This is a genomic window from Streptomyces rubellomurinus (assembly GCF_000961885.1).
GTDB classification, from domain to species: Bacteria; Actinomycetota; Actinomycetes; order Streptomycetales; family Streptomycetaceae; genus Kitasatospora; species Kitasatospora rubellomurina.
Window position 1 is genome coordinate 1 of the sequence record NZ_JZKH01000077.1, and the last position, 41864, is coordinate 41864.

Consider the following 41864-nt stretch of genomic DNA (forward strand, 5'->3'; position numbering starts at 1 on the left):
ACCCTCACCACGTCAATGGTTTGGTCGGGATGCGAGAAGAGTAGCAGGTCAGCGGCCTGTTGATCACATCGGCTCAGGCCGCGACCGGCTGCAGGTCCGCCCGGTCGGCCTCGGCCAGGTCGCCGACTTCTCCGCCGGCGGCGGCCTTTCGGCCCAGCACCAGCGCGTAGAGGAGGAATGCCACCTCCGCCAGCGCGCCGATCGAGATGCGGGCCCAGGTGGGAAGTCCGGACGGTGTCACGAAGGCTTCGAGGATTCCGGAGACGGCCAGGACGGTCGCCAGGCCGATCGCCATGCCGATGATCGCGCGGCCCTGTTCCGCCAGCGCCACTCCTCGGGTGCGCGGGCCCGGGTCGATGATGGTCCAGCCGAGGCGCAGACCGAGGCCGCCGGACACGAACACGGCGGTCAGTTCCAGCAGGCCGTGCGGAATGAGCAGGCCGAGGAAGATGTCGAGCCGGCCGGCGGAGGCCATCAGCCCGATACCGAGGCCGAGGCTGAACACGTTGCCCCACAGCACCACGATCACCGGGACGAGCGCGATGCCGTACAGCAGGCACTGCACGGCGACCCAGGCGTTGTTCGTCCAGACCTGGGCGGCGAAGGAGCTGGCCGGCCGGTCCGAGTAGTAGGCCTCGTACTTTCCGCCGGGGCGGGTCATCTCCCGCAGCGCGTCGGGGGCGATGAGGCTGTTGCGGACCTCGGGGTGGGTCCCCACCCACCAGGCGATCAGCACGGTGCCGATCAGCGAGATCACCGCGATCGGCACCCACCAGCGGCGGGACCGGTACAGCGCGGCCGGGAAGCTCACCGTGTAGTAGCGGGCGACGTCCTGCCAGGCGTTGGTGCGGGCGCCGGTCACCGCGCTGCGGGCGCGGGAGACCAGACCGGTCAGCCGGCCGATCAGGGCCGGGTCGGGTGCGGTGGCCTGGACCTTGGCGAGGTGACCGGTGGCGCGCTGGTAGAGGGTGACGAGTTCGTCCGCCTCCTCCCCGCTGAGCCGGTACCGGCCGGCGAGGGCGTCCAGCCTGGCCCACTCCCCCTGGTGGGTGGCGACGAAGACGTCCAGGTCCATTCGGCGACTCCATGGTCGGCGGTGCGCGCGGGCGCGCACGCGCGAGGCAGGTGGGCAGGCGGGTACGTACGGGCACGTGCGGCCCAGCATGCCAGGCACGGCCGGTGCCGCAGTCGCCGGGATCTCACTTCCCGTGCGGACGTCGGGCCCCGTATGTTTGCGGCTGCGGATCAGAATGCGGCGGGGCGGAGGGAACGCGGAGAGCGGGTCGTGGGGGCCGATCCGGCCGTCGTCCCACCCCGTGACCGCGTTGCCGCCCCCGGCGATCTCCATGAGTGGGCCGTACAGCTCCATGAACGTGAACGGACGGGTGTCTTGAGCGACCTGGTGACGGGTGAGGCCGTCGTCCTCGACCTGCAGACGGCGAAGCTTCCGAGCAGGGCGCTGGCGATCGTGCTCGACCTGCTCGTGGAGTTCGCCGCCCTGCTGCTGGTCACGCTCGTGCTGAGCGTCGCCCTGGTCGGCCTCGACCGGGCCGCGCTCGCGGCCGTCGGACTCGGCCTGATGGTGTTCTTCCTGGTCGGCGTGCCGGTGATGGTCGAGACCCTCAGCAACGGACGGTCGCTCGGCAAGGCCGCGCTCGGGCTCCGGGTGGTGCGCGTCGACGGCGGTCCGGTCCGGTTCCGGCACTCGCTGGTGCGCGGGCTGGTCGGCTTCTTCGAGCTGATCGCCTTCACCGGTTGCCCGGCCATGATCACCTCCGCGGTCCGCGCGGACGGCAACCGGCTGGGCGACGTCTTCGCCGGGACGGTGGTCATCCGCGACCGCACCCCGGACGGGGGCGGCGCGACCTCGCCGCTGCCGCCGGTGCACCCCCACCTGCTGCACTCCATGGGCCGCGACCTGGTCGCCATGGACCTCTCCCCGGTGCCCGAGCCGCTCTGGCTGTCCATCCGCCAACTGCTCGGCCGGATCGGCGAGCTGGACCAGGCGGTGATGCAGCGGATGTCCATCGAGCTGGCCGAGGAGCTGGCCGAGCGGACCGGCCTCCCGATACCTCCCGGGGTGCACCCGGCGGCGTACCTGGGCGCGGTCCTCACCGAGCGCCAGCGCCGGGAGTGGACCCGGGTCCAGGAGCAGCACCAGCTCGCCGCCCAGGCCGCGATGCAGCAGATGCAGCACATGCACCAGACGCAGCCGCAGCCGCGGACGGCGGCGCCGGTGCCCGGCGCTCCCCACCACCCCGCCCAGCCGCAGGCCACGGCGGACGACCGCCCGGTGCGCGTCCTCGGCCTCCCCCCGGCCCCAGCCGCCCCTGCCCCGGTCCCGGTCCCGGTCCCGGCCGAAGCCTGGGCCCCGACCCCCGTCGCCCCGCCCGCGCCGAGCGTCCCGCCCACCCCCGCACCGGCCGCCGCAGCCGCAGCCGCCGCCCCGACGTCCCTGGAGAAGACCGCCACCCCGGCCCCCGACGCCGGTTTCGCGCCGCCGTCCTGACGGACGCTCCCCGCCCGGTCTACTCCCCGAAGTCCGCCGGCCAGGCGTTCGGCGGCGACTCCAGCTCCTCCAGCTCGATCCCCGCCGCCGCCAGCACCACGTCCCCCGCCAGGTGCACGACCTGCTGCTCGCCCGTCTCCAGGTCCGCGACCTGGTAGCGCTCGACCAGCAGCGGCCCCGAGTCCGTCTCGTGCCGGTCGACGCCCTCCAGCAGCCACCCCTGGTCGAGCGTGCGCGGCGCCAGCACCGGCTCACTGAACCCGACCAGCCGCACCCGCGCGCTCGCCCCCTCCGTCAGCCGCAGCAGCCGGGCGGTGGCGACCAGGAAGGCGGGCGAGCGCCCGGTGAAGGCGTGCGCCCGGTCGTGCCCCTCCACCGCCTGCTCGCCGGCCGGGTCGGCCGCGTCGGCACGGACCCAGGCGACCCCGTCCACGGCGCCGCCGCGCACCTGCCAGCCGCCCGCCCGCAGTTCCATCCGCAGCGGCCGGGCCCGCGAGTCCAGCGTGAGGTCGAGGCCGCCGAGCACCCGGCCGTCCGGGGCGTAGGTCTTGGACACGTACCGCCAGCCGGCCACGCCGGGCGCGCAGCTGAAGCGCTCCTCACCGAGCGGGGCGTGGTCATGGGTGTCGTGCAGCGAGTACCGGCCGTTGGGCATGCCCGAAGCCTACGTGCGCGTCCCGGTGCAACGTTCCGCCGCGGTGCACGCATCAGGGGGGTGGACGGCGTCGGGAGGGCGCCGCGGCGAGAGCCACGACGAGAGGGGGTGCGGATGGCGAAGCAGACGCGCGACGCGGAGTTCACGGAGTACGTGACCTCCCGGAGCGGCTGGCTGCGGAAGGTCGCGTATCTGCTGTGCGGGGACTGGCACCGGGCCGACGACCTGGTCCAGGAGACGGTCACCAAGCTGTACGTGCACTGGGCGAAGGCGAGCCGGGCCACCAACCTCGACGGCTACACCCGGCGAATGCTGGTCAACACCTTCCTCGCCGAGCAGCGCACGCCCTGGTGGCGCCGGACGGTCCGCACCGGCGTCGAGCCGGAGGTCGCGACGGCGAACCTCGACCTGGAGGGCTCCCTCGACCTGCGCCGGGCACTGGCCGAGCTCCCGCCCCGCCAACGGGCGGCCGTGGTGCTCCGCTACTACTGCGACCTGTCGATCGACCAGGCCGCCGAGGCCCTGGGCTGCTCCTCCGGCAACGTGAAGAGCCAGAGCTCCCGCGGCCTGGAAGCACTGCGCAACAACCTCGTCGCGCGACCCGCTGTGGCAGGGAGGACGTCATGACCGACATCGACCACAACGATCTGACCACCCGACTGACGGCCCTGACCGAGGAGTTCGCGCCGCCGGCCGACTTCGACGTCGCCGCGGCCGTCGCCACCGGACAGGCCCGGCTGCGCCGCCGCCGGCGGGCCTCGATCGGCGCGGTGGCCGTCGCGACGGCGCTCACCGTCGGCTTCACGGCCCTGCTGCAGCCGGACGGCGGTGCCTCCCCGGCCCTGCCGCCGACCGCCGCCACCGCCCCGGCCTCCCCGACGACGGCTCCGGCCGTGCCCCGACCGGATGCCGACGACCTGCTGCGGTCCGAGCTGCGGTTCGGCTGGCTGCCCGACTGGGCGAACCGCGAACTCGGCATCAGCTTCGCGTCGGGCCCGGACGCCTCCTCGATCACCGCCGCCGACACCGGGACGAGCGGCCGGAACGTCCAGGTCTTCCTGCGCGCTCCCGGCCCCGAGCCGGCTCTGGCCGGCTCCCTGCCGGGCGAGCCGAACGGCCCGGCGGAGGCGAAGGTCCCGGCGCCCCCGGTCGACGGCCGGACGGCGTACTGGGTGGAGCACCCGACCAACACCCGCTACGACACCAGCCGCCGCGTCCTGCGCTGGCTGACCGCGAGCGGCCGGTGGGCGCAGCTCGACGCCTCGCACTACGCCGAGGCCGCGATCCCGGACGCCGACCTGCTGCGGATCGCGTCCACCGTCGTCTACGAGACCCGGGGCATCCCGCTGCCGATCCGGCTGGGCCCGCTCCCGGCGGGGGTGCGGCTGGACAAGGCCCGGCTGGACCGGCCCGCCGGCCCGCTCGGCTGGACCGCCACGGTCGGCGTCTCGGTCGAGGACCGGAAGGTCGAGATCCAGGTGGCCCCGGACGGCGCGCCCCCGCAGTACCGGCTGCCCGTCATCGAGTGCCGGCACGAGCGGGGCCGCCAGCTCTGCGCGTCGGCCCTTCCCGACAGCGTCCCCACGGTCGACCGGCACGGGGGTCTGGTCGGCCTGCTGGACCTGGTGCACCTCACGGACGCCGACGAGGGCGCCTGGACGAACGAGGGCCTGCGCTGACGGGACGGGCTTCGGGCCCGGACGCGCCGGTGGCCGGCACCCCGCCCAGGGGTGCCGGCCACCGGCGTCAGAACGTCACCGCATCAGTAGCGGTAGTGCTCCGCCTTGTACGGGCCCTCGACCGGGACGCCGATGTAGTCGGCCTGGTCCTGGCTCAGGACGGTCAGCTTCACGCCGAGCGCGTCCAGGTGCAGGCGGGCGACCTTCTCGTCCAGGTGCTTCGGCAGCACGTAGACGCCGATCGGGTACTGCTCGGTCTTCGTGAACAGCTCGATCTGGGCGATCGTCTGGTTCGCGAAGGAGTTGGACATCACGAAGGACGGGTGGCCGGTCGCGTTGCCCAGGTTCAGCAGGCGGCCCTCGGAGAGGACGATGATGGTGCGGCCGTCGGCCTTGCGCCACTCGTGGACCTGCGGCTTGATCTCGGTCTTCACGACACCGGGGAGCTTGGCCAGGCCGGCCATGTCGATCTCGTTGTCGAAGTGGCCGATGTTGCCGACGATGGCCTGGTGCTTCATCCGCTCCATGTGGGAGGCCAGGATGATGTCCTTGTTGCCGGTGGTGGTGATGAAGATGTCGGCGATCTCGACGACGTCGTCGAGGGTGGCGACCTGGTAGCCGTCCATCGCGGCCTGCAGCGCGCAGATCGGGTCGATCTCGGTGACGATGACGCGGGCGCCCTGGCCGCGCAGCGACTCGGCGCTGCCCTTGCCGACGTCGCCGTAGCCGCAGATGACCGCGACCTTGCCGCCGATCAGGACGTCGGTGGCGCGGTTGATGCCGTCGACGAGCGAGTGGCGGCAGCCGTACTTGTTGTCGAACTTCGACTTGGTGACCGAGTCGTTGACGTTGATGGCCGGGAACAGCAGCGTGCCGTCACGGTGCATCTCGTACAGGCGGTGGACACCGGTGGTGGTCTCCTCGGTCACGCCCTTGATGGTGGCGGCGACCTCGGTCCACTTGTTCGGGGTGTCCTTGAGGGTGCGGTTCAGCAGCTCCAGGATGATCCGGAACTCGTCGTTGTCCGCGGTGGACGGGTCCGGCGCGGCACCGTCCTTCTCGAACTCGACGCCCTTGTGGATCAGCAGGGTGGCGTCGCCGCCGTCGTCCAGGATCATGTTCGGGGTCTTGCCGTCAGGCCAGGTCAGCGCCTGCTCGGTGCACCACCAGTACTCCTCCAGGGTCTCGCCCTTCCAGGCGAAGACCGGCACGCCCTGCGGGTTCTCCGGGGTGCCCTCCGGGCCGACCGCGATGGCGGCGGCCGCGTGGTCCTGGGTGGAGAAGATGTTGCAGGAGCACCAGCGGACCTCGGCGCCGAGCGCCGTCAGGGTCTCGATCAGGACCGCGGTCTGGATGGTCATGTGCAGCGAGCCGGTGATGCGCGCGCCGGCCAGCGGCTGCGACGCGGCGTACTCCTTGCGGATCGCCATCAGGCCGGGCATCTCGTGCTCGGCCAGCTGGATCTCCTTGCGGCCGAACGGCGCCAGGGAAAGGTCGGCGACCTTGAAGTCACCGGTGATGTCGGTCGACATGCGTCTGCTCCTCGCTGATGGGGGTGGGGCACGGCCAAGGTCCGGTGTGCCACGCAGCGCGGCTATGCCGTGCGGGTGCACGGGCGTGCCGGGAGGGCCGGGCCCGGAATCGGGTCGGCTCCCCACTGTGCGGCACAAACCGTCGGAGGACCTCTCTCCCTCGACCGGCGCACACCCTACGGGCACGCGGCAGCGATCGACCGCCATCAGCAGCGACGTTCTGGCTCTGGTGACGAATCTACACCGGCAGCCCCGGCGGAGGGCCGCCGATGAGCGATTTCCGTCCCGGAACGATCATCGTGCAGGCGTGCCCGAATCGCGCTCGGGCCGTGCTCAGGAGGGGACCGGCGCGGGCCCGGGGCCGCCCGGGGTGGCGGCCGGGTCCTCGCCCGCGGCGGCCTTCTCGGCGCTGTAGACGTCGGGCTCCAGGTAGATCGCCCGGGCGATCGGCACGGCCGCCCGGACCCGCTCCTCGGCCGCGTCGATGGCGGCCGCCACCCGGGCGGCGCTGTCCTCGGCGTTGACCGCGATCTTGGCGGCGACCAGCAGCTCCTCCGGGCCCAGGTGCAGGGTGCGCATGTGGATCACCCCGGTGACGGTCTCCCCGTCGACCAGGGCCGTCCGGATCCGCCGCACCGACTCGCGGTCGGCGGACTCGCCGAGCAGCAGCGACTTGGTCTCCAGCGCGAGCACCACGGCGATCAGCACCAGCAGGACGCCGATGCACAGCGTGCCGACGCCGTCCCAGACGCCGTTCCCGGTGATCACCGTGAGCCCGACGCCGAACAGCGCCAGCACCAGGCCGATCAGCGCGCCGGTGTCCTCCAGCAGCACCACCGGCAGCTCGGGCGCCTTGGCGGTGCGGACGAACTGCGCCCAGCTGCGGGTGCCCTTGAGCTTCGCCGATTCCCGCACCGCGGTGCGGAAGGACCAGCCCTCCATCACGATGGCGAAGACCAGCACGCCGACCGCCCAGCCCCAGGAGTCCAGCGCCTCGGGGTGCTGGACCTTGTGCCAGCCCTCGTAGACCGCGAACAGGCCACCGACGCTGAACAGCACGATCGCCACCAGGAAGCCGTACACGTAGCGCTCGCGGCCGTACCCGAACGGGTGCTCCTCGTCCGCCGCCCGGCGCGCCCGCTTGCCGCCGACCAGCAGCAGCACCTGGTTGCCGGAGTCGGCCACCGAGTGCACGCCCTCGGCCAGCATCGAGGAGGACCCGGTGAAGCCGAAGGCGGTGAACTTCGCCGCCGCGATCGCCAGATTCGCGGACAGCGCCGCCACCAGTGCCTTCGTCCCGCCCTCAGTGCTCATGCGGACACCCTAGACCGCGCCCGCGCCCGGCTCAGGAGTGCGCGGCGGCGAGCCCGAGGTAGACGGCGGCGAAGTCGGTCAGCGCGACCAGGTCGGCCAGCGCGTGCAGCTGGTCCGGCCGGGTGCTCCCGTACTCGGTCAGCCGGACGTCGTGGGCGGCGGCCAGCCGGTGCGCCCGGCTGACGCCGAAGCTGCGCGGGCGCTCGTCGTCCTCCGGCAGCTCGACCGGGCCGTCCGCATCCTCCGCCGCGGCCGCCCCGGTGCTCGGCAGGTGCCGCAGCAGCAGGACCTGCAGGTGCAGCGGGTCGGGCTCCTCGACCCGGTCCCGGAAGAAGTCGTCCGGGTCCGCGCCCGCGCCCAACTGGCCGGTGAACATGCCCCGGTGGGCGGTGAGCACCTGCGGCAGCGGCCCGGCCAGCGCCGGACGGCCGGCCCGCTCGGCCAGCTGCGCGGCGAACCGGGCGACGGCGGCCCCGGCGATCGGGCCCTCGGCCCAGAGCAGCGGGACGGTCCCGGCCAGCCGCGCGGCCAGGCCCTTCGCCGGGTTGGTGTACGCGGCGGCGTCCGGACGGCAGCGCACGGCGGCGGCGTCCAGCAGGTCGGCGAGGCCGGGCAGCGCGTCGTACGGCAACTGGGTGAGCCCGACCTTCTGGGCGAGCGCCAGCAGCGGCGTGAGGTGGGACCACAGCGCGGCCGGGTCCTCGGCCGGGAGGTCCGGCTCGGCGGCCGGTGCGGCCGGCGGGGCCTCGTCCGGCAGTGCCGACGCCACGTACGGCAGCGGCAGCGCGCGCACCTGGAGCGCGGCCTCGGCCAGCGGGCTGCCGGCCGGGGCGGTGACGACGACGGCGCAGCCGCGCGCGTACGCCTGCTCGGCGAGGGCGATCAGGCCCTGCTCGCCACCGGCCGCGGAGCTGACCACCAGCAGGTCGAGCGGGCCCGCCCAACCGGGCAGCTGCCAGCCGAGGCCGGCGGTGAAGGCGGGCGGGGCGCCGGCCCGGTCGGTGCGCGGGGCCGCGGCCTCGGAGGGCGGCAGCGGCAGGACGAGGCTGCCGGTGCCGGCCAGGACGGCCAGCATCTCGCCGGCGGCCAGGGCGCTGCCGTGCCCGGCGACCAGCACGGCGCGCGGGCGGCCGTCCGGGCGCAGCCGGTCCAGTCCGGCCGCGTCGGCCTCGCGCAGCGCGGTGCGGACCCGGGCGCCGGCGCCGGCCAGGGCCAGCAGGGCGCGGTCGTGGTCGGCGCGCTGGAGGGCGGCCGGGTCGTCGAGCAGGGTGTCGTCGAGCATGCGGCGGTCCTCCGGCTGCTGTCCTGGGAGCGCTGGGCTGGCGGGTCGGGGCGTCGGCCCCGCGGTCTCGCGCCTAAGGATCAGGCGCGGCGGCGGGCCTCGTCCACCAGCAGGACCGGAATGCCGTCCCGGATCGGGTACGCGAGGCCGCAGTCGGCGCCGGTGCAGAGCAGCTCGGGCTGCTCCTCGGTGCCGCCCTCGGTGAGCGCGGCGCGGCACTGCGGGCAGACCAGGATCTCCAGCAGGAAGGATTCGAGCTTCATGGGGCTCTCCACGGTTCGGGGGGTGGCACGGAGGTGCCCCGGCCGATAGGCAACCCTACCGGCCGGGGCACGGGGAGCCCGATGTCAGCCGCGGACGACGGCGAGCACGCCGTCGCGCAGCTCGGCCATCTTCGCCGGGTCCTTGGCCTCGACGTTGAGGCGCAGCAGCGGCTCGGTGTTGGAGGCGCGCAGGTTGAACCACCAGTCCGGGCCGGCCACGGTGAGGCCGTCCAGCTCGTCGACGGAGGTGCCCTCCAGGCCGGCGTAGGCGGCGCGGACGGCGGCGGTGCTCGCGGCCTGGTCGGCGACGGTGCTGTTGATCTCGCCGGAGGCGGCGTAGCGGTCGTACTCGGCGGTCAGCGCGGAGAGCGTGCCCTCCTGGCCGCCGAGCGCGGCCAGCACGTGCAGGGCGGCCAGCATGCCGGTGTCGGCGCGCCAGAAGTCGCGGAAGTAGTAGTGCGCGGAGTGCTCGCCGCCGAAGACGGCGTCGGTGACGGCCATCTCCTGCTTGATGAAGGAGTGGCCGACCCGGGTGCGCACCGGGGTGGCGCCGAGCTCGCGGACCACCTCGGGGACGGTCCAGGAGGTGATCAGGTTGTGGATGATCGTCGGCTCGGCCTCGCCGGCGGCCTGGGCGCGGGCGATCTCGCGGGCGGCGACCAGGGCGGTGATCGCGGACGGGGAGACCGGCTCGCCGCGCTCGTCGACGACGAAGCAGCGGTCGGCGTCGCCGTCGAAGGCGAGGCCGAGGTCGGCGCCGACCTCGCGGACCTTGGCCTGCAGGTCGACGAGGTTCTTCGGGTCGAGCGGGTTGGCCTCGTGGTTGGGGAAGGTGCCGTCCAGCTCGAAGTACATCGGGACGAGCTCGATCGGCAGGCCGTCGAAGACGGTCGGCACGGTGTGGCCGCCCATGCCGTTGCCGGCGTCGACGGCGACCTTGAGCGGGCGGATCGCGGTGAGGTCGACCAGGCCCAGCAGGTGGTCGGCGTAGCCGCGCAGGGTCTCCTGCTCGGAGAGCGTGCCGGCCTTGACGTCCTTGGCCGGGACGGTGACGGTGTCGTCCTCGCCCGTCCAGGACTCGACCAGCTCGCGGATCTCGGCCAGGCCGGTGTCCTGGCCGACCGGGGCGGCGCCGGCCCGGCAGAGCTTGATGCCGTTGTACTGGGCCGGGTTGTGGCTGGCGGTGAACATCGCGCCGGGCAGGTCGAGCTTGCCGCTGGCGTAGTAGAGCTGGTCGGTGGAGCAGAGCCCGATCTGCACGACGTCGGCGCCGTAGGCCGCCGCGCCCTCGGCGAAGGCCCGGGTCAGCGCCGGGGAGGAGGGGCGCATGTCGTGGCCGACCACGATCGCGGTCGCGCCGGTGACCTGCACGAACGCGGCACCGAAGGCCCGGGACAGGCTCTCGTCCCACTGGTCCGGGACGACGCCTCGCACGTCGTACGCCTTCACGAGCTGCTTGAGGTCGCGCACTGCGGCTCCACCTGGTCTCTGTACTGGTCGGTCACGTCGGGCCACCACCCGTCCGGTGGACGGGCCGAGGTGGCGGTAGACCGGCAGCGTACCCGGGCCGGGCGAACCCTCCGTGCCGGGAGAGCCCCGGGAGAGAGGTCAGTTGTCGGGCGAGCGCAGCACCCGGAGGTGGCCGCGGCGGCCGGCCTCGGTGGACTCGCCCTCGGGGGCGCGGCCCTGACGGGGGGTCTGCGGGCGGGCGGCCTCGCGGACGGCGTTGGCGAGGGCTTCGAGGTCGTCGCTGCTGCGGCGCAGCGGGCCGGCCTCGGCGGCGAGCCGGACGACCTCCCAGCCGCGCGGGGCGGTGAGGCGCTCGGCGTGCTCGGCGCACAGGTCGTAGCAGTGCGGCTCGGCGTAGGTGGCGAGCGGGCCCAGCACGGCGGTGGAGTCCGCGTAGACGTACGTCAGCGTCGCGACGGCCGGTCGGCCGCATGCGGTCCGCGAACAACGACGTACAGAGCTCACGAGGGTGGACGGTACCGCACTCCCCGCCGGGGCGCGAAGACCGCCTGTCCGGAGGGTGTGCCGTGTCGCCCTCCGCGCGCCGGCGGATGCGCCGCCGCACCCGGCGATTCCCGTTCGGAACGGTCCACTTCCGTCCGTCCAAGGACTACGCTCGGCAGTGATATGGACAGCTCCGCACCGCAGTCATCCACAGGGCCCTCGCGCCGCCCGCGGCACCGCGACCGGCACGGCAGGGGGCTGCGCGGCCCCCTCGCGCCGCCCCAGGTGCCGATCTCGCTCACCCGCTCCGAACTGTTCGACGACTACGTGCGCGAGTCGGTGGAGCGGCTGGAGCGGCGTTGGCCGCAGCTGATCGAGGTCGAGTTCGCCGTGCAGGAGGTGCCGCTGCACGAGCCGGACGGCGCCGAGGCCGAGGACGGCGTGCCGCTGGGGCGGGTGTCGCCGGGCGGGCAGGGGCGCAAGAGCCAGATCGTGGTGTACCGGCGGCCGGTGGAGATCCGGGCGAAGACCCGGGAGGACCGCGCGGCGCTGGTGCACGAGATCCTGATCGAGCAGGTCGCCGAGCTGCTGGGGCTGTCGCCGGACGCGATCGACCCGCGCTACGACGAGGACTGACCACCATGCCGAAGGGCGGCACCGCGCCGGTGCCGCCCTTCGGTGTGCCCGCGGTCAGCGCAGGACGACGCCCGGGTCCTGGGCGGCCTGCGGGACCTTGACGGTGCTGTGGTCGTCGCGCAGTGCCTGGACGGTGAACATCGGCACGTCCTTGGTGGGGATGGCGAGCATCCGGGCGGCGACGACCGGGCCGCCGGAGGTGGTCTCCACGGTGAGCGCGAAGCTGCCGTTCAGTCCGGCGGGCTCGGGCGCCGGGAGGGCGACGGTGCCGCCGGCCGGGATCTGGACCTCCTTGGTCGCCGGGGTGCCGCCGCCGCTGCCGGCCGAGGCGGTGACCTTGACGGTGGCGGCGTCGCCGCTGGAGGTCAGGAACAGGGTGGCGGCGCCGGCCCGGTTGTCGGCGACGGTGGCGCGGGCGCCGACCGGCGCGCTGCCGGTCAGCCAGGCCGCGTCGCTCTTGCCGTTGGAGCCGGTGCGGTCGACCCGCAGGCCGGCCACGACCGGGGTGGCGTGCTTGTCGTCGCTGGGCGACAGCCGCAGCCCGGCGACCTCCTCGCGGGTGATCTTGCCGAGGTCGACGGCGGCCACCTGGCCGGCCTTGACGTGGATGGTCTCGTTGCCCGCCGGGGTGAACCAGCCGTTCTTGCCGGAGAGCTGGATCTTCAGGTCGGCGTCGTCCTCCGGCGGGGCCCAGACCACAAGGCGGGCGGCGGAGGTGTCGGCGGGCAGGCCGGGCAGCACCTGGGTGGACGCGGGCTCGGTCGAGGCGGGGATCCAGTCGGCGCCCTTGTTGCCGTCCGCGGCGTGCAGCGCGGCGCCGATCCGGCCGGAGCGGACCACCACGTGCACGGTGAGGTCGGTGACCGCGCCCTTGCTGATGGTCGGCAGCAGGACGGACTGCGAGCTGCCGGGGGCGACGGCGATGCCGTTGGAGGCGTCGTTCTCGATCGGGCCCTTGTCGCCGTACAGCTTGATGTCGACGACGGCGCCGGTGGCCTCGGTGTTGACCAGGCTGAGGTAGTCGACCCGGTCGCCGGCCGTGCTGGCCCCGGCGAACCAGAAGCTGGTGCCGGCCGGGGTGCAGGTGAGGCCGGACAGGCCCTGGCCGCGCTGCTCGGTGACCACGGTGGTCTGGGTGACGGTGAAGCCGGGGGCGAGGGCGCCGGTGGCGACGGCCCCGGTGCCGGGCGCGGCGTCGCCGTTGGTGGCCGGGCCGGTGACCGGGGTGCCGGGCTTGGCCAGGGTCAGCTTGGCGTCGGCGGGCGCCTTGTCCGGGGCGGCGGCCGGGGCGGCCGAGCCGGTCGGGGCCGGGGTCGCGGTCGGCGCCGGGTTGGCCGGGGCCGAGGCGCCGGCGGTCGGGGCGGCCGGCGGGGTGGCGGGCGCGGCGGCGTCGGAGAGCCAGCCGGCGCCGCCGGTGGCGGAGCCGGTGCCGGGCGGGGTGTAGGCGGTGAGGCTGGTGGAGCCGGTCAGGCCCTGGAGCGGCTGCGGGCAGACCGCCGCCGTCCGCTCGACCTGCGCGGTGGCGGGGGCGGCGCCGGCCGCCTTGGCCGGGGCGGCCGGCGGGCGCACCTCGGCGATCCCGAACACGGCCGCGAGCACCACGGCCGCGGCCAGCAGGGACGGCGTGGTCCTCGTCCCGCCGGTGCGGCCGGCGAACCGGCCGTCCCGGGCGGGCGCGGGCGAGGTGGGCGAGGCGGCGGCGGGCTCGTACGCCTCCTCGGCCGGCTGGCGCGCCCGGTCGGCGGCGGGCCCGGACTTCTTCCGGAATGCGGGCTTCTTCATCGCGGGTCAGCTCCCCGATCCGTGCTGGTGCGGCCGGTAGTTCGCAGGAGAGTGGCCGGTGCCGCTCGGATCGTTCGGGTCGTAGTAGGGATCGGCCTGCTGCTGCCCCGGCAGCCACGGCTGCTGGCCGTGCTGCTGGTACTGGTCGTAGCCGTACTGCTGGTCCTGCTGCTGGTAGGGGTCGTAGCCCTGCTGCGGGTACGCCTGCTGCTGGCCGTGCTGCTGGTAGGGGTCGTAGCCCTGCCCGTCGTACGGCGCGACCGCCGGCTGCTGGGCGGCGTACTGGTCGTAGCTGTACGGGTCGGCCTGCTGGTACGTCTGGTACGGATCCGCGTACGGCTCGGCGACCTGGGCGGCGGCCGCCGCCTCGACGGCCTCGGAGACCGGCTCGCCGACGGGCTGCGCGGTGGCCGGCGCCGGCCGGCCCTCGTACACCCCGGGCTCCTCGGTGCCGCCTTCGCCGCCCTCCCCGCCCTCGCCGCGCTCGGCCATCCGGCGGGCCCGGCGGCTGCCGGGGGCGGGGGTCTGCTTCTCGGCGGCGGCGGCCAGCGCCGCGGCGGCGAGGACGTCCTCGGGCAGGTCGTCGTCCTTGTGGCTGCGGCGGCCGGGCAGGGCCAGCACCAGGACGGTGAGGCCGAGCAGCATCTGCGCCCAGATCCAGCCGGTGTGGGCGAGGCTGCCCTCCCGGGTGACGGAGAGCTTGCCGCCGGCCGCCGGGAGCTTGAAGCCCTGCGCCCAGCCGTCGACGGTGGTCGGTTCCAGGGCGGTGCCGTCCACGGTGGCCTTCCACTCGGGGGCGGCGGACTCGGCCAGGCGCAGCACCCGACCGTCCGGGCCGGCCGGGACGGTGCCGGTGAGGTCGCGGGCCCCGGACGGGACGACCACCGGGAGGGCGCCCGGCGCGGTGATCACCGCGCGGACGGCGGCGGCGCCGTTGACCTGCCAGAGCGCGGAGTCGCCGTCCTGGTTGGCCTTGACCAGGCCGGGGGTGGTGTCGAGGACGTCCTTGTAGGTGTCGATCACCGGCTGCTGGACCAGCACGTAGGCGATGCCGTAGCCGGCGAGGGCCTTCGCCTGGTCGGCGCCGGAGCCGGCCAGCAGGCTGCCGACCATCGTGTTCAGGCCGTCCTGGGTGCCGGTGGCCGGGTCGACGGTGGACTCGGCCTGGCCGAGGGTCAGGCCGGCGCCGCGCAGCACGGTGTAGCGGACGGCGCCGCCGCCCCGGTCGCCGGTGACGACCAGGGTGCGGGCCCGGTCGCTGGTGCCCGCCTCCTCGGCGATGAAGGCCGGCACCTGGCTGCTCGGGCCGCGGTGCAGCGGGCCGCCGGCGCCGGTGACCGCCCACCACAGGCCGGTGCCCAGCGGGGCCAGCACGGCGGCGGCCACCACCAGGGCGGCGACCGGCTGGCGCCAGCCGAAGGCGATCCCGGCGACGCGGGCGTTGGCGCCGTCCGCGCCGATCGCGGCGGCGGCGAGCAGGGCGATCCCGGCGATCAGGGTGGCCGGGCCGGCCCAGGCGGGCACCGCCGGGCCGCCGGAGGCCGGGGTCACGGAGGTGCCCGCCACCGCGACCGCGAAGACCAGGCCGGCGCCGGCCGCGCCCCAGGCGGCGAGCACCGCGCGGCGGCGGTCGGCGCGCAGCAGGGCGGCGAGCGCGGCGAGGACCACGCCGGCCGACAGCCACACCGGCGGCACCCCGGCGCCGCCCGGGTTGACCAGGAGCAGGCCGCCCGCGCTCGCGCCGGCGCCGTGCAGGCCGGGGAGCCCGGCCTCCAGCAGCAGCGACGTGGGGTGCGACAGCACCTTGAGCGACCACGGCGCGAGGACGGCGACCGGCGCCGCGAGGATCACCAGGACGCGTAGGCCGAGCAGCCGCAGCGCCGTCCCGCCGGAGCCGAGGGCGCCGCCGCGCAGCACCGCGACCAGCAGCATGGCCAGGCACAGCGGCACGGCGAGCGCCCAGGTCAGCGGCACGAAGGCGGTGGCCAGGGTGAGCAGCAGGACGGTCATCCAGACCGGCCGCCAGCCGGGGCGGGCGCCCTTGGCGGCGCTCTCCTGGCGGATGCCGAGGCCGGCCGCGATCGCCGCGGCGCGGGCCAGCGGCGGCAGCAGCACGGCGAGGACGGCGGTGCCGATCCGGCCCTGGGCGAGCGCGCCGGTGGCGGCGGGCAGCAGTGCGTAGGTGGCGCTGGCCCAGGCGCGGACCACCTTGGAGTCCAGCAGCGGCCGGGACACCAGGTAGGCGCTGACCGCGGCGAGCGGCACGGTGAGCAGGACGAGCAGGGTGAGCGCGAGGTCGGCGTGGCCGAACAGGCCCCAGGAGAGCACCGCGAGCACGCCGAGGTACGGCGGGGCGGCGGCGGTGGAGCCGGTGCCGACCGGGTGCCAGGCGTCGGCGTACATCGACCACAGGCCGCCCGCGCCGTCCGCGGCGGGCAGCAGGGCGCCGCCGAAGAGTTCGCCGCCGCCGAGCAGGCCGCGGCAGGCGACCAGGGCGAACACCAGGAGCGCGGCGAACAGCACCGGCGCCGGGCGCCGGGCGAGCTTCTTGATCAGCGCGAACTGCTCGACGACCAGGTCCTCGGAGTCCTCGTCGCCGCCGGCCTCGACGGAGCCGTGCCGGCTGCCGGTGTCGTCGCCGCCGCCGATCCCGAGCGAGCCGACGACGCCTTCGACGGCCAGCCGGGTGGTGGCGCCGGGCGCGGGGAAGAGCGTGCGGTCGTCCAGGGCGTCCGCCGCCCTGGTTCGGGCACGGCGTTTGCGCGCGGCCAACAGCCTTGGGAAGCGGATGAGTTCGTGGCCGAGGCCGGCGAGCTCGTCGACCGCCTGGCGCGGGTCCTTGCCGAGCAGGTTGGTGACGGCCCGCAGCAGGGTGCCGAGCACCAGCCGCAGCAGGACGTACGGGAACAGCACGCCGCGGCAGTTGGCGAGCAGGGTGTAGACGGCGCCGGCCTTGTCCACCCGGTGCGGGTGGGCGGGGCCGCAGTCGACGGCGCGGCGCTCGCGGCTGGCCGCCTCGGCGTGCCGGAGCACGGCGTCGGGGGCGACCACGACGCGGTGGCCGGCGGCGTTGACCCGCCAGCAGAAGTCGGTGTCGTCCCGCATCAGCGGGAGCGCCTTGTCGAAGCCGCCGAGTTCTTCGAAGACATCCCGGCGCACCAGCATGCCGGCGGTGGAGACGGCGAGCACCGGGCGGACCTGGTCGTGCTGGCCCTGGTCCTGCTCGCGGCGGTCGAGGCCGGTCCAGCGCCGGCCGGAGCGGGCGATGGTGACGCCGACCTCCAGCAGCTGGCGCCGGTCGTACCAGCTGCGCAGCTTGGGGCCGACCACGGCGGCGCTGGGGGTGGAGTCGGCGACCTGGAGCAGACGGCGCAGCGCGTCGGTCTGCGGCTCGCAGTCGTCGTGCAGCAGCCAGAGCCATTCGACCGGCTCGGTCTCGCGCGGGCCGCCGCGGCCGAGGACGTCCTCCTGGGCGAGCGGGTCGCCGAAGTCGTCCCAGCCGCCGGTGACCGGGTCGTAGCCGGAGGGGCCGAGCCGGTACGGGAGGTCCTCCGGGCGCAGCGGCGGGCTGTTGAACACGGCCTCGGCGACGGCGGTGCCGAACCCGGCCCGGCGGCCGAGGACGGTCGGGCCGCTCTCCGGCAGCCAGTCGGCGAGGGTGTCCGCGAGCAACTGCGGGGAGTTGTCGGTGGATCCGGTGTCGACCGCGAGGATCCGCTGGACCTGGCGGTCCTGGCCGAGCAGACCGGCCAGGGCCTGCGGGAGCCAGCGGGCGCCGTCGTGCGAGACGATCACGGCGGTGACCAGGTGGCGCGGGTAGGCGGGCGGCCGGGAAGCGGTGAAGCCGCTCTGGTGGCTGTAGACGGTCATCGAGTGCGCGGGCCCCAGTTCTCGGTGGACACAGCCGGTGAACGGCAACCGGATGGCGCACCACACTAACGGCTCCGGGTGGCCGCCTCGTGCGCGGTGCCGGTGCGGGGGCGACCGGCAGGAGGCCCGGACGCACGAAAGCGCCCCACCGTCACGGTGAGGCGCTCGTACAGCGGTCCGGTCGTCGCTCGCCGCCGGGGTCACCGGCGGCGGTCGGGCTCGGCCCGGTCAGACCGCGCTCTTCTTGAGCCGTCGGCGCTCGCGCTCGGAGAGGCCGCCCCAGATGCCGAACCGCTCGTCATTGGCGAGCGCGTACTCCAGGCACTCGGAGCGGACCTCGCAGGCGAGGCAGACCTTCTTCGCCTCGCGGGTGGAGCCGCCCTTCTCGGGGAAGAAGGACTCGGGGTCGGTCTGGGCGCACAACGCGCGCTCCTGCCAACCGAGTTCCTCTTCCTCCTCCGTGATGCCGTCACCGATCAACAGCTCAAAGAGCTCGCTCATGTGGCGCGCCTCCTCTGCCCCTACCTTGGCGTCCCCGTAGGTGCCGTGGCCTGGTGCGGCTCGACGACACGAGTGAAATTACAGTTGCGTCACTCTGGCTCAGTCAAGCCGAGCTCTGGTATTGGGGCCAGGATTCACTCCCCGGCACCAAGCCGTTACGAATAGTGTACATATTCGGACACAACGGACCTTCAGCCCGAAAGCCTCGGACGGGATCGAACCGTCAACATCCCGCCACCGCGTGACGCACAGTCACGATCGCAGGCCGGTCATCGGCCTGCCTTCCCGGCGATCTTCCCATCGAAACATAGAGGGTGATGAATCACCCCATCCGGAGACATCCGGACCGAATCCGCTCGAATGCCGCAGTCCCCCCGTTTGACACCGGCCCGCGGATGCGGTCTCCTTTCCCCCATGTCAGAGTTCACCAGCCCCCGGAGCGGTTCCACCCTCCGCCGTGCCGTGAACACCTGTTGTCGCCTCTGTTCCTGCTGTATCTAGGCGCCCGCGTCCCACCGCGCGCCGCCCCCAGGAAGCACAGAGGCCGCCCGCGATTCCCGTCCCCAGGACATCCCGGCAGCGGCTGCTCCCCGCCGAACCAGCCGCGACCTCCGAGGACGACCCCGTGCGCATGATCCGCATCCGCAAGCGGAACCGCGACCGCAACAAGCTCGCCCGCCTGGGCCTGGCCCCCGCCCGTACCGCCCCTCGTTGGGGGGACGGGCTGAGCGACGTCTCCATCGCCGGGGACCCGCTCGCCTTCCCGCACCTGGCCCGCACCGACCTGCCGGAGCACCCGACCACCGTCGCCGATTACGCCCGGCTGGTCCGCGAGATCGCCGCCGACCGCGCCCGCTGGGAGCCGCTGGTCCGCTACGACGCCCTCACCCGCTGGTACGCCCGGCTGGAGACCGGCCCCGGCTACGAGGTCTGGCTGCTCAGCTGGCTGCCCGGCCAGAGCAGCGGATTCCACGACCACGGCGACTCCTCCGGCGTGATGACCGTCGTGGAGGGGGAACTGGTCGAACGCTCGCTCACGCACGCGGGCGAGGGCGCCCGGGCGCTGCGGCCGGGCGGGCAGCGGGTGTTCTCCCCCGGGTACCTGCACGAGGTGGTCAACGGCGCGCTCGAACCCGCCGTCTCCATCCACCTCTACACCCCGGGCCTCACCGCGATGAACCAGTACGGCACCGCCCACGCCGTCCCCGAACAGCACGCCCAGGCCCCGTTGAACGCGGACTGACGAACAGTCCGGCCGTGGCAGGATGACCCCATGCGCATCGTGGCACTGGCAGGCGGAATCGGCGGGGCGCGCTTCCTGCGCGGGCTCCGCGCGGCGATCGGGCCGCAGGACGAGATCACCGTCATCGGCAACACCGGCGACGACATCCACCTCTACGGCCTCAAGGTCTGCCCCGACCTCGACACCGTGATGTACACCCTCGGCGGCGGCATCCACGAGGAGCAGGGGTGGGGCCGGACCGACGAGACCTGGTCCATCAAGGCCGAGATGAAGGAGTACGGCGTCGGCCCCGAGTGGTTCGGGCTCGGCGACCGCGACTTCGCCACCCACCTCGTCCGCAGCCAGATGCTCGCCGCCGGGTACAGCCTCAGCCAGGTCACCGAGGCGCTGTGCGTGCGCTGGCAGCCCGGCGTGCGGCTGCTGCCGATGAGCGACGACCGGGTCGAGACCCACGTGCGGATCACCGACGAGCAGGGCACCCGGGCGATCCACTTCCAGGAGTACTGGGTCAGGCTGCACGCCGCCGTCGACGCCGAGGCGATCATCCCGGTCGGCGCGGACACCGCCAAGCCCGCGCCCGGCGTGCTGGACGCCATCGCCGAAGCCGACGTCATCCTGTTCCCGCCGTCCAACCCGGTCGTCTCGATCGGCACCATCCTCGCCGTCCCCGGCATCCGGGAGGCCGTCGCCGCCGCGCCCGCGCCCGTCGTCGGCCTCTCCCCCATCATCGGCGGGGCGCCGGTGCGGGGCATGGCCGACAAGGTGCTCGCCGCGGTCGGCGTCGAGGCGACGGCGGAGGCGGTCGCGCTCGACTACGGCGCGGACCTGATCGACGGCTGGCTGGTCGACACCGCGGACGAGGCGGCGGTCGCCGCCGTCGAGGCCGGCGGCATCGCCTGCCGGGCCGTCCCGCTGCTGATGACCGACGTCGACGCCACCGCCGAGATGGCCCGGGCCGCGCTCGCACTGGCCGAGCAGGTCCGCCGATGACCGTGCGGATCCTGGGCGTCGAGGGCATCCCCGAGATCGACGCGGGCGCCGACCTGGCCGGCCTGCTCGCCAAGGCGGGCAGCTACCAGGACGGCGACATCCTGCTCGTCACCTCGAAGATCGTCAGCAAGGCGGAGGGCCGGCTGCAGCACGCCGCCGACCGCGAGGCCGCGATCGACGCGGAGACCGTCCGGGTCGTCGCCCGGCGCGGGCGGGCCCGCATCGTCGAGAACCGCAACGGCTTCGTGATGGCCGCCGCCGGAGTCGACGCCTCCAACACCGCGCCCGGCACCGTCCTGCTGCTGCCCGAGGACCCGGACGCCTCGGCGCGCGCGCTGCGGGCCCGGCTCCAGCAGCTCACCGGCCGCCGGCTCGCCGTCATCGTCACCGACACCTTCGGACGGCCCTGGCGCAGCGGCCTCACCGACGTCGCCATCGGCGCCGCCGGGCTGTCCGTCCTGGAGGACCACCGGGGGCGCACCGACAGCCACGGCAACGAGCTCGCCCTCACCGTCACCGCCACCGCCGACGAACTCGCCGGTGCCGCCGACCTGGTGAAGGGCAAGGCCACCGGGGTGCCGGTCGCGATCGTGCGCGGGCTCGGGCACCTCGTCACCGCCGAGGACGGCGCCGGCACCCGGCCGCTGGTGCGGCCCGCCGACCAGGACATGTTCCGGATCGGCACCTCCGAGGCGCTGCGGCAGGCCGTCACCCTGCGGCGCACCGTCCGCTCCTTCACCGACGAGCCCGTCGACCCGGGCGCCGTCCGGCGCGCCGTCGCCGCCGCCGTCACCGCGCCCGCCCCGCACCACACCACGCCGTGGCGGTTCGTGCTGCTGGAGTCCGCCGAGACCCGGGTGCGCCTGCTCGACGCGATGCTCGCCGCCTGGCAGCGCGACCTGCGCGAGCTCGACGGCTGGGACGACGCCCGGATCGCCCGCCGCACCGCCCGCGGCGACGTGCTGCGGGACGCCCCGTACCTGGTCGTGCCCTGCCTCGTGATGGACGGCTCGCACGACTACCCGGACGCGCGGCGGGCCGCCGCCGAACGGGAGATGTTCACGGTGGCGGTCGGCGCGGCCGTGCAGAACCTGCTCGTCGCGCTGACGGGTGAGGGCTACGGCTCCGCGTGGGTGTCGTCGACGATGTTCTGCCGCGACACCGTGCGGCAGGCGCTGGACCTGCCGGACGGCTGGGACCCGATGGGCGCGGTGGCGGTCGGCCGCCCGGCCGAGGCCCCGCGGGCCCGGGCGGAGCGCGGCGCGGAGCCGTTCATTGCCGTGCGGTAGGGCTCAGAGGCCGCGGTAGACCTCACGGCGGTGGCCGACGTGGACGACGAGGATCACCAGCACCTCGCCACGCACCTGGTAGACCACCCGGAAGTCGCCGACCCGGAGTCGGTACAGAGCGTCGTTGCCGGCCAGCTTCTTGACGTCGGGTCCGTCCGCGAACGGGTCGTCCCCCAGCGCGGTGAGGGCGGTGAGGACACGCATCGCCTCGAGCTGGCCGATCCCGCGCAGCTGACGCCGGGCATGCGAGGTGAAGCGGAAGGCGTACTTCACGCAGCGCTCCCGGCGGAGTCCGCAGGCGGACCGAAGAGGTCCGCCAGTACCTCGGCCATGGTGACGGTCGGCTCGTCCAGGTGCTTCCGCGCCTCACGGGCCAGGAGCTCGTCCTCCGCGTCCTCTATGGCATCGAGGATCTCGATCGGCACGACCGCTCCGACGCGCTCGCCCTTGCGCGTGATCACGGTGATCTCGCCGGCCTCGGCCTGGGTGACCACCTCGGCAAGGCGCGCGCGCAGTTCCCGGATGCTCAGTGCGTCAGTCATGGCTCAAGCGTACACACGCGGGTGTACACCGCCGGTGCGTTCGGCTCAGCGGCTGCGGTGGTCGTTGGGGGTGAGGCGGGGGCCGTAGCGGGGGGCGTGGGCGCCGGTGGTCGTCAGGAGGCGGCAGACGCGGTAGCGGTGCGGGCGGTAGGGCTCCAGCAGGGCGAGCATCTGGGCGTCGTCGCTGCGGGGGCGGCCGGCCAGTGCCCAGCCGACCAGGTTCGGGAGGTGGAAGTCGCCGACCGAGACCGCGTCCGGGTCGCCGTTGCTGCGCTGCAGGGTCTCCGCCGCCGTCCAGACCCCCACCCCCGGGACGGCCGTGAGCCGGGCGAACGCCTCCTCGTGGCCCATCGCCGAGGCCTCCTCCAGGCGCGGGGCCAGGCGCACCGCCCGCATCACCGTCGCCGAGCGCTTCGGGTCCACCCCCGCCCGGTGCCACTCCCAGCTCGGGATCATCGCCCACTCGCGCGCCGAAGGCGCCACCCGCATGCCCTCGGCCGGGCCGGGCGCCGGGGTGCCGAAGTCCCGCAGCAGGGTGCGGAAGGCGCGGTAGGCCTCGTCGGTGGTGACCTTCTGCTCCAGGATCGCCGGCACCAGGGACTCCAGGACCAGGCCGGTGCGGGACAGCCGGACGGCCGCCGTACGGCGCTGGGCGTCGCGCAGCGGGCCCGGGGGCAGGACCAGGCCCTCCGGGCGGTCCTCGGCGCCGAGCAGGGCGGGCAGGCGGTCGAGCAGCCAGTCGGCGCCCGGGCCCCAGGCCGTCGCCTCCACCTCGCCCGCGGCCGGGTGCGGGAGCACCCGGAGGGTGCCGACGCCGGCCGGGGTGCGGGAGGCGCGCCAGACCGCCCCGTCGCCGGTGGTGCGGTAGGACGGGTCGGCGGGGCCGCGGCGCAGGGGCAGCAGGGTCCGGGCGACGTCCAGGGGGTAGCCCGGGCTCCAGCGCCGTACCGACTCGCCTGCCACCTGCACCTCCTCCGCCGGAGGAAGGATACGCGGGGGAGGGGGTGGGGAGGCGGGGCGGCGGCGGGCGCAGTTCCCCCCGGGGGCCGGGGCCGTCAGGTGGGGGGCGGTTGCGGGGTCTGGAGCTTCGTCGCGGCGGTGCGGAGGGCGGGGAGCTGGGCGTAGAGGGCGGTGCCGGGGCATTAGGTGGTGAAGGCGTCGCGGTGGCCGGAGATCGCGTCGAAGTCGACGACCGTGCCCTTGGGGTAGCGGCTGGCGTCGGAGGCGGAGGTGAGTTTGGTGTGGCCGTCCGCGGGTTGGGCGGTGAGGCCGAGTTTCCAGGCGGCGATGGCGGCGAGGCCGTCGAGGAGGGGCTGCGGCGGGGAGTCGGTGAGGTAGGTGCCGATGGCGGCGGCGCCGGCGGAGTCGGTGTTGAAGCCGAGGGTGTGGGCGCCGTGGACGGGCTGGTCGACGCCGCCGGCGCGGCCCTCGTAGACGGTGCCGCAGCGGTCGACCAGGAAGTTGTAGCCGATGTCCCGCCAGCCGTTGCTCTGTACGTGGTACTGGTAGATCGCCCGGATCACCCGGGGGGCGTCGGCGCAGGCGTAGTCGGTGGCGGTCGCGGTGTGGTGGACGAAGACCTCGCGGACCGGGCCGGTGTACTCGAAGGTCTGGTCGCGCAGGGACTCGTCGGCGCCCCAGCCGGCCCGGGTGACGATGGCGGGGCGCGGCGCCTGCCCGCCGTCGGCCGGCCCGGCGGGCAGGCTGCGGGCGGCGGGTGCGGCGGCGGCGCCGCGGCCGGGGTCGACGAGTTCGAGCCGCAGGCCGGGCGGCGGCCCGGCCGGGCCGGGGCGGACCTCGACGGCGACGCCGTCGCTGCGGCCGGTCCACAGCGGCGCGGTGGCACCGCGCGGGGTGCCGTGCGGGGCGCGGTCGGGGCCGTCCTCGGTGTCGGCCTCCAGGGCGTGCCAGTCGCTCCAGTCGCCGGTGTCCGCGTTCCGGGTGCGGACCCGGACGCTGCCGCCGGCGAGCGCGTCCGCCGGGCCGTCCCAGCCGACGCCGAGGAGTTCGAACGGACGGGTGCCGCGCGGGGCGAGCCCGGGGCCGCCGGCCAGCGGCAGCGAGGTGACCGTGCCGCCGCCCGCCGACGTCCGGCGCTCCCCCGGGGAGGCGGCGGAGGCGGGCTGGAGGAGCAGCGCGGCGGTGCAGCCGGCGAGCAGCGCGGCCGGGAGTGAAAGGGGCATAAACCGGATGGTGGCCGCAAAACGGCCGACTCGCCACGCCGCCCCGCGGCGGTCCGGCCACCCCTCCCGGCCCGCCACCCGAAGGCCGTAGGCTGGGGCGCACCATGACTGCGCCTTTTGCTGCCGATGCCCGCACCCCCGTCGAGCTGCTGCACGCATATCTGCGAGGTGGCACCCCTTCGGTCGATCCCGCGGCCCCGCTGGTCACCTTCTACGACGACGCCACCGGCGAACGGGTGGAGCTGTCCGCCCGGACCTTCGACAACTGGGTGGCCAAGACGGCCAACCTGTTGCAGGACGAGCTGAACGCCGGCCCGGGCGACCGCGCCGCACTGCTGCTGCCCGCCCACTGGCAGAGCGCCGTCTGGCTGCTGGCCTGCTGGTCGGTCGGGGTGGCCGCGGTGCCGGGCGGCGACCCGGCCGCCGCCGAGCTGGTGGTGAGCGGCCCGGACGGCCTGGCCGCCGCCCAGGCCTGCGAGGGCGAGCGGGTGGCGCTCGCGCTGCGCCCGCTGGGCGGCCGCTTCCCGCAGCGCCCGGACGGCTTCCTGGACTACGCCGCCGAGGTGCCCGGCCAGGGCGACCGCTTCGCGCCGTACTCGCCCGTCACCCCGGACGCGCCCGCGCTGGAGACCAGCGTGGACGGGCTGCCGCTGAAGCTGACCGGCGAGCAGACCGTCGCGCTGGCCCGCGAGGGGGCCGTCCGGCTGGGTCTGAAGCCCGGCGACCGCGTGCTGTCCACCCACTCCTACGACGACTGGGCGGGCCTGGAGGCCGGCCTGCTGGCGCCGCTGGCGGCCGGCGCCTCGGTGGTGCTGTGCCGCAACTCGCAGGGGCTGGACGCCGCGCAGTGGGAGAAGCGGACCGAATCCGAACGGGTGACACTGCGCCTCGGGTAACCCCCGGCCCGGGCCTGACTGGGTAGGCATCGCTGCCATGGCCGAGGACGACACCGAGCACCCCCCGACCGCCGTCCCCCCGACGAGCGGTCCCCCGGACGGCGAGCGACGCCCGCGACGGCGCCGGCGGTGGCTGTGGATCACCGCCGGCGTCGTCGCGTTCCTGCTGGTGGCCACCGGGGTGCTGGCCTGGGTCGCCTACCGCAAGCTGGACGGCAACATCCGCACCGACACGGCCACCGACCGGCTGCTGGCCAAGCTGGAGGCCGAGCGGCCGAGCCGTACGGCGGGCGCTCCGGGCGCCGAGAACATCCTGCTGATCGGCAGCGACTCCCGCGACGGCTCGAACGGCTCCTACGGCGGCGAGGCGGGCACCGAGCGCTCGGACACCACGATCCTGCTGCACCTGTCGGCGGACCACCGGCACGCGACGGCGGTGTCCGTCCCGCGCGACGTGATGGTGGCCGTCCCGGCCTGCGACAAGCCGGACGGCACCCGCAGCCGGCCGGCGACCATGCAGTTCAACTGGGCCTTCGAGCTGGGCGGCCCGGCCTGCGCGATCCGGACGGTCGAGCAGCTGAGCGGGATCCGGATCGACCACTACCTGATCCTGGACTTCAGCGGCTTCAGGACGATGGTGGACGCGATCGGCGGGGTCGAGGTGTGCGTGCCGCAGCCGATCCACGACAAGGACGCCAAGCTGGACCTGCCCGCCGGGCGGCAGGTGCTGCACGGTGAGCAGGCGCTCGGGTACGTCCGGGCCCGGGAGAGCCTGGGGGACGGCAGCGACACCCAGCGGATGGGCCGTCAGCAGCAGTTCCTGGCCTCGCTGCTGCGCAAGGTGCAGTCGCAGGGGGTGCTGCTCAACCCGGCGAAGCTGTGGCCGGTGCTGGACGCGGCCACCTCCTCGGTGCGGGCGGACGGCGGGCTGTCCTCGCTCGGCGCGCTGTACGACCTCACCCAGGACCTGCGCGGGGTGCCCTCGCCGAACGTGGTGTTCCTGACGGCGCCGCGCCGCCCGTACCGCTACGACTCGGACCGGGACGAGTTCGTGCAGCCGCAGACCGGGCAGCTGTTCACGGCGCTGCGGGAGGACCGGCCGATCACCGTCCGCGCCCCCGCCCCGCCGGGCACGCCGACCGCGGGCCCGAGCCCGACGCCGGGCCCCGAGGCCGGGTCGGGCGAGGCGGCGACACCCTCGGCGGGCGCCTCGCCCACCTTCGAGGGGCGCACGGCCGACGTGGACGCCTGCGCCCAGCACTGATCGCCTTTACCCGCGCATTGCCCGTACGTGACGGATTTCATACCGGAACCATTCCCCCGTTCGGCTCGTCTAGTGTGTCCGGATCGGCCTGCCGCCTTGACAGGCCGGCCACCGTGACCGGCCGGACGTAGGGAAACTCCGTGCAGCAGGACAATCCGAAAACCGGCGAGTGCCGTGGCGAGGGGCGCCGGGAGGCGAAGCGCCGGGCCGCGGCCGCCAAGCGGGCCCGGCGCCGCCGGGTGCTCAAGTGGACGGCTGGGACGGGCGCCCTGGTGATGGTCGCGGGCTGCGGCGGGGCGTACTACCTGTACCAGCACTTCAACAACAACCTGACCTCGGTCAAGGTCGACGTGGGCAGCGAGGAGGAGCGGCCCAAGGCCGCCGGGGACGCGCTCAACATCCTGGTGCTGGGCACCGACAGCCGCCAGGGCCTCGGCCGCGAGTACGGCGACGAGGGCAGCACCGGGCACGCCGACACCACGCTGCTGTTCCACCTCGCCAAGGACCGCTCCAACGCGACGGTGATCAGCATCCCGCGCGACCTGATGGTGCCGATACCCGACTGCCAGTCGGCGGACGGGAAGACGAGGATCCCGGGCACCGCGCGGGACATGTTCAACAACAGCCTGGGCCAGTCCGGCCGGGACCCGGGCTGCACCTGGAAGACCGTCGAGAAGGTCACCGGCATCCGGGTCGACCACTTCGTCGAGGTCAACTTCGAGGCGGTGAAGACGCTGTCCACCGCGGTCGGCGGCGTCGAGGTGTGCGCGGCCAAGGACATCGACGACAAGGACTCGCACCTGAAGATGTCCAAGGGCCGGCACGTGGTCCAGGGCGACGAGGCGCTGGCCTTCGTCCGCACCCGGCACGCGGTCGGCTTCGGCGGGGACCTCACCCGCATCCCGCTGCAGCAGCAGTTCATCAGCTCGATGATCCGCAAGATCAAGAGCGGCGACACCCTGACCAGCCCGACCAAGCTCTACAAGCTGGCGGACGCGGCCACCAAGGCGCTCACCGTGGACTCCGGGATCGGCAGCGTCGACAAGCTCAAGGACCTGGCGACGGACATCAGCAAGGTGGACACCAAGAACATCACCTTCGCCACCGTGCCGGTCCTCGACGACCCCAAGGACAAGGACCGGCTGATCCTCAAGCAGCCGGACGCCGGGCAGCTGTTCTCGATGATCGCGAACGACCGCTCGCTGACGGACACGCCCGCGCCGGCCGCCCCCGCCGACACCCCGGCCGCCGCCGCACCGGCCACCACCGCGCCGACCGCGACCGCCGCACCGGTGGACCCGAAGGACGTCCGGGTCACGGTGCGCAACGGCAGCGGCACCCGCGGGCAGTCCGGGCCGACCGTGGAGAAGCTGAAGGCCAAGGGCTTCGCCAAGGCCGCGGTGGCCTCCGACGCGCCGGCCGCCGCGACCACCACGATCACCCACGCACCCGGCCAGGAGGCCGAGGCCGCCGCCCTGGCCGCCGCCCTCGGACTGCCCGCCGACGCCGCCGAGGCGGACCCGAAGGCGGACCCCAGGGGCCCGCTGCTGCTGGTGCTCGGCAAGGACGCGCTCGGCGCGACGAGCGGCCCGCAGCAGCCGCCGTCCGAGGCCCCGAAGGACCTCCAGCGGGTGCAGGCGGACGACACCGACGTGTGCGCCAAGTAGCTAGGGCTTGCCCGGCAGGAGGATTCCGTCCGTCTCGCGGTAGCGCTCGCCGGTCCGGGGGCACTCCCAGCGGCCCTCGCCCGCGGGCCGCAGCCGCTCGCCGGCCCGGCCGACCCAGCCGATCCGGCGGGCCGGCACCCCGGCGACCAGGGCGAAGTCCGGGACGTCCCGGTGCACCACCGCGCCGGCCGCGACCAGGGCCCAGCGGCCGACCGTCACCCCGGCCACCAGCACCGCCCGGCCGCCGATCGAGCAGCCATGACGAAGCGTCACGCCATCGGCGCGCCAGTCGAGTTCACCCTTGAGGCGGCCGTCCGGGGTGACCGCGCGGGGGTGACGGTCATTGGTGAGGACGGCGGCCGGGCCGATGAACACCCCGTCCTCGACCACGGCCGGCTCGTACACCAGCGCGTGGTTCTGCACCTTGACCCGGCTCCCGATCCGCACGCCCGGGCCGACGTACGCGCCGCGCCCGATCACGCAGTCCGCGCCGACCACCGCGTGCTCACGGACCTGGGCGAGGTGCCAGACCGTCGTCCCGGCGCCGAGCACGGCCCGCTCGTCGACGTCCGCGCTCGGCTCGATCCGGGCCGCGCCGGGCCCGCCCGCAACTGCTCCCATGCGCACCGACGATAGGGGAAGGACCCTCGGTCAGGTGCGTCAACGGGCCTGCGAGAGCACGTCCTTCGCGGTGGGCGCGGTGCTGGCGATCACCTTGCGGGCGAGCGAGCGCGGCGAGGTGAGGAAGCCGAAGCCCCAGCTCATGTGCATGGTGGCCAGGGCCACCGGGAGCCACGCCTTCGCCCGGCCGGACAGGCCGCGGCCCTCGACCACCGAGCCGCCGAGGATGCCGAGCAGGTACGCGCCCGGCGCGGCCAGGAACACCGGGTGGACGGCCGCGCCGAGCACCAGGCCGAGGGTGACGCCCAGGAAGGCGGCCGGCGGGGCCAGGTAGCGCAGGTTGACCGAGCCGCGGTGGTAGCGGGTGACCACCCGGCGCCAACGGCCGTAGTCCTTGTACTGCTTGGCGAGCGCCCGCACCGAGGGCCGGGGGCGGTAGGTCACCTTGAGCTGCGGGGTGAACCAGACCAGCCCGCCGTCCTGGCGGATCCGGTAGTTCAGCTCCCAGTCCTGGGCGCGGATGAACTCCTCGTTGTAGCCGCCCAGCTTCTCCAGCACCTCGCGGCGGAAGACGCCGAGGTAGACGGTGTCCGCCGGGCCGGCCAGGCCGCCGGTGTGGAAGGCCGCGTTGCCGACGCCGATCTTGGACGTCATCGCGGCGGCGACGGCGTTCTCCCACTCGGTCTCGCCCTCGGCGTGCATGATGCCGCCGACGTTGGCCGCCTCCATCTCGGTGAGCAGCCGGACGGCGGTGGCGACGTAGCCGGGGGTGAGCAGCCCGTGGCCGTCCACGCGCACCACTATCGGGTGGCGCGAGCCGCGGATCGCGGCGTTCAGCCCGGCGGGGGTGCGGCCGGTGGGGTTGTCCACCGTCTTCACCCGCGGGTCCTCGGCCACCAGCTCGGCCGCGATCTCGGCGGTGCGGTCGGTGGAGGGGCCGAGGGCGATCACCACCTCCAGCTCGCCGGGGTAGTCCTGGTCCAGGATCCGCCGGACGGCCGTGCGCAGGTGTCGTTCCTCGTTGAGCACCGGCATGATCACGGAGACCGCCGGCAGCTCCTCAGCAGCCTTGGTGTTCATCGGGGCAACCGTACCGGTGCGGAAGGCACCGCGTCGCATCCGGTCGGGGCCGCTGAACGCACAGGGTACGGGCGGTGCGGACGGGGTGCGGACGCGGTGCGGACGCGGTGCCGGTTCACAGCAGGTAGTGGGCGACGGTGAACACCGCGTAGCCGGCCACCGACAGCCGGTTGAGCAGGTGCTGCGGGCTGCCGAGCCGGTCCTGCCGGGCCTGCGCCGGGCGCAGGTCGGGCCGGTGGGCGGCCAGCGCGACCGTCCGGGCCAGCCGCGCCGGGTCGTAGCGCTCGCCGAAGTGGCCGGCCAGGGCGGCCATCAGCCAGGTGCTGATGGCGATCTCCTCCCCGGAGTGCAGCCGGATGGTCAGCCGGCCCCGGTGGACGGCGGCGGCGCCGATCTGCCGCCACTGGATCTGCCGGACCCGGAAGGCGGAGGCGACCCGCAGGCCGTCCCGGTCGGCCACCAGCTGCCAGGACGCCGCGCCGCCGATCAGGAACACCGCCATCGAGCCGATCCACAGCGGGCGCACCAGCCCGCTCCACCAGCCGCTGTCGCCGAGCAGGACCACCGCGGTCGCGATCAGCACCGCCGCGAGCGGCCCGGCCAGCGCCCGTACGGGCAGCGGCAGTTCCCAGCGCAGCGCGGGCAGCCGCTCGGTGTCGGGGCCGGCGGCGGGGGCGTCGGCCAGCGTCCTGGCGCTGAGCGCGCGGACCGCGAGTTCGCGCTCGCGGTAGTGCTCGCCCTGCCGGGTCAGCCGGGGGGACCGCGCGGCGGGGGCGACCACGGCCGCGACCCAGTGCGGATCGCCGTCCAACAGGGCCGGGCGGAACAGGAGTTGCTGGTCCGGGCCGTCCGGGCCGCGGTACAGCACGGCCGGGACGCTGCGCGCCGCGCGGGCGGACCAGGCGGCGGCCTGCTCGGGGGTGGCGCGCTCGACGAGCTCGCCGTACTCCTCCTCGTCCTCGTCCGGGTCCTGCCGCAGCACCGGCTCGGGGTAGTCCTCCTCGTTCCCCTCCAGATCGGGGTGTTCGGGCAGCCAGCCCGGGCCCGGGTGCTCCGGCAGGTCCGGGTGGCCGTCCCGGGCCCAGTAGTAGCGCTCCCACTCCTTCAGCCGCCACAGCGCGGGGCCGTCCGGCGGGCCGTCCACCGGGAGCACCAGCAGGTCGCCCCGGGCGTCGGCGCGGACCCGCACCGCGAGCGCGGGGGCGGCGCCGACGAAGCCGGGCCGGCGGCGGCGGGCGTCGTGGGCGAGGGCCGAGCCGAGCAGCAGCAGGCCGGGCAGGGCGATCAGGCCGCCGAAGACCAGCTGCCCGGAGGGGTCGTAGTCGTCGCCCTCGGCGCGGACCTGGTCGCCGTCCAGCAGCAGCGGGATCGACTGGCCGGGCTTCGGGCGCTCGGCCCACCACACGTCCAGCGTGGCGGTCGGCCCGGTCGGGCTGCCGGCCGGTGCGGCCTTCAGCACGTCGCGGGCGCTCGGCGCCTGGTAGTGGACGGTCAGCAGGCCGTCCTGGTCGAACTCCCCGGCGGTGCCGGTGACCCGGACGGCGGCCGCGTCCCGCTCCTCCTGCCGCTGCTGCTCCCACAGGCCGTACAGCGGCAGCGTCGCGGCGACCACCAGCAGCAGGCAGCCGAGCACCCGCCGGCCGACCGGCACGCCGTCCGGCCGGACCGGCGAGGGCGCGCCGGCGGCCGTCCACGGGAAGGCGACGGGCGGGGCCATCAGCTCGTCGAGCTGTTGGCGGGCCTTGCGGCGGCCGAGGTCGGCGCCGATCAGGACGGCGGCGAGCAGCACGTGCAGCAGCACCGCCGACCAGCGGGCGACCGGGGTGACCAGCCCGTTCGGGACGTACCAGAACAGCGCCAGCGCGGCGATCGGGACGAGCGGCCGGATGCGGGGCCGGGCGAGCAGCAGGACGGTCTCGGCCAGCACCGTCCAGATGGCCAGGCTCTCGCCCCAGCTGTCCCGGCAGATGCCCTGGGCGTTGCAGACCCCGCCGGTGTCCGGCTCGACGGCGGCGGCCAGGATCAGGAACCCGAGCGGCACCACCGCCAGCCACCGGCTGTCCAGCCGCCAGGCCGTACGGGCGGCGCGCCAGCGCGCGGCGGCGGCGGCGGTCAGGGGCGCGGCGCTGGGCAGCGACGGGGCGTCCGGGGTGTACATCGGACGATCATCTCAGGCGGTCCGGGGGCGGGACCGGCACGGGGGCCGGGCGCTGCGCGCGCCCGGCCCCCGCTCCCCCGTACCCCCCGCTTCCCCCGTTACCCCCGTTTCCCCCGTACCCGGGCTCCCCCGTGACCCCGGGTCAGTCCGTCGCGATCGCCGCGAGGACGTTCATGCGCCCGGCCCGGAAGGCCGGGATCAGGGCGGCGAACAGGCCGATCACCACCGAGGCGGCCAGCGTGACGCCGATCGTGCCGGCCGGGACGGAGAGCGTCCCGAGGCCCTGGTCCCGCAGCACCCGCTGGGCGGTGACGCCCCAGGCCAGGCCGAGCCCGGTGCCCAGGACGGCGCCGAACAGCGCGATCACCACGGACTCCAGCCGGATCATCCGGCGCAGCTGGCGGCGGGAGAGCCCGATCGCCCGCAGCAGGCCGATCTCCCTGGTCCGCTCGACCACCGACAGCGCCAGGGTGTTGACGACGCCGAGCACCGCGACGGTGATGGAGAGCGCGACCAGCCCGTAGATCAGGTAGAGCAGCGTGTCGATCTGGGACTGGACCATCTCCTTGTAGCCGGCCTGGTCCTTGATGCTCAGCTGCGGGAACTGCTTGAGCCCGTCCTCCAGCGCGGTCAGCGTCTTCGCGACGTCGGTGCCGGCCGAGGCCTTGGCGAAGAAGGTCCACACCGGCGGCTGCTCGGCGGCCGGGACGACCTTGGCCATGGTGTCCATGGCGACGAAGGAGCCGTCGCCGAACAGCTCGCCCTTCTTGAAGACCGCGCCCACCGGCAGGGTCTGGGTGCGGCCCTTGCCGTAGTCGACGCCCACCTGGTCGCCGACCTTGAGGTTGTGGTCCTTGGCGAAGGCCGCGCCGATCCCGAGCGAGCCGCGCTCGATCGAGTCCACCGAGCCGGCGTCGAGGCTCGGGTGGAAGTCGCTGCCGAAGAAGGTCGGCGGCACGGCGGTCAGGTCGTTCTTCGCCTTCCCGCCGTCCGGCAGCTGGAGCTTCGCGGTGAAGAACTTCTGGGTGGTGACGTGGTCGATGCCCGGGGTGCGGCGCACGATGTCCTGCATCTCCGGGGTGACCTCGGTTCGGCCGCCCTGGATGATGAAGTCCACGCCCACCGACCGGTCGATCTGCGCGCTGGCCGAGGTGACGGCCGAGGAGCTGAACACCGAGGAGGCGATCACCAGCGCCAGGCCGATCATCAGCGCGGCGGCGGTGGCGCCGGTGCGGCGCGGGTTGCGCATCGCGTTGCGCTGGGCGAGCTTGCCGGACGGCCCGAACAGGGCCGGCAGCACCGCGCCGAGCACCCGGATCAGCGCGGAGGCCAGCAGCGGGCCGATCACCACGAAGCCGACCAGGGTCAGCACCACGCCCAGCCCCAGGTACTGCCCGCCGGTGGCCGCCTTGTCGGCGCCGGCGCCGAGCACCAGGAGCGCCGCGCCGCCCGCCGTCAGCAGCAGGCCGACGACCGTACGGATCACGTTGGCGCGGCCCTCGGCCGGGGTGCCGTGGTCGCGCAGCGCGGCCATCGGCGAGATCCGGCTCGCCCGGCGGGCCGGGAAGAAGGCCGCGACCAGGGTGACCACGATGCCCAGCGAGTAGCCGGCGACGAACACGTCCGGCCCGATCTGCAGGTCGGCCGCGTTCAGGTCCATGCCGATGGCGTTCATCAGCTTGATCAGGCCGACCGCGACGCCCAGGCCGGCCCCGACCCCGATCGTCGAGCCGAGCACGCCCAGGATCAGCGCCTCGACCAGCACCGAGCGGTTGACCTGCCGGCGGCTGCCGCCGATGGCGCGCAGCAGGCCGATCTCCCGGGTGCGCTGGGCGACCAGCATCGAGAAGGTGTTGACGATCAGGAAGGCGCCGACGATGGCCGAGACGAACGCGAAGCCGAGCATCGCGTACTTCATGAAGTCGAGGCCGCTGCCGACCTGCTTGGTGTTCTCGTCCTTCTGCTCGGCGGCGGTCTTCACCTGGTAGCCGGCGCCGACCTTGGCGACCGCGTCGGCCTTGAGCTGGTCGTTGCCGCGGCTGCCGTCGCCGAAGGCCTCCACCGAGGTGTACGCCTGCTCGCCGAGCAGCACCCGCTGGGCGGTGTCGGTGTCCAGGAAGGCCAGCGCCGCACCGGGGTTGGTGGTGGTGAAGGTGGCGATGCCGGCGATGGTGAAGTCGTGCTTGCCGCCGGAGTTGTCCACCCGGACGTGGTCGCCGAGGCCGAGCTTGGCCTTCTTCGCGGTGTCCGCGTCCAGCACCAGCTCGCCCGGCCCCTGCGGGGCGTGGCCGGAGGTGATGTGCAGCGCGTTGCGCGGGGTGTCGGTCCAGTTGCCGAGCAGCGTGGGCGCGCCCTGGGTCGGGCCGACCAGCTTGTTGGTGGCCGGGTCGACCAGGATCGCGTTGTGGACCATGACCTGGCCGACGGCGGTCTTCACCCCGGGCAGCCCGGCGATCTGCTGGGCCAGCGCGACCGGGACGGTCGGCGGCTTGGCGGCGGCCTGCTGCTCCTCGTCGTCGTCCGGCTTGGGCGGCTGGACGGAGACGTCGGAGGCGGTCGCGGCGAAGAGCTTGTCGAAGGTGCTGGTCGCGGTGTTGGAGAACACCAGGGTGCCGGAGACGAAGGCCACCGACAGCACGACGGCGATGAGTGAGAGCGCCATCCGGCCCTTGTGGGCGAAGAAGCTCCGCAGTGAGGTCTTGAGCAGCATGTTCGCGTCGTCCCGCCCGCTCAGCTGGTGCGCTTGCCGTCGAAACGGCGCATGCGTTCGAGGACGGAGTCGGCGGTGGGCGCGTGCATCTCGTCGACGATCACGCCGTCGGCGAGGAAGAGCACGCGGTCCGCGTAGCCGGCGGCGACCGGGTCGTGGGTGACCATGACGATGGTCTGGCCCAGTTCGTCGACCGAGCGGCGCAGGAAGGTCAGCACCTCGGCGCCGGCCCGGGAGTCGAGGTTCCCGGTGGGCTCGTCGCCGAAGATGATCTCGGGGCGGGCGGCCAGCGCCCGGGCCACCGCGACGCGCTGCTGCTGGCCGCCGGAGAGCTGGGTCGGGCGGTGCTTGAGCCGGCCGGCCAGGCCGACCGTCTCGACGACCTGGTCGAGCCAGGCCTGGTCCGGCTTGCGGCCGGCGATGTCCATCGGCAGCGTGATGTTCTCCAGCGCGTTCAGGGTCGGGAGCAGGTTGAACGCCTGGAAGATGAAGCCGATCTTGTCGCGGCGCAGTCTGGTCAGCTGCTTGTCCTTGAGGCCGGTGATCTCGGTGTCACCGATCCAGATCCGCCCGGCGGTGACCGTGTCGAGGCCGGCCAGGCAGTGCATCAGGGTCGACTTGCCGGAGCCCGAGGGGCCCATGATCGCGGTGAACCGGCCGCGCTGGATGTCGACGTCCACCGCGTCGAGCGCGGTGACCTTGGTCTCGCCCGAGCCGTACGCCTTGGTGACCTGGCGGGCGGAGGCGGCGACGGCGGACTCTCCGCCGGGAAGCTGGGGGTCGAACACGGCTGTTGCCGTCGTCACTGGAGTCTCCTATGGAAGATGCGCTCACCCGTTGGCCCCCAGCCTCGTACGGCTCGACCGTCCCGCGACATGGCGCTGGCGGTAGTCCTCGACCGGGAGTTGTCCCCACCCTCCCGGTGGACCGGGCTGCCGGACCCGACCGGATCGGGCCGGTTCCTGGCGGGTGGGGATGTAGGAACCACGTTAGGAGCGGACGGCGGGGCGCTCGTCCTCCGCCGGAATGAAGCGCTTCAACCATGGTTCTACGGGGTGCGGCGCCCCTCCCCCTAGGGGTCGCCGCCGCCCGTCTCGGGGACGCCCCGTACGGGGCTCAGCCGCAGGTCAGTGCGGGTACGGAGAGCCGTTCCAGGGCCGTCGCGAAGCCGGCCACGACCGGGGCCAGCAGCGCGTCCGACTCGCGCTCGACCCGGGTGGAGCCGTCCTCCCCGGCGGTGATGTGGCGGTCGAGCACGAACCAGCCCTGGGTGATGTGGCCGGCGCCCATCGAGCTGAGCACCGGGCGCAGCGCGTAGTCGACGGCAAGGACGTGCGCGGGCGAGCCGCCGGTGGCCAGCGGCAGGACGGCCTTGCCGGCCAGGGCGTACTGCGGGAGCACGTCCAGCAGGGCCTTCAGCAGGCCCGAGTAGGCGGCCTTGTAGACGGGGGTGCCGATGACGACGCCGTCCGCCCGGGCGAACAGCTCGGTGACGGCGACGATCTCGGGGTGGTCGAAGTCGCCGGACAGCAGGGCGTGCGCGGGCAGGCTGCGGGCCTCGAACGGGACGACGTGGTGGCCGCGGTCGGCGAGCTGCGCGTCGACGTGGCGCAGCAGGCGGGTGGTGCGGGAGGTCGCGGACGGGGAGCCGGACACGGACAGGACGGTGGCCATGGTTCACCTCTGACGGGTGGAAGCGGCGGGTGCTCGGGGCTGCTCGGGGGGCTGCTCGGGGGCGGCGTGCTGGGCGGGCGCCTCAGCCGCGACAGAGCGAGCTGGCCACACCACGGCGCAGGTCGACGTGCCGCCGACGCGTGAGTGCCCAACGCTGAACCATGCCGACGATGCAAACACGCGGTGTTCGAGCCGGTCAAGAATCGTTTCAGCAGCCGGAACGGCGGGTGTCCGGACGTTGCGGCGGAACGATCCGGTACGTGCATCAAAACTGCTACAAGAGGCCTGGAGGGCACCCCGAGGGGAGTCACCGCGGGCGGGGTCGGGCATCCTCGTCGGCATGAACACCTGGCAGGAGGGCCGCCCGGGGGGCGGCGGGAACCCGTACGGCGGCAACGGCGGAGGCGGCGCGGCCGAGCCGCCGCTGCCGGCCTCGCTGAACCCGCGCGGAGCGGGGGCGCCCGCACCGCGGCGGCCGGAGCCGCCCCGGCCGGTCGGCGGCGTCCCGGCGCAGGGGACGGGTGCTCCGGACGCGCGGCCCGGCGCGGGGTACCCGGGCGGGCCCGGCGGTCCGGGTGGCCCGGGTGGCCCCGGGCGTCCGGGCGGGCCCGGCGGGGCGCGGCCGGCCGGTGCGCCGGCCCGGCGCTGGCCGCGGCGGCGGATCGTCAAGTGGTCGGTGTTCGGCGTGCTGATCGCCGTCATGGTGACCGCCGTCTCCACCTATTTCTGGGCCGACTCCAAGCTCAACCACGAGAACGTGCTGGCCGACTACCCGGGGCGCCCGGCGGCCGGGAAGGGCACCAACTGGCTGATCGTCGGCTCGGACAGCCGTGAGGGCCTCACCGACGCCCAGATGGAGGACATGCACACCGGCCACGACGTCGAGGGCAAGCGCAGCGACTCGATGATGGTCCTGCACATCGGGGACGGCGGGAACACCCTGATGAGCATCCCGCGCGACTCCTGGGTGCCGATCCCGGAGCACCAGGGCGGCAACGGCAAGACCGTCAAGGCCACCACCTCGAAGATCAACTCGGCGTTCAACAACGGCGGCGGCCGCCTGCTGGTGCAGACCGTCGAGCAGAACACCGGCCTGCGCATCGACCACTACGCGGAGATCGGCTTCGCCGGCTTCGCGGGCATCGTCGACTCGATCGGCGGCGTCGAGATGCACATCGACCAGGACATCAAGGACAAGGACTCCGGCCTGGACCTCAAGGCCGGCGACCAGACCCTGAACGGCAAGCAGGCGCTCGCCTTCGTCCGCCAGCGCCACCAGATGGCCGACCAGGACCTCGGCCGGATGCGCAACCAGCAGAAGTTCCTCGGGGCGCTGGCCCACCAGGCCGCCTCCCCCGGCAACCTGCTGAACCCGTTCACCTTCTACCCGCTGGTCGACTCGGCGCTCGGCACCCTGATCGTCGACGAGGACTGCGGGCTGACCGACCTCGGCTCGATGTTCCTCGCCATGAAGGACGTCAACGGCGGCAGCGGCAAGAGCCTCACCGTGCCGATCGGCAACCCGGACTTCCGGACCAAGACCGGCGAGTCCGCCGTGCAGTGGGACGCCGCCAAGTCCAAGCAGGTCTTCGACGCCTTCAAGAACGACACCGCCGTGCCGGACTTCAAGTAACGGTGACGTGAAGTACCCGTGACGTCACAATGTGTGGATGTCACTCGTCTCCGCACTCGTCTACCGCCGTCGCCACCGCCTCCTGGGCCGCCTGGTCCAGGAGGCGCTCGCGCTCTACGGCATGGAGGTGCCCGCCGCCTGCGAGATCGGGCCCGGGCTGACCGTCTTCCACCGCGGCTTCGGCACCGTGCTGCATCCGTACACCACGCTCGGCGCCGGCGTGACGCTCTACAACGGCGTCACCATCGGCCGGGCCGACCCGTGGGTGCCGCAGGAGCTCAGCCCGATGCGGCGGGTGGTGGTCGAGGACGGCGCGGTGCTGTGCGCGGGCGCCAAGGTGGTGTGCAAGGAGGGCGTGCTGACCGTGGGCGCGGGCACCGTGGTCGGCGCCAACGCGGTGCTCACCCGCTCGACCGGGCCCGGCGAGGTCTGGGCCGGGGTGCCGGCGCGGAAGGTCGGCGTGCGGGAGGACTGGGTGCCCGCCCAGGCCGTCGGCGCGCCCTGAGAAGGGCCACCGCCGAAACGCCACCGCCCCGGAGTGGGAAGTCGGACCTGCCGACTTCCCACTCCGGGGCGGTACGCGTCATCCGCTCCCGTGGGGGCGGTGATTACTCGACCACGCCCGACTTGGCGATGGTGACCTTGGCCGAGGTGCGGCCGCTCTGCGAGCCCTTGGACTCGATCAGCTTGACCACGTCCATGCCCTCGACGACCTCGCCGAAGACGACGTGCTTGCCGTCCAGCCAGTCGGTCACGATGGTGGTGATGAAGAACTGCGAGCCGTTGGTGTTGCGGCCGGCGTTGGCCATCGACAGCAGGCCCGGCTTGCTGTGCTTGAGCTGGAAGTTCTCGTCCGCGAACTTCTCGCCGTAGATGCTCTTGCCGCCGGTGCCGTTGTGGTTGGTGAAGTCACCGCCCTGCAGCATGAAGGCGGGGATCACGCGGTGGAAGCCGGAGCCCTCGTAGCCGAAGCCGTTCTGGCCGGTGGCCAGCTCGCGGAAGTTCTGGGCGGTCTTCGGGACGACGTCGTCGTACAGCTTGAAGACGATGCGGCCCGACGGCACGCCGTCGATCTCGATGTCGAAGAAAACGTTGGAAGCCATGCAGGGATCATGGCACGACCGGCCGGGCCACGCGCGCCACCCCCTCGGGGCCCGAGGTCAGGGCGGCGTGTTATCCGGCGGGGCTACGATCCATGGCGGGTTCAAGCCTTCGATCGGACGGGCGGGGTGGGCGGCATGCGGATCGGTGAACTGGCCCGGCGGACCGGCGTGAGCGAGCGCTCGCTGCGCTACTACGAGCAGCAGGGCCTGCTGGTCGCCCGGCGCACCCGGGGCGGCCACCGGGAGTACCCGGAGATGGCGGTGGACCGGGTGGTCCACATCCAGGAGCTCTTCGCGGCCGGGCTGCACAGCCGCACCATCTTCAAGCTCCTCCCCTGCATGCGGGACGCCGACGGCGGCCCCAGCGCGATCGCGACCCCGCTGCTCGTCGACGAACTCGTCGCGGAGCGGGCCCGGATCGACCGGATGATCACCGACCTGCTGCGCTCGCGGGACGTGCTGGACGAGGTGATCGCCGGGGCCACCGCGGATCCCGCCGCCTAGTTCTTCCTAGGCCGCGGGCTTGCGGGCCAGCAGGTAGGCCTGCGGGGTCTTCTCGCCGGTGCTCGCCTCGCGGACCGTACGGGAGGTGACCCGGAGGCCGGCCTCCCGGAGCAGCTCCTCCACCCGCTCCGGCCGCAGCCGGCGGAAGTCCAGCGACACCGGGTGGCCGAACGGGCGGTCCTGGCGGGACGGTTCGTCGCCGACCTGGAAGGCCAGCACCAGGTGGCCGCCGGGGGCCAGCACCCGGGCGAACTCGGCGAAGACCGGCGGCAGCCGCTCGGCCGGGGTGTGGATGATCGAGTACCAGGCCAGCGCGCCGGTCAACTCACCGTCGCCGTACGGGAGGTCGAACAGCGAGCCGACCCGGAACGGCACCTGCGGGTGGTCCCGCCGGGCCAGCTCGATCATCCCCGGCGAGAGGTCCACACCGGAGACGTCGAGGCCGAGCCCGTGCAGGTGGCCGGTCACCCGGCCCGAGCCGCAGCCGAGTTCGGCCACCTTGCCGTCCGGCCGCTCGGCGCGCACCAGCTCGGCGAAGAGCCCGAGCACCGCCCGGTCCATCGGGGAGGAGGCCATCAGGCCCCCGAACATGTCGGTGTACTCGACGGCGACGGCGTCGTAGAACGCCCTGGTCTCGGTGAGGAACTCCGGCTCGCTGGTCACGGACCGGGACCCTACTCCAGGAACTCCCCCAGGGGCTCCAACTCCCGCTCGGCGACGACCTGGTCGCCGCTGAGCTCGCCGGTCGGGCGGAAGCCCAGGCCGGCGTAGAAGGCCTCGGGGCCGTCCGGCCCGGGGTGGTAGGTGACGGTGGCGCGGGTGCCGCCGCGGCGGCGGACCTCGGCGCAGACCTGCTCGACGGCGAAGCGGCCGTAGCCGCCGCGCTGCTGCCCGGCGTCGATCAGCAGCCGCCACAGGCCCGAGCGGGGGCGGTCGTCCGGCCGCTCGGGGTCGAAGCGGACGTCGAAGAAGGCCATCACGAAGCCGACCGGCCGCTCGCCGTCCAGGATCAGCCGGGGCCAGGCGGTGTCGCCGTGCACGTACGCCTCCGCCAGGGACGTGGCCACCGGCGCGACCAGGTGCTCCTGGTCGGGACGCACCCGCAGGGCGAGGGCGGCGTCGATGGTGGCGGGGGTGAGTTCGGCGAGGCGCAGCGCAGGGGTGGACACGGCGGGCAGCCTAGAGAGCGGGGCCGCCCGCCGTCACCGGGATTTCGGTCAGGCACCGGGATTTCGGTCAGGCGCCGGCCGGGAAGTCGGTGCCGCGGCCGACCGCCTCCCAGGCCCCGAGCTCCTCGCGGGCGCCGTCGAGGTTGGCGAGGACGCCGTCCACCGCGTCGCTGCCGAGCGCGAGCCGCAGCGGGGTCGGCTCGGCGGCCAGGGCCGCCAGGATCGCCTCGGCGGCCTTCACCGGGTCGCCGGGCTGCTTGCCGTCGCTGTCCGGCAGCCCGGTGCGGACCGGGCCGACGATCGGGTCGTACGCCCCGATCGGGGCGGAGTGGGCGAGCGCGCCGCCGCCCGCGAAGCCGGTCCGGAAGGCGCCGGGCTCGACGATCAGCACCTTGATCCCGAAGCCGGCCACCTCCTTGGCCAGCGCCTCGGACAGCCCCTCCAGGGCGAACTTGGTCGCCGAGTAGGCGCCCACGCCGGGGAAGGAGAAGCGGCCGCCCATGCTGCTCATCTGCACCACCGCGCCCGAGCCCCGGGCCCGCATGTGCGGCAGCACGGCCCGGGTCAGCGCGGCCGGGCCGAAGAAGTGCAGCTCCATGAGGTCCCGCAGCTCGCGGTCGGTGGACTCCTCGACGGCGCCGATCAGGCCGCGCCCGGCGTTGTTGACCAGGACGTCGACCCGGCCGAAGCGGGCGAGCGTCTCGTCGACGGCGGCGGCGATCTGCGCCTGGTCGGTGACGTCGAGGCGGACCGGGACGACCCGGCCGGGGTGGGCGGCCGCCAGCCCGGACAGCGTCTCGGGGCGGCGGGCGGCGGCGACCACGGTGTCGCCGGCGGCCAGCGCGGCCTCGGCGACGGCCTGGCCGAAACCGGAGTTGGCGCCGGTGATCAGCCACACCCGGCCGGTGGTCTCCTGCTGCTCGGTCATCGTGTTCCTCCGTACTCTGCTGAACCACAGGGAAGTTGACGATCATTCATACACCAGGCCGATCGGCGCGGAACGGCCGCGTCCGGGAACGCCGGAGCCCCCGGCCGTGGGGGAATCGGCCGGGGGCTCCGGGGCGTCGGTTCGTGGGGTCGTTACGGCAGGTTGCGGGCCATCACGATGCGCTGGACCTGGTTGGTGCCCTCGTAGATCTGCGTGATCTTCGCGTCCCGCATC

39 protein-coding genes are annotated in these 41864 nt (G+C 74.2%); 13 read left to right on the forward strand and 26 right to left on the reverse strand.

The features are described 5' to 3' along the window. Positions 1–73: 73 nt before the first annotated feature. The gene (locus tag VM95_RS28755; protein WP_045702120.1) at positions 74–1075 is read right to left on the reverse strand and encodes a stage II sporulation protein M; all 1002 of its coding nucleotides are present in this window, start codon (positions 1073–1075) and stop codon (positions 74–76) included. A 315-nt stretch (positions 1076–1390) separates the two neighbouring features. On the opposite strand from VM95_RS28755, the gene VM95_RS28760 reads away from it, so the two are divergent. Next, on the forward strand, positions 1391–2509 hold the full coding sequence (locus tag VM95_RS28760) for an RDD family protein (protein WP_063773579.1): 1119 nt from the start codon (positions 1391–1393) through the stop codon (positions 2507–2509). 19 nt (positions 2510–2528) lie between these two features. On the opposite strand, the gene VM95_RS28765 is transcribed toward VM95_RS28760, so the two are convergent. After that, positions 2529–3164 carry a hypothetical protein gene (locus tag VM95_RS28765; protein WP_045702122.1) on the reverse strand — a complete coding sequence of 212 codons (636 nt, stop codon included), beginning with the start codon at positions 3162–3164 and terminating at the stop codon, positions 2529–2531. Positions 3165–3278: 114 nt separating this feature from the next. On the opposite strand from VM95_RS28765, the gene VM95_RS28770 reads away from it, so the two are divergent. Further along, the gene (locus tag VM95_RS28770) at positions 3279–3791 is read left to right on the forward strand and encodes a SigE family RNA polymerase sigma factor (RefSeq protein ID WP_045702124.1); all 513 of its coding nucleotides are present in this window, start codon (positions 3279–3281) and stop codon (positions 3789–3791) included. Then, the gene (locus VM95_RS28775) at positions 3788–4843 is read left to right on the forward strand and encodes a hypothetical protein (RefSeq protein ID WP_045702126.1); all 1056 of its coding nucleotides are present in this window, start codon (positions 3788–3790) and stop codon (positions 4841–4843) included. The genes VM95_RS28770 and VM95_RS28775 overlap by 4 nt, the downstream gene beginning before the upstream one ends. An 83-nt stretch (positions 4844–4926) precedes the next feature. Here the strand turns inward: VM95_RS28775 and ahcY are convergent, their stop codons facing one another. From ahcY to VM95_RS28805, 6 genes are all read right to left on the reverse strand, one after another. After that, positions 4927–6375 carry an adenosylhomocysteinase gene (ahcY, locus tag VM95_RS28780; RefSeq protein ID WP_045702128.1) on the reverse strand — a complete coding sequence of 483 codons (1449 nt, stop codon included), beginning with the start codon at positions 6373–6375 and terminating at the stop codon, positions 4927–4929. Between the two features lie 333 nt (positions 6376–6708). Beyond that, positions 6709–7689 (reverse strand): cation diffusion facilitator family transporter, encoded by a 981-nt coding sequence (locus VM95_RS28785; protein WP_045702130.1) that lies wholly within the window; start codon positions 7687–7689, stop codon positions 6709–6711. A gap of 31 nt (positions 7690–7720) precedes the next feature. Further along, complete coding sequence (locus VM95_RS28790; protein ID WP_045702132.1) at positions 7721–8971, reverse strand: SIS domain-containing protein; 1251 nt, start codon at positions 8969–8971, stop codon at positions 7721–7723. An 80-nt stretch (positions 8972–9051) separates the two neighbouring features. Then, positions 9052–9234 (reverse strand): Trm112 family protein, encoded by a 183-nt coding sequence (locus VM95_RS28795; RefSeq protein ID WP_045702134.1) that lies wholly within the window; start codon positions 9232–9234, stop codon positions 9052–9054. An 84-nt stretch (positions 9235–9318) separates the two neighbouring features. After that, positions 9319–10704 (reverse strand): phosphomannomutase/phosphoglucomutase, encoded by a 1386-nt coding sequence (locus tag VM95_RS28800; protein ID WP_045702136.1) that lies wholly within the window; start codon positions 10702–10704, stop codon positions 9319–9321. A gap of 138 nt (positions 10705–10842) precedes the next feature. Further along, the gene (locus VM95_RS28805) at positions 10843–11208 is read right to left on the reverse strand and encodes a DUF3499 domain-containing protein (protein ID WP_030245497.1); all 366 of its coding nucleotides are present in this window, start codon (positions 11206–11208) and stop codon (positions 10843–10845) included. 162 nt (positions 11209–11370) lie between these two features. Between VM95_RS28805 and VM95_RS28810 the strand changes: the two genes are divergently transcribed. Continuing rightward, a complete protein-coding gene (locus tag VM95_RS28810) occupies positions 11371–11823 on the forward strand; it encodes a metallopeptidase family protein (protein ID WP_045710240.1) in 453 nt (150 codons plus the stop codon). 54 nt (positions 11824–11877) lie between these two features. On the opposite strand, the gene VM95_RS28815 is transcribed toward VM95_RS28810, so the two are convergent. The 3 genes from VM95_RS28815 to VM95_RS28825 all read right to left on the reverse strand — a co-directional run bounded on the left by VM95_RS28815 (position 11878) and on the right by VM95_RS28825 (position 17976). Then, a complete protein-coding gene (locus VM95_RS28815; protein ID WP_052707639.1) occupies positions 11878–13605 on the reverse strand; it encodes a DUF5719 family protein in 1728 nt (575 codons plus the stop codon). Between the two features lie 6 nt (positions 13606–13611). Continuing rightward, positions 13612–17475: a glycosyltransferase family 2 protein gene (locus VM95_RS28820; RefSeq protein WP_045702139.1), complete on the reverse strand. Its 3864-nt coding sequence runs from the start codon at positions 17473–17475 to the stop codon at positions 13612–13614. 228 nt (positions 17476–17703) lie between these two features. Beyond that, on the reverse strand, positions 17704–17976 hold the full coding sequence (locus VM95_RS28825) for a WhiB family transcriptional regulator (RefSeq protein WP_045702141.1): 273 nt from the start codon (positions 17974–17976) through the stop codon (positions 17704–17706). 625 nt (positions 17977–18601) lie between these two features. On the opposite strand from VM95_RS28825, the gene VM95_RS28830 reads away from it, so the two are divergent. From VM95_RS28830 to VM95_RS28840, 3 genes are read left to right on the forward strand one after another with little or no spacing between them, the layout of a single operon-like run. Further along, positions 18602–19219 (forward strand): cysteine dioxygenase, encoded by a 618-nt coding sequence (locus VM95_RS28830; protein WP_244178985.1) that lies wholly within the window; start codon positions 18602–18604, stop codon positions 19217–19219. Between the two features lie 30 nt (positions 19220–19249). Then, positions 19250–20209, forward strand: coding sequence for a 2-phospho-L-lactate transferase (cofD, locus tag VM95_RS28835; protein WP_045702143.1), 960 nt, complete (start codon positions 19250–19252; stop codon positions 20207–20209). Continuing rightward, positions 20206–21498, forward strand: a complete 1293-nt coding sequence (locus tag VM95_RS28840; RefSeq protein ID WP_045702145.1) for a coenzyme F420-0:L-glutamate ligase — start codon at positions 20206–20208, stop codon at positions 21496–21498. The genes cofD and VM95_RS28840 overlap by 4 nt, the downstream gene beginning before the upstream one ends. 3 nt (positions 21499–21501) lie before the next feature. Here VM95_RS28840 and VM95_RS28845 read toward each other — a convergent pair whose 3' ends face one another. From VM95_RS28845 to VM95_RS28860, 4 genes are all read right to left on the reverse strand, one after another. Then, a complete protein-coding gene (locus VM95_RS28845; protein ID WP_045702148.1) occupies positions 21502–21771 on the reverse strand; it encodes a type II toxin-antitoxin system RelE family toxin in 270 nt (89 codons plus the stop codon). Then, entirely contained in the window at positions 21768–22040 is a 273-nt protein-coding gene (locus tag VM95_RS28850; protein ID WP_045702150.1) for a type II toxin-antitoxin system Phd/YefM family antitoxin, read from the reverse strand. Before VM95_RS28850 ends, VM95_RS28845 begins: the two co-directional genes overlap by 4 nt. Before the next feature lie 45 nt (positions 22041–22085). After that, on the reverse strand, positions 22086–23003 hold the full coding sequence (locus VM95_RS28855; protein ID WP_244178986.1) for a DNA-3-methyladenine glycosylase family protein: 918 nt from the start codon (positions 23001–23003) through the stop codon (positions 22086–22088). Between the two features lie 179 nt (positions 23004–23182). Further along, the gene (locus VM95_RS28860; protein WP_244178987.1) at positions 23183–24223 is read right to left on the reverse strand and encodes a peptidoglycan recognition protein family protein; all 1041 of its coding nucleotides are present in this window, start codon (positions 24221–24223) and stop codon (positions 23183–23185) included. A 104-nt stretch (positions 24224–24327) separates the two neighbouring features. Here VM95_RS28860 and VM95_RS28865 point away from each other — a divergent pair, with 104 nt between their 5' ends. From VM95_RS28865 to VM95_RS28875, 3 genes are all read left to right on the forward strand, one after another. Further along, on the forward strand, positions 24328–25119 hold the full coding sequence (locus VM95_RS28865) for a TIGR03089 family protein (RefSeq protein WP_045702152.1): 792 nt from the start codon (positions 24328–24330) through the stop codon (positions 25117–25119). Positions 25120–25156: 37 nt separating this feature from the next. Further along, the gene (locus tag VM95_RS28870) at positions 25157–26383 is read left to right on the forward strand and encodes an LCP family protein (protein ID WP_045702154.1); all 1227 of its coding nucleotides are present in this window, start codon (positions 25157–25159) and stop codon (positions 26381–26383) included. 140 nt (positions 26384–26523) lie between these two features. Continuing rightward, positions 26524–28050, forward strand: a complete 1527-nt coding sequence (locus VM95_RS28875; RefSeq protein WP_244178988.1) for an LCP family protein — start codon at positions 26524–26526, stop codon at positions 28048–28050. On the opposite strand, the gene VM95_RS28880 is transcribed toward VM95_RS28875, so the two are convergent. From VM95_RS28880 to ssuE, 6 genes are all read right to left on the reverse strand, one after another. Further along, entirely contained in the window at positions 28051–28671 is a 621-nt protein-coding gene (locus VM95_RS28880) for an acyltransferase (protein ID WP_045702156.1), read from the reverse strand. Between the two features lie 39 nt (positions 28672–28710). Beyond that, on the reverse strand, positions 28711–29751 hold the full coding sequence (locus tag VM95_RS28885; protein WP_045702158.1) for a glycosyltransferase family 2 protein: 1041 nt from the start codon (positions 29749–29751) through the stop codon (positions 28711–28713). 115 nt (positions 29752–29866) lie between these two features. After that, positions 29867–31909 carry a hypothetical protein gene (locus tag VM95_RS28890; RefSeq protein ID WP_045702160.1) on the reverse strand — a complete coding sequence of 681 codons (2043 nt, stop codon included), beginning with the start codon at positions 31907–31909 and terminating at the stop codon, positions 29867–29869. A gap of 142 nt (positions 31910–32051) precedes the next feature. Further along, on the reverse strand, positions 32052–34619 hold the full coding sequence (locus VM95_RS28895; RefSeq protein ID WP_045702162.1) for an ABC transporter permease: 2568 nt from the start codon (positions 34617–34619) through the stop codon (positions 32052–32054). A gap of 20 nt (positions 34620–34639) precedes the next feature. Then, positions 34640–35425: an ABC transporter ATP-binding protein gene (locus VM95_RS28900; RefSeq protein ID WP_045702163.1), complete on the reverse strand. Its 786-nt coding sequence runs from the start codon at positions 35423–35425 to the stop codon at positions 34640–34642. Positions 35426–35735: 310 nt separating this feature from the next. Continuing rightward, positions 35736–36293, reverse strand: coding sequence for an NADPH-dependent FMN reductase (gene ssuE / locus VM95_RS28905; RefSeq protein ID WP_045702166.1), 558 nt, complete (start codon positions 36291–36293; stop codon positions 35736–35738). Positions 36294–36633: 340 nt separating this feature from the next. Here ssuE and VM95_RS28910 point away from each other — a divergent pair, with 340 nt between their 5' ends. Next, positions 36634–37926 (forward strand): LCP family protein, encoded by a 1293-nt coding sequence (locus tag VM95_RS28910; RefSeq protein WP_045702168.1) that lies wholly within the window; start codon positions 36634–36636, stop codon positions 37924–37926. Positions 37927–37963: 37 nt separating this feature from the next. Further along, complete coding sequence (locus tag VM95_RS28915) at positions 37964–38431, forward strand: LbetaH domain-containing protein (RefSeq protein ID WP_052707640.1); 468 nt, start codon at positions 37964–37966, stop codon at positions 38429–38431. A 103-nt stretch (positions 38432–38534) separates the two neighbouring features. Here the strand turns inward: VM95_RS28915 and VM95_RS28920 are convergent, their stop codons facing one another. Continuing rightward, entirely contained in the window at positions 38535–39029 is a 495-nt protein-coding gene (locus VM95_RS28920; RefSeq protein ID WP_045702170.1) for a peptidylprolyl isomerase, read from the reverse strand. Between the two features lie 135 nt (positions 39030–39164). On the opposite strand from VM95_RS28920, the gene VM95_RS28925 reads away from it, so the two are divergent. Next, positions 39165–39533, forward strand: coding sequence for a MerR family transcriptional regulator (locus tag VM95_RS28925; RefSeq protein ID WP_045702192.1), 369 nt, complete (start codon positions 39165–39167; stop codon positions 39531–39533). A 6-nt stretch (positions 39534–39539) separates the two neighbouring features. Here the strand turns inward: VM95_RS28925 and VM95_RS28930 are convergent, their stop codons facing one another. The 4 genes from VM95_RS28930 to VM95_RS45315 all read right to left on the reverse strand — a co-directional run. After that, positions 39540–40196 (reverse strand): class I SAM-dependent DNA methyltransferase, encoded by a 657-nt coding sequence (locus tag VM95_RS28930; RefSeq protein ID WP_045702172.1) that lies wholly within the window; start codon positions 40194–40196, stop codon positions 39540–39542. A gap of 11 nt (positions 40197–40207) precedes the next feature. After that, on the reverse strand, positions 40208–40702 hold the full coding sequence (locus VM95_RS28935) for a GNAT family N-acetyltransferase (protein ID WP_045702174.1): 495 nt from the start codon (positions 40700–40702) through the stop codon (positions 40208–40210). 67 nt (positions 40703–40769) lie between these two features. After that, the gene (locus tag VM95_RS28940; protein ID WP_045702176.1) at positions 40770–41630 is read right to left on the reverse strand and encodes an oxidoreductase; all 861 of its coding nucleotides are present in this window, start codon (positions 41628–41630) and stop codon (positions 40770–40772) included. A gap of 152 nt (positions 41631–41782) precedes the next feature. Continuing rightward, a partial coding sequence (locus VM95_RS45315) for an acyl-CoA dehydrogenase family protein (RefSeq protein ID WP_157882129.1) occupies positions 41783–41864 on the reverse strand: 82 nt, incomplete at its 5' end.

What these genes read in the sequence shown, in the direction of transcription:
- VM95_RS28810 (WP_045710240.1), top strand. Translation starts at nt 11,371, where the DNA reads ATGGACAGCTCCGCACCGCAGTCATCCACAGGGCCCTCGCGCCGCCCG.
- VM95_RS28890 (WP_045702160.1), bottom strand. Translation starts at nt 31,909, where the DNA reads ATGTACACCCCGGACGCCCCGTCGCTGCCCAGCGCCGCGCCCCTGACC.
- VM95_RS28825 (WP_045702141.1), bottom strand. Translation starts at nt 17,976, where the DNA reads ATGAGCGAGCTCTTTGAGCTGTTGATCGGTGACGGCATCACGGAGGAG.
- VM95_RS28940 (WP_045702176.1), bottom strand. Translation starts at nt 41,630, where the DNA reads ATGACCGAGCAGCAGGAGACCACCGGCCGGGTGTGGCTGATCACCGGC.
- VM95_RS28815 (WP_052707639.1), bottom strand. Translation starts at nt 13,605, where the DNA reads ATGAAGAAGCCCGCATTCCGGAAGAAGTCCGGGCCCGCCGCCGACCGG.
- VM95_RS28840 (WP_045702145.1), top strand. Translation starts at nt 20,206, where the DNA reads ATGACCGTGCGGATCCTGGGCGTCGAGGGCATCCCCGAGATCGACGCG.
- VM95_RS28920 (WP_045702170.1), bottom strand. Translation starts at nt 39,029, where the DNA reads ATGGCTTCCAACGTTTTCTTCGACATCGAGATCGACGGCGTGCCGTCG.
- VM95_RS28820 (WP_045702139.1), bottom strand. Translation starts at nt 17,475, where the DNA reads ATGACCGTCTACAGCCACCAGAGCGGCTTCACCGCTTCCCGGCCGCCC.
- VM95_RS28885 (WP_045702158.1), bottom strand. Translation starts at nt 29,751, where the DNA reads ATGAACACCAAGGCTGCTGAGGAGCTGCCGGCGGTCTCCGTGATCATG.
- VM95_RS28925 (WP_045702192.1), top strand. Translation starts at nt 39,165, where the DNA reads ATGCGGATCGGTGAACTGGCCCGGCGGACCGGCGTGAGCGAGCGCTCG.
- VM95_RS28775 (WP_045702126.1), top strand. Translation starts at nt 3,788, where the DNA reads ATGACCGACATCGACCACAACGATCTGACCACCCGACTGACGGCCCTG.
- VM95_RS28915 (WP_052707640.1), top strand. Translation starts at nt 37,964, where the DNA reads ATGTCACTCGTCTCCGCACTCGTCTACCGCCGTCGCCACCGCCTCCTG.
- VM95_RS28850 (WP_045702150.1), bottom strand. Translation starts at nt 22,040, where the DNA reads ATGACTGACGCACTGAGCATCCGGGAACTGCGCGCGCGCCTTGCCGAG.
- ahcY (WP_045702128.1), bottom strand. Translation starts at nt 6,375, where the DNA reads ATGTCGACCGACATCACCGGTGACTTCAAGGTCGCCGACCTTTCCCTG.
- VM95_RS28880 (WP_045702156.1), bottom strand. Translation starts at nt 28,671, where the DNA reads ATGGGAGCAGTTGCGGGCGGGCCCGGCGCGGCCCGGATCGAGCCGAGC.
- VM95_RS28860 (WP_244178987.1), bottom strand. Translation starts at nt 24,223, where the DNA reads ATGCCCCTTTCACTCCCGGCCGCGCTGCTCGCCGGCTGCACCGCCGCG.
- VM95_RS28790 (WP_045702132.1), bottom strand. Translation starts at nt 8,971, where the DNA reads ATGCTCGACGACACCCTGCTCGACGACCCGGCCGCCCTCCAGCGCGCC.
- VM95_RS28910 (WP_045702168.1), top strand. Translation starts at nt 36,634, where the DNA reads ATGAACACCTGGCAGGAGGGCCGCCCGGGGGGCGGCGGGAACCCGTAC.
- VM95_RS28895 (WP_045702162.1), bottom strand. Translation starts at nt 34,619, where the DNA reads ATGCTGCTCAAGACCTCACTGCGGAGCTTCTTCGCCCACAAGGGCCGG.
- VM95_RS28755 (WP_045702120.1), bottom strand. Translation starts at nt 1,075, where the DNA reads ATGGACCTGGACGTCTTCGTCGCCACCCACCAGGGGGAGTGGGCCAGG.
- VM95_RS28870 (WP_045702154.1), top strand. Translation starts at nt 25,157, where the DNA reads ATGGCCGAGGACGACACCGAGCACCCCCCGACCGCCGTCCCCCCGACG.
- VM95_RS28865 (WP_045702152.1), top strand. Translation starts at nt 24,328, where the DNA reads ATGACTGCGCCTTTTGCTGCCGATGCCCGCACCCCCGTCGAGCTGCTG.
- VM95_RS28770 (WP_045702124.1), top strand. Translation starts at nt 3,279, where the DNA reads ATGGCGAAGCAGACGCGCGACGCGGAGTTCACGGAGTACGTGACCTCC.
- VM95_RS28765 (WP_045702122.1), bottom strand. Translation starts at nt 3,164, where the DNA reads ATGCCCAACGGCCGGTACTCGCTGCACGACACCCATGACCACGCCCCG.
- ssuE (WP_045702166.1), bottom strand. Translation starts at nt 36,293, where the DNA reads ATGGCCACCGTCCTGTCCGTGTCCGGCTCCCCGTCCGCGACCTCCCGC.
- VM95_RS28785 (WP_045702130.1), bottom strand. Translation starts at nt 7,689, where the DNA reads ATGAGCACTGAGGGCGGGACGAAGGCACTGGTGGCGGCGCTGTCCGCG.
- VM95_RS28795 (WP_045702134.1), bottom strand. Translation starts at nt 9,234, where the DNA reads ATGAAGCTCGAATCCTTCCTGCTGGAGATCCTGGTCTGCCCGCAGTGC.
- cofD (WP_045702143.1), top strand. Translation starts at nt 19,250, where the DNA reads ATGCGCATCGTGGCACTGGCAGGCGGAATCGGCGGGGCGCGCTTCCTG.